This window comes from Bacillus sp. FSL M7-0791 (genome assembly GCF_038627085.1).
GTDB classification, from domain to species: Bacteria; Bacillota; Bacilli; order Bacillales; family Bacillaceae; genus Bacillus; species Bacillus safensis.
On sequence record NZ_CP152022.1, the window covers coordinates 2,763,236 to 2,820,906 of the forward strand.

The window sequence follows — 57,671 nt, forward strand, 5'->3', positions numbered from 1 at the left end:
GGCGGCCATGTTAAAGACTGGCTGTGCAGCTTCTTCTACTTCACTGACAAACATCGTCCCGACAATCTTCCAGCCAGTCGCCTTGTTTGTGGTGAACTCCATTTGCTTTTCTTTTCCTTCAAACATATAGCTCATAGCTCCGTTATCTTGTGAATACAGTTTTTCTAACCATTCACCACCAGATATTTTTGTTCCCGCTTTTTTATTTGGATGCGCCACATATGTACGATCTGGACTTCCAATAAAGGCATAGCCATGTTTCCCAATATTAATGCTATTGGACTCTTTAACAAGATTCGCAATGTCTAGGTTCATCGCGATGACGCCTGATCCATCCTCTAACTTTTTAGAGATGGTCACCACAAGTGTACCGGTTGAAGCCGTTGCATATGGTGCTGAAACAGACAGCTCACCGTTTTTCGCCCAGCCGTCTTTATACCAATCACGCTCAGTTGCGACATAATCGGCAGGCATTTTTTGATTAGGATATCTTGAAAACACTTTGCCATCACTTGAAGCAACAAAAATGCCTTCTGTGTCATCATTCATACTCATGAACTGCTCAAAGCGTCCTTGAATATCGGTCGTTCCTTTTTGCTTGAGCTTTTTCTCCGTGATCCATTTGCTAAAGAAATCGGCTGCGTCTGTTTTCACTTTTACAACCTTCGTAATATTTTTATCTAGCTGCTCTACGTTTTCCTTTGCACTTTGCATAATTTGATCATTTAAGGAGGTGCTTGCCGTATGGTATGAAGAGAATGCCAATACGATGATTGGGCATAAAAGAATAAATAAGAAAGAGAATACAAGCTTTTTTGAAATAGATGGCTTTCTGAAATACTGTATGAATTTCATAAAAAAGAAAACTCCTTTTAGTAAGATAGTATATATATCGGAAGTACTACTAGGTTGTTTACTTTTTTAACTTATTAAAGTCTAAATAAGTCCAAATTACCCAATTTATATGCATTGAATGGAAAAACACCTAACGTTTTGGCGTCAGGTGCTTAAGATTGTTGAGGGCTATACTGTTCTTGATTTTAGCCCTTTGTCTTTTCAGTCTGATAGAAAATCTTTGCAGCCCTAGGAAAAAAGCGAGCACCGGAACGGAGCGAATTTGACATTCGTGAGTACCGGCGCAGAGACCGGCGGGCGAATGCGAGGGTTTGTCTACACGCTGAAACACCTGACGTTTGCCGTCAGGTGTTTCGCTACTCCCTTACATTTTAAATTGTTTAATAAGCTCCCTTAGTTCTTCTGCCATCTGAGATAAAGTGGCAGAGGATGAGCTGATCTCTTCCATAGATGCCAGCTGCTCTTCTGCTGATGCCGCGATATCTTGGAAGCCTGCTGAGCTTTCTCTTGAGAGCTCTTTGATTTGATTCACCGCATGAGAAATATCATTTGAGCCATGCGATAGCTCTTTGGCTGATCCGTTCATTTGTTTCATTTGTTCTGTTATTTCTGATGTTTTATCAGTGATTTTCTCAAAACTTACTTTCGTTTCATCTGTAATGTTTAATCCAGATTGTACTTCACCTGCTACTTGTTTAAACATTTTCTGCGATTTTTCTATTTCCTCCACAATTTCGTTCGTCAGGCTTTCAATTTCTTTTGAAGAGCTTCCTGACTGCTCTGCCAGCTTGCGGACTTCTTCTGCGACAACAGAGAAGCCTCTGCCTGCTTCACCTGCTCGTGCGGCTTCGATCGCAGCGTTTAAAGCAAGGAGATTCGTTTGATCCGCAATACCGTTGATGACCCCAAGAATGTTTGTAATATCCTTTGATTTTTGCTCCAAGCCTGCAATGACAAGCTCTGCTTCTTTTACTGCCTGCTCAATCGTTTGCATTTGACCTGCTGTTTTTTGAACGAGTTCTCCTCCAGCCTGAGCGGTTCTGCTCGATTCGATCGACGATTCCATCATATGAGAGGTTGTGCCGACCATATGCGATAAGCTCCGATCCATTTCGTTTAACTGGACTGAGCTTTTTTCGATCATATCATTTTGATGTTCAGTGCTGTTTGAGAACTGTTCAATAGATGATGTGATATGCTCAGTCGCTTGAGCTGTCTGTCCTGCACTTGCCGTTAACTCTTCAGACGAGGCAGCCACATTTTCAATGGAATTTTGGACAGCTTGAATGACTTGTTTCAGCTTTGCTGACATGTCGTTAAAGCTCTGCGCTAGCTTACCAATTTCATCGTGCGTACGAACTTCAATATGCTGGGTCAAATCACCTTGACTGATTTTCTCAGCCGATTCAGAGAGCTCTATCAGTGGCTTTCGAATCGATTTAATAATAAAATAAATCGCGATTCCGCCAATGGCAATCGCAGCCGCAAGGATAATCATTGTTAAGTCGAGCACTGGCTGTGCGGCTTCTTTTACTTCATTCACATACATCGTTCCAGCAAGTTTCCAGCCTGTTGCTTCATTTGTGGCAAAAAACATTTGCTTCGGCTGGCCATTGTATTCATATTCAAAGCTGCCTTCTTTTTTATCATATAGTTTTGAGATGAAGTCACCAGTCAGCTTTGTCCCCGCCTTATCGGTTTTATGGGCCACATAACGCTGATCTGATGTGGCGATAAACGCATAGCCTTCTTGGCCAATTTTGATGCTGTTTGTATCTTTTACAACCGTATTTAATCGTACATTCACCCCAATCACACCAGACCCATCTGCTAACTGTTCTGATATTGTGATGAGCAGGTCATCTGATGACTTGTCGGCAAAAGGATTTGAAATGATGAGTTTCTTCTCTCCCATCGATTGCTGAAACCATGGTTCATTTTTTGCGCTCTTTGCATTACCTTTGTGAATCTTGGAATATTCAGTTAGTTTACCATTTTGATCTGCAACAAATACTTCTACTACATCATCATCTGTTTCCGATAATTGCTCTAATTTCTCTTTGAGTAAATCTTTGTTTTTAGCAGTCAATTCCTTCTTTTTGACCGATTTGGATAAATATGAAACAATGTCAATTTTAGGCTGTATATCTTTATTAATGAGTTCGTTTAATTGTTGAACACCATTTGCAGCACTAGACATAATCTCATCATTAAGAGACTTTGAGGCCACTTCATAAGAAAATGCAGCCAATACGAGAATTGGCACTAGGAGAATCGTTAAGAATGCAGTAATTAATTTCTTCGACATCGTAAAGTGCTTAAAAAAGTTGATTTTTTTCATGACTCTACTCCTTTTGATTTATGATTTGTGGTCTTTCTCTTCTATTCTTAGGTAATATGAATTATTTTTCAAGAAATAATGTTCGAAAAACCCGAAAAATAAGTATAATTACCCATTTCTTTTGATTTACTAAATGAAAAAGAGCCTCTAGCTGGAGGCTCTTTTCTTCCTGTCTATTCAACCTTAAATTTGCTAATTAAATCGCGTAATTCTTCTGCCATCGAAGAGAGTGTGGCAGAGGACGAGCTGATTTCTTCCATTGATGCCAGCTGTTCTTCTGCTGAAGCAGCAATGTCTTGAATATTTGCCGAGCTTTCACGTGATACATCTGCAATCTCACGTACAGCCTCTGACACATGTGCAGAGCCTTTTGAAAGCTGGACAACGGTTTGATTCATTGTTTGAAGCTGGTCAGAAATTTCTTTTGTCATTTCGAAAATATTGTGGAAGCTTACTTTCGTTTGTTCAGTGAAGCTTAGGCCTGATTGAACTTCTCGATTCACCGCAGTGAATACTTCCTGTGATACGTCGATGTCTTGCACGATTTCTTTAATCAAATTCTCAATTTCTTTTGCTGAGTTCGCAGATTGAACCGCCAGTTTTCTTACTTCTTCTGCTACAACGGAGAAGCCTCTGCCAGATTCACCGGCTCTTGCTGCCTCAATCGCTGCATTTAGTGCAAGTAAATTCGTTTGATCGGCAATTCCATTGATGACACCGAGAATTTGGGTAATGTCTTTAGATTTACTTTCAAGCGCACTGATGACATTCTCTGCTTTTTTCACGGACTGATCAATGACATTCATTTGAGAAGCGGTTTTTTCAACAAGCTGGCCGCCCTCCCCTGCAATATCTGTTGATTTGATCGATGAAGCCGTAATAGATTCAGCCGATTCATTCATATGTTGAAGACCACGGTTCATTTCCTCTAACTCGACTGAGCTCAATTCGACTTTATCATTTTGGCTTTCATTTCCGCTGGAGAATTGTTCAATGGCTAGTGTAATATGCTCTGTTGCTTTACTTGTCTGTCCTGCGCTGGCAGTCAGTTCTTCTGATGAAGATGCGACATTTTCAACTGAAGTTTGAACGGCTCCAATGAGAGATCGCAATGAGTCAATCATCGTATTAAAGCCTTTACCAACTTGTCCAATTTCGTCATCTGACTGGACCTGAAGCTTATCGCGTAAATCACCTTCGCTGACTTTTTTCGAGAAGCGGGCAAGGTTGGATAATCTTTTTGAAATAGAGCGGACGATAAAGAAAATGAGGGTTCCTGCTACAATGAGTGTGACACTGAATACGATAATGGCTGTATTGAAAACGGGCTTTGCCGCTTCTTCTACTTCAGATACGAGCATCGTTCCACCAATTTTCCAGCCGGTTAATTCATTGGTGACATATGCAACCTTTTTATCTGTTCCTTTGAGGGTATAGCTGCCGCTTCCTTCTTTGTTTTTAAAAATAATGCTGGCCAGATTTTCATTGACTTGACTTCCTGGCTTTTGGGTTGGATCTGCTAAAACGGTTTTATCTTTCTCCATGATGAAAGCATAGCCTTTTTGCCCAATTTTGATTTCTTTTAGTTTTTGGAGCAGGCTGTCTATTTCCATATCAAGACCAATGACACCTGAACCATCTTTCATTTTTTGGGCAATTGTGATAACCATTTTGCCTGTGGATGCTGCTACATATGGTTTTGTGATGACTTGTTTTCCGTTTTCTGCTTTCAATGCCTCTTGATACCATGGACGTTCTCTTGGATCGTAGCCATCTGGCATCTTTTGAACTGGATATTGCATAAACAATCCCTTTTCAGAGCCTGCATAGATTGCGGATACATCTTTTTCATTAATTTTTCCAAATTGCTGTAATTCTTTAATGGTCGCATTTCTATTTTTTTCTTGAAGATTAGACGCTTTGAGCGAGTCTGAAAACAGTGTCACGGCATCTGATTTGTTGCCAATATTCTCATTGATTAAGGTATCAAATGCATTGACCTGACTCATCGCACTGCCCATAATCTGTTTGTCTAGCTCTGTCTTTGATGTAAAAAACGCACTAATTGTCAGTGCCACAGTTGGCAGAATAAGGACGACCAAAAAGGCAATGATTAATTTCTTTGAAATGGATGGTTTTTTGAACCATTGGATCATTTTTCCCATTTTAACTTTCCCCCTTTACTTCTCTAAAGTTATTATCGGATGAAAGGTTTATTTTTAGAGGCTGGAAGGGAGGTTTAAAAATAAAAAAAATATCCAGACAATTCTGGATATCTTTTCATCATCATTTAATTAATTTTAAATTGACTTGTGAGCTCTTTTAGTTCCTCTGCCATGTTGGCAAGTGTCACAGAAGAAGATGTGATTTCTTCCATAGATGCTAGCTGCTCTTCTGCAGAAGCCGCAATGTCCTGAATGTTTGCTGCGCTTTCTCTAGAGACTTGGCGCATCTCCTGCATCGCTTGTGAAACAAGCTTTGAACCGCTCGATAGGTCTATGGCTGTATCGTTTAATTGCGACAGTTTTTTCGACATTCCTTCTGCCGCCTTATAAATGTGCTGGAAGCTTTCTTTTGCTTCTTCTGTCATACCGAGTCCTGCGTTTACTTCTCGATTGACTGCTTTGAACATATCTTGAGATTTAGCAATTTCTAGCACAATTTCTTGGATGAGTTTCTCAATTTCTTTCGCTGAATCTGCAGATTGGACAGCTAGTTTTCTCACTTCTTCTGCAACGACGGAGAAGCCGCGTCCTGATTCACCTGCTCTTGCTGCTTCAATTGCTGCATTAAGCGCAAGTAAATTCGTTTGATCCGCGATGCCGTTAATGACATTTAAAATACTCGTAATATCTTTAGACTTGTATTCTAATTCTTTCATGACCTGCTCTGCTTCTTGTACAGATGTATCAATATGTTTCATTTGGCTCGCTGTGCTTTCAACAATTCGGCCGCCTTGACCAGCAGCTTCTGTTGATTGAAGAGAGACAGCAGCCACTTCAGATGAGGTTTGTGACATATCTTGTAATCCTTCGTTCATTGCCACAAGCTGATTCGTACTAGATTCGACTTTCTCGTTTTGTGCTTCATTTCCATTTGAAAATTGTTCAATCGACATCGTGATATGCTCTGTTGCTTGACTCGTTTGGCTGGCACTTGCCGTCAGCTCCTCTGAAGCCGAAGCCACGTTGTCGACAGATTGCTGTACAGCGCGAATGACGTCACGAAGAGATTCACTCATCTTGCTGAAGCTTCTTGTGAGATCTCCTATTTCATCCTTCGATTTGGTTTCGAGGGTTTCTGTTAAATCCCCTTCACTCACCTTTTCTGAGAAATCAACAAGCCTTCTCAGTCCAATGGTAATCGAGCGAACAATGAAGAAGATAGCGACACCGCCAAGGATAAATGAAGAAATTAAAAGAATAATGGCAGAATTCCAAACTGGCTGTGCTGCTTCTTCTGTTTCTGATACAAACATCGTTCCAGCAATTTTCCAACCTGTTAAATCATTTGTGACAAAAACGATACGTTTTTGTTCTCCTTTATTCTCATAAGTTGATGTTCCTTCTTTTCCGCTGTAAAGGATTGATGAAATATTTCCTGTGACTTCAGATCCTGATTTTTCTTCTGGATGGGCTACAATTTGTTTGCTTTTATTTGCAATAATTGGATATCCTTCTCGTCCAATTTTAATTTCTTTGATTTTATCAACAATGTCTTGCACATCAATGTCAATTCCGATCGCTCCCGACCCGTCCTTCAGTCGCTGGGCAATCGTGACCACCATGCCGTTTGTTGTAGCAGAAATGTATGGATTGGTGACAACTGGCTCGCCTTTTTCATCCTGCATCGCTTGCTGATACCAATCGCGTGTTGTTGGGTCATAGCCTTTTGGCATGTCTACTTTAGGAAACTGAATGAAATCACGATTTTTACTCGCTGCATAAAATCCAACTACATCATCTTCGTTGATTTTGCTGTATATTTCAAAATGCTCATACAGTTCGTCCTGGTTTTTCTTTTTAAAGTCTGCACCAGTTGTTGTTTGAGTAAAAAGTTTCACCGCGTTTTCTTTATTCAAAAGCTTTTGCTCGATCATGTCATTCATATCATTGACTCTTGCTTTTGCTCCGTACATGATTTCATGATCTAATTCTTCTTTGGCAATCTGATATGAAATCGTACTAAGTGTAATGATTGGCAAGACGAGAACAAGTGTGAATGAAATAATCAGTCTTTTGGAAATCGATGGTTTTTTCAACCATTTTATTGCACTTTTCATGTTTTTCCTCCTTTTAAACGATATGTTTTATATCGGACATCTTCATAGTATTTTCATGTTTTTCAAATAAAAAGGATGCTAATTTGTTTATTTTCACAAATTGATTCCTTGCCCAAGCACCCTGCATACGCTAATACAAAAGGGGGCGCTTTTCATATGATTATCCTTTCAGGACAGCCAGTGACAAATGAGCAGCTGGCATCGTTTCAGCTAGAGGGACAAAAGCGGATCATTTTGATGCAGTTACAGGCTTCGAATGATACGTTCCGCTATAGGCAAGCATCTGATTTGTTATTTGAGGTCACTTTAAGATCGAACATTATGAATGCTGCAAGAGATTTGGATAAAAGCGGTGCCTCATTTGCCATCTTTCAAAGGTCGCGTGCAAATGATGCGTTTTGGCGAGTATCGGAAGCGGGAGCACTAGAGCTGCGCTATCAAGTGGAGCCATCTAGAGGCATTAAAGACATTTTTGAAAATGGTTCAAAATATGCTTTTGAATGTGCAACGGCAATTGTCATTGTGTTTTATATGGGGGTCTTGCAAACAGTAGGAGAGGAGAAGTTTAATCGAAGACTTCGCAGTTTAACACTGTATGACTGGCACTATGATACTTTGTCGATTTATACAGAGCGCGGGAATGATTTTATCTATGGGGATTGTTTATATTTCGAAAATCCAGAGTTTAGCTATCAGCAGTCGCAATGGCGCGGAGAAAATGTGATTTACTTAGGAGAAGATCAATATTACGGTCATGGGCTTGGAATTTTAACAGCGGCAGAAATTATCGACAAACTAAATAAGAGAAGACGGCCAGGTGCGGTTCAATCCGCTTATTTATTACCGCAGACTACCCGGATGGATGTCATTTATCTCAGGCAAATGTTTGGCAGCTAAAAAAAGCCTCTTGTCTCTTGGTTATGACAAGGGGCTTTTGTATGCCTTGCGTTTACGATAATTTTGGAGTGTGCCAAGCATCGTGTTCGCAAGGACCTCCATTTCTTCTAAATCTTTTCTTGTAACCGGCGAGTCGTGCCGGCTCCATTTCACGTAGCGAACAAAATAGTAATGACGAATTGGCGTAAGGACAGCAGGAGAATGAGGGAAATCATCAAACCAAAATTCAATCTGGCCTTTTTTTCGGTAGGAATGTTTTAAGATGTCCATCCTGTCACACCACCCATCATGATTTTATGTCTGCGTCAGTTCGTGCATGATGTCTTCAACGGTTAAAATCGAGTGAATACGTCCAACCCCCTGTCCTGCCCACAGAGCCATTTGATCAGGGTTACCGCCGGCAGCAGCTGCTTTTCGCATCGGTGTTGTGCATACATGCTGAACCGGATAAGGAAGAACCCGATCTTCATGCAGGCTTTCATCCTCCATCCACTGATTCACAATACCTCTCGCTCTTTTCCCAGAAAAAAGTCTGGTCACCTTTGTTTCACTGCCTTCTGCCTGTAAAATAGCCTTCTTATATACTTCTGCCGCAGCACTTTCCTTGCTGGCTAAAAACCGTGTACCGATTTGAACCGCATCTGCTCCAAGCGCTAGCGCTGCTTTGACTCCTGATCGGTCCGTGATGCCTCCGGCGGCAATCAAAGGCACGCGGCAGACCGGTTTGACATCTGAGATCAGGCTGATGAGTCCCAGCAGAGCGTCTCCTTTTGCACGTAAAAATGTGCCGCGGTGTCCCCCTGCTTCACTTCCTTGCAGAACAATGGCATCCATTCCTTTTTCCTCTAGAAGCAGTGCTTCCTCTTTTGTTGTGGCCGTTCCGATTAAAAAGATTCCCTTTTGTTTTAAGCGGTGAATCGTTTGTTCTTTTGGACAGGCAAATGTAAAGGAAACAATCGGAACGTCTTCTTCCAGAAGAATGTTGATTTTTTGTTCAAAATCATCCCACAATTCTTCTTCGCTTGGCATCCTATGAGCTTCGGGCCATACAGGCAGTTTCCTCTCCCAAAACGCCACATCCTCTTTTTTCACATCTGGAATTGGCTCTGGTACAAACACATTGACCTGAAACAGGTGAGTTGTCAGCTGTTTGACCTGTCTAATCTGCTGTCTCAAATCGTCAGGCTGCACATATCCACTTGCCAAACTGCCAAGCCCTCCGTAATTTGAAACAGCGGCTGCCAGCTGCGGTGTCACAGCTCCTCCTGCCATTGGCGCTTGGATGATTCCATGTTCGATTTGCAGTAACTTTTTGATATCCCACATTTATTTCCCCCATCTCTTACTCGTTTGACGACACTTGTACATAAAAATGACGATGCCTCGGCCCGTCAAACTCACAGAAATAGATTCCCTGCCACGTGCCAAGCACAAGATCTCCATCATGAATGAGAACATGCTGAGACGCCCCCATATAACTCGCTTTCATATGTGCTGCCGTATTTCCTTCCATATGGCGATCCTTTGGATGTTCCCACGGAAAAACTTCATCAAGCCGGCGAAGCATATCCCGTTTCACATCTGGATCCGCATTTTCATTAATGGTGATCCCGGCTGTTGTATGTGGACAATAGACGATGACAGTTCCGTTTTGTATGCCTGTTTCCCTGACATATTGGAGAACCTCATGTGTGACGTCGATCATGTCATCGCGTCTGTCTGTTTGTACATTGATTTTTTTCATATGAGCTGCTCCTTTTTCACGTTTCTATCAAAACCATACCCTTTTTATGTGAAACAAATCTTCTTATCTAAAGTTTACCAAGCAAAAAAACCTCGTCAAGCAATGCGAGGTTTTTAAGAAAAGTGAACCTTTTTGACTTCAATGGTTCGAATATGGTGGTCTTCAGCATCAATGATCGTAAATTCACAGCCTTCTGCTTCAATCGTATCTCCAATGTCAAAATCAAATTTATGCGTCATCATCCAGCCTGCAATTGTATCTACATCATCATTCTCAATGGCTAAATCCAATAAATCATTTACTTCATCAATCAATGCTTTCCCATCCATCACATAATGGAAATCACCTTTTTTAACGATGTGAGGTGTTTCATCCTGATCATATTCGTCTCGAATCTCTCCGACAATTTCCTCTAATATGTCCTCCACTGTGACAAGTCCCGCTGTACCTCCGTATTCATCTACGAGCACTGACATATGGATTCGTTCCTTTTGCATCAAAATGAGCAATTCTTGAACAGGGGTGCTTTCAATCACTCGGATCACCGGACGCATTAAGTCTTCAATAGATACATCTTGATTTAGGAAGCTGGCCTTAAATACATCTTTGCTATTGATAACACCAATCACATGATCTTTGTCTTCTTTAATAACAGGGTAGCGTGTGTACCTTTCGTTCAGCATATAATGGGTCACATCTTCTAAGGTCTGTTCAATCTCTATAGCTGAAATTTCTGTACGCGGGATCATGATCTCTCTCGCCACTCGGTTATCAAATTCAAAGATTTTATTCACATATTTGTACTCAGATTGGTTAATCTCACCCTTCTCATAGCTTTCAGATAAAATGAGTCGCAATTCTTCCTCACTGATCGCCACTTCATGTTCTTTGACAGAATGATAACCAAATAATTTCACGATACTTCGTGCAGCCCCATTTAATGCCTTAATAAACGGGTACATGACTTTATAGAAAAAGATGAGTGGTTTTGCTGTCACAAGGCTGACGGCCTCTGCCTTTTGAATGGCAATTGTTTTAGGCGCGAGCTCTCCCACCACGACATGTAAAAACGTAATGATCACAAATGCGATGATAAACGAAAGGATGTCAGTCAATGCAGAATGAAGCCCGATTTTTTCAAACAGCGGATGCAGAAAATGCTCCACCGTCGGTTCACCCAGCCACCCTAGACCTAAGGCCGTGATGGTAATGCCAAGTTGGCAGGCGGATAAATATTCGTCGAGATTTGATATCAGCTTTTGAACATGGATGGCTCTCTTATCACCGCTTTCGATCAGCTGGTTGATTTTAGAGCCTCTAATTTTCACAATCGCAAATTCAGTGACAACAAAAAATGCTGTCGCAGCAATGAGTAATATGACTAAAAATACGTTTAAAATATACAAAAAAACCCTTACCTAACACTGGTAAGGGCTCACCTCCTCTGGCATCAATTAATCATTACGGCCATTTAGGAAGATCATTACAAAACGGAGCAATTCAAACAGGGAGACAAGGGCCGCTGCTACGTACGTCAGAGCTGCAGCATTTAACACCTTGTTCACGCCTCTTTCTTCACTGCTTCTAATGATTCCTTCTGAAACAATGATATCTTTTGCACGAGAACTTGCATTAAACTCGACAGGCAATGTCACAAGCTGAAAGAATACAGCTGCTGAGAACAAAATGATCCCAAGCCCGATTAAGTTAAGGCTGCTGAGCAAAATTCCACCAAGGAAAAGAAGCGGAGCAACACCAGATGCAAAGTTCACGACAGGAAAGATCTTATGTCTCAAAACAAGCGCACCATAGGATTCCTGATGCTGCAAGGCATGTCCAACCTCGTGTGATGCGACTGAAATGGCCGAAATGGAATGGCCGTAGTACACAGGTTCAGATAAACGAACCACACGCTGCGTCGGGTCGTAATGATCAGTCAAAGTTCCTCTTACCGGTTCAACAGGCACGTCGTATAACCCGTTGCGATCTAAAATATATCGAGCGGTTTCAGCACCTGTTTTCATACTGGATGCTTCCACCTTTGAATACTTTTCAAAATTATTCTTCACTTTAAATTGTGCCCAAAATGATAATCCCAATGCGGCAAATGTTAAAAAATAAAAAAACAGCATGCTCATCAGCTTCCTTTTATTTTATATATTTATTTACAATTTTAATGACTTTTATGTACCATGTACAGCAAAAAGCACTAGGTCTTTTTCAGGGGGATAACCGCACCAATGAAAAAGAAGAACACACCTAAGCAAGCTGTATAAAAGGTTCCCGTACCATAAAGGTCTTGAAAAAAGTGCAGCCATGAAAAATCATTCATAAAATGATTCACAGCATTTAAATCAAACACGAGTAAGATGACAGCTGATGATAAAAAATGCACACCAATAAAAAGAAGTACGGTCTTTTGAACAAACGACATTCGAATTCCCTCCTTCTTCTCCCTTATTTTAAGATATGGGTTCTATTTCAATACATGACAAAGATGAAAAAATGTGTTCCCAATCGGGCATACTGACATTAGCAGTCTCCTGAAAGGAAGAGTCCGATGAAATCAAACCGTATCTTTATTGCTTGGCTAAGGTGGCCGCTTTATCTTCGAATTGCCATCATCATCTGTTTCTTGCTTCTCTTTTTTGGACAATTAATCGTTTTGCTTGAACCGAAGCAGTATCATACGATCTTTGATGGGATCTGGTGGGCGCTTATTACAGTCTCTACGGTTGGTTACGGTGATTTTGTGCCGCAAACCATGCCAGGGCAGGTGGCAGGTATGGCGCTCATTTTTATCGGAGCCAGCTTTGTCACCGCTTATTTTGCCACACTTGCCGCCGCTGTGTTCAGTAAGCAGCACCATTATGTTGAGGGCAAGGTAGCCTTTAAGGGAAAAGGACATCTCATTATCGTCGGCTGGAATGAGAAAACGAACAAACTGCTTCAGTCGTTTCAAACGATTGATCCAGCTATGCCGATTGTGCTGATTGATGACTCCTTGAAAGAGGGGCCTCTTTTAGAGAATGTTCATTTTATTAAAGGACACGGGACCGAAGACGTCACACTGCGTAAAGCCAACATTACCGGTGCAGATGCACTGATGATTACCGCGGATCAGCATGAAAATGAAGTGACAGCCGATATGCAGAGTGTTTTAACCTTACTTGCAGCAAAAGGATTAAACCCTTCTTTATATTGTTTAATTGAAATCTTAACAGATCGTTACGTGAAAAATGCCGAGCGTGCTGGTGCCAACCAAGTCATTCATACCTCTGATGCTGTCAATCATTTAATGGTTGAACATTTTCTAATAAAGGAACAACTCACGGCGTTTAAGAAAAAACGACATATGACGCTGCATAAACACGTCACCATCATACCTGTACCGGCTTCATTGGCTGGAGAAACATTCTTAACAGCGCTCCATCATTTTTTAGAGCATCATGTGATCATCGTCGGCGTACAAAAAAAAGAAGGACCCATGATGAATCCTCCCTTTGGCTATGAGCTTCATCCAGAGGATGAACTGATCAGCCTTTAAAGCAGTGCGTCTTCTAATTCCTTGACGAGCGAAAAACCAATTTCAGCATAAGCCTTTGATACATCCCCATCTTTCTCTTTTGGTTCTTGGAACTGGTTAAAGGATGCGCCCACATTTCCAACCATCGCATGATCATCTAACTTGTCTTGATATACATGCTTTAAGAGAAATGGATGTCCCATTTTCACCACAACACCTGGCTGATCGAGCTGGCCTTTCTCGGCTGTAAAAGGAACTCTGAGAAAGGTATAGCCATCACGGTTATCAATTTTATAATCAAAATACCCGTGATCATAATCCCAGTTGCCATTAATGACATAACCGAGCGGCTTCATCGTTTCTTCTAAATGGTAAAGTGAAAAGCTTTCGCCAGGCAGCCTGGATGGTACATGAATCATACGAAACCCTCCTTTTTGTATAGGTTTCGTTAAAGAGAGGAATTCATACATTTCCCCCTTGTGATTTGTACATTGTTTGTAAACGCGGCATCAAATAGGCTTTGATTGGTTGATTGATTCGTCTCGTTATCACTGCCAGAACCTGCTGTTTCCTTCGTAGCACTTTTAGAACAAATGCGTCCGACATTGCCAAAGTTCACGATCGCCTGACCAGAAATATCATGAATATAAATATGATTCGTCCTCATTTTTCACCCTCCTCCATTCATTATTCTATGTACAGAACACAGGAAAGCTTGCACAGGAATCTGAAGAAAACAAAAAAGGCACACCTTTATGAAAAGGTGTGCTTTTTGTTCTTATGATTGTTTCAGGCGGCTTTCAAGCTCGGCTTTTTTCTCTTCGAAGCCTGGTTTTCCTAGTAAAGCAAACATATTTACTTTATAAGCTTCTACTCCAGGCTGATCGAATGGGTTGACGCCTAGTAAATATCCAGACATCGCACATGCTTTCTCAAAGAAGTACACGAGGTATCCGAATGTATAAGCATCCATCTCAGGAATTGTCACGATGAGATTCGGTACTTTTCCATCTGTATGGGCAAGCATCGTTCCTTCAAATGCTTTTTTATTGACGAAATCAACCGTTTTTCCTGCTAGGTAGTTCAAGCCATCAAGGTCTTGTTCTTCTGCTTCAATCACAAGCTCATGTCGAGGCTTGTCTACATTCACGATTGTTTCAAACAAGTCTCTTCTTCCTTCTTGAACATATTGACCAAGTGAATGAAGATCTGTTGAGAAGTTAGCAGATGAAGGATAGATTCCTTTTTCATCTTTCCCTTCACTTTCACCGAATAATTGCTTCCACCATTCTGCGAAATATTGCAGGCCTGGCTCATAGTTAATCAGCATTTCAATCGTTCTGCCTTTATTGTAAAGGACATTGCGGACGACAGCATATTGGTAAGCCGCATTTTCAGAAAGCTCAGATGAAGCGAAGTCTTCGCTTGCTTTTGCCGCACCTTCCATCATCTGATCAATGTCTGCACCGCTCACAGCGATTGGCAAAAGGCCGACTGCTGTTAATACAGAATAGCGTCCACCAACATCATCAGGGATGATAAATGATTCATAGCCTTCTTCAGTTGCTAATGTTTTAAGTGCACCGCGTGCCTTGTCAGTTGTCGCATAAATACGTTTTTTCGCTTCTTCAGCACCGTATTTTTCAATGAGGAGCTTTTTAAAGATACGGAACGCAATGGCTGGCTCTGTTGTTGTACCAGATTTTGAAATCACATTAATGGAGAAATCTGCATCTTCCAATAGATCCATCACATCTGTTAAATAAGAAGAACTGATGTTGTTTCCAATAAAAATGATTTGTGGTGTCTTGCGCTTGCCTTTTGGCAAAGTGTTATAGAAAGAATGGTTCAAAAATTCAATCGCCGCACGTGCACCTAGATATGACCCGCCGATTCCCACAACGAGCAGGACGTCAGAGTCAGACTTAATTTTGTCTGCACTTTTTTTAATGCGGGCAAACTCTTCGCGGTCGTATTGCTTCGGCAAGTCCACCCAGCCTAAATAATCACTGCCTGCACCCGTTTGTTCATGAATATTATGATGGGCTACCTTCACAAAATCTTTTAAATATGTAAGCTCATGTTCTTGAAAGAAAGGTAACGCTTTCGAGTAGTCAAATTGAATATGTGTCATCGCTTGTAAGCCCTCCATTACGTTAGTTCTGTCCCTTTCACTTTAGCGGAACTAGCTATTGAAATCAAGTGATCGTCACTGGCATAGCAAAAAGCCGCTTCTCTGGATGAAAAGCGGCAATCTGGATTATAAAGAAGCTTTCAAAATCGCTAGAATATCATCACGGTTAAGTTTCATAAAGTTTCCAAAACCACCGTATTCCATTTCTTTTGCTGCAATGTCGGCAATTTTGTCCAGCTGATCCTCACCAATGTCATAATCAGCTAAACGGCTTGGTGCACCAAGGCTTGTCCAGAAAGCTGTCAGTTTGTCGATTCCTTCTAATGCGATGTCACGATCTGATTTTCCTTCTGTTTCGATGTCAAACATGTTCAGCATAAGGTTTTTAAAGCGTTCCACATTATGATCGAGCGTGTGGCGCATCCAGTTTGGGAAGAGGATAGCAAGCCCGCCTGCATGCGGAATGTCATAGACAGCCGATACAGCATGCTCAATCGTATGGGACGCCCAGTCGCCAAAGTAACCCATTTGCAGCGTGCCATTTAAAGCAATCGTTCCTGCATAAAGGATGGTTTCACGGTGCTCATAGTTTTGTAAGTCTTCAAGAAGCTTTGGTGCTGTCTCGATGACTGTTTGAAGAACAGCAAAGCACATCCGATCCTGTAGAGGCGTGTTTTTGACATTATGGAAGTATTGTTCAAATACATGGCTCATCATATCAACCATGCCATACACCGTCTGATTCTCTGGGACAGAATATGTGTGCTCAGGGTCTAGAATTGAAAATGCAGGATGAGTGACTGAACTTCCCCATACATATTTTTCATTCGTTTCCCAGTTTGTGATGACAGAGTCTGGATTCATTTCTGAACCTGTTGCTGCAAGTGTCAGTACTGTACCAAACGGCAATGCTTTTTGAGCGGTTGTTTTCTTTGAAATAATATCCCACACATCACCGTCATATTCTGCTCCGGCTGCAATCGCTTTTGTACAGTCGATCACACTTCCGCCGCCAACGGCTAATAAGAAATCAATGTTCTCCTTTTGGCAGATATCGATTCCCTTCTTCACTGTTGTGAGGCGCGGGTTTGGTTCAACGCCAGACAACTCAAATACTTCAGCATCTGCTTCTTTTAACGCACTGATGACTTTGTCATAAAGACCATTTTTCTTAATGCTGCCGCCACCATATACAAGTAACACTCGTTTTCCATAACGAGCGAGTTCGCTTTTGAGTCCTTCTAGCTGTCCTTTTCCAAACATCAATTTTGTTGGATTATAGTAAATAAAATTCTCCATCTGTTGAAACATCTCCTTACAACGAATATATCCAAAAACATGAAAGACTACTGTAACATATGTACACGATGAACTCAAAAAAAGATAACTGCCCGCAAGCAGCTATCCCTTTGTTGTTCAATTATAAAGAAGCGTTCAAAATGGCTAAAACATCTTCTTTGTTCAGCTTTTTAAATTGACCAAATTCACCGCGTGCCATTGCACGGTCTGCAATTAAATCAATTTTCTCATCGTTGATGTCATAATCCGCCAAACGGCTTGGTGCACCAAGACTTGTCCAGAAAGCTGTCAGCTTGTCGATTCCTTCTAAGCCAACTTCTTCGTCTGTTTTGCCCGCAGGATCTACATCGAATACACGCACCGCTAATTGTTTAAAACGGCCTGGGTTTTCTTGAATCACATGTTTCATCCAGTTCGGGAACAAGATCGCAAGACCGCCTGCATGAGGAATATCATAGACAGCAGATACTGCATGCTCAATGTTATGAGATGCCCAGTCACCACGTGCCCCCATTGAAAGCATGCCATTAAGTGCAATTGTGCCAGTGAATAAAATCGTTTCACGCAGCTCGTAGTTCTCTAGATCGTTGATCAGCTTCGGTGCCGTTTCAATGACAGTGCGAAGAAGTCCTTCACACATACGATCTTGATAAGGTGTATTTTCTGTGTGATGGAAATATTGCTCGAACACATGTGACATCATGTCAACCATGCCATAAATCGTATGATTTTTAGGCACAGTGAATGTGTTAACTGGATCAAGAATAGAGAATTTCGGGAAAACTGCTGGACTTCCCCAGCCATACTTCTCATTTGTTTCCCAGTTTGTAATAACTGATCCTGAGTTCATTTCAGAGCCTGTTGCGGCAAGTGTTAACACAGTACCGAACGGAATAGCTTCCATTGGGACGTGTTTGCGTGTCACGATATCCCAAGCATCTCCATCGTACTTCGCACCAGCTGCGATTGCTTTTGTGGCATCAATGACACTGCCGCCGCCAACTGCCAAAATAAAGTCAATGTTGTTTTCTTTGCAAAGCTCTACCCCTTTTCTTACTGTTGTTAAGCGCGGGTTAGGCTCTACACCAGCAAGTTCAGTGATTGCAGCTCCTGATTCTTTTAGGATGCTGACAACTTGATCATAAAGGCCGTTTCGTTTAATACTGCCTCCACCATATACAAGTAATACGTTTTTTCCGTAGTGTTTGAGTTCATCTGAAAGGGCTGATACTTCTCCCTTTCCAAAAATTAATTTCGTTGGGTTCCAATAAGTAAATCGATCCATATGATCTCCTCCTCGCGCTACATTATGCGCCTCATTCATTCCAAAAGTAAAGTAATTTGCTTTCATCCATTTTCTTACGCATAGTTTGGCTAAAAATCTGCAAAATATAAATGTATTGATGCTGTAGCGAAAGGAGGAATCACGATGAGTGCTATTCAGCGTATTGCCCTCGTGCTCACGATTATCGGTGCTATTAACTGGGGACTAATCGGCTTTTTTCAATTTGACTTAGTAGCAGCGATCTTTGGCGGACAAGGTTCTGCATTATCACGTATTATTTATGGTCTTGTTGGAATTGCAGGTCTTGTCAACCTTGGTCTGTTGTTCAAACCAAGCGAAGAAGCTGTTCGCCGTGACGAGCCGAACCCAGAAGTTCGTTAAATAAAAGGACATAAAAAAGGCTGCCTACATGAGGCAGCCTCAGCGTGTAGACAAACCCTCGCATTCTTTGTCAGGTCTGCGCGCTGGTGCTCACGAATTCTAAATTCGCTCCGCAAAAGTAGCAGCCATTCCTAGACTTCAAAGGTTTTCTATCACGCTGAAAAAGAAGACAAAGGCACCGTTTGAAGCGGTGCTTTTTTATTATTTCTTGATAAGGTCTTTACGGTTTGATTGCTCAATCCACTCTTCAAGTTTATCTTTAAGCGTATTGAAACCTTGTGGTGCAGCAGCTTCTTCTTTCACTTGCTGTGGTCTTTGTTTCTTTGGTTTGCTTTCTTTTCTTTCAGGTGCTTCTTGTGTCGCACGGATAGAAAGGCTGATTTTACCTGCATTTTCATCAACAGAAAGAACTTTTACTTGTACTTCGTCACCAATTGAAAGGTGCTCGTTGATGTCTTTTACAAAGCCATGTGTTACTTCAGAAATATGCACAAGTCCTTGAGTTTCTTCATCTAATGCAACAAACGCACCATACGCTTGTAATCCTGTTACTTTACCAGTGTAAACACTGCCTACTTCAAACTTTGTCGCCATGATAACAACTCCTAAATAAATGTTTTAATATTCGTTTATACGCAATTAAAAACTATATCACAGAACGGGCAGTTACGCAAAATATTTTTTAAATGGGTTTAGATGAGAACAAAAGGGGGAATACCTGAAAGCAAGAATGCTTTCTAGTATTCCCCCCTAATTTGTGAGGCATGAGTCCGTTTGGATTGATGCCTTTTTTTATTTTAAGATGGCTGATGCTTCTTCCTTCACTTGTCGAGCCTGCAAAAAGCGCTGAATTCTTGAAAGTGATTCCTGAAGATGATCAAGTGACGAAGCATATGAACAGCGGATATGACCCTCACCGCTCGGTCCGAATACATTCCCAGGCACAACAGCGACTTTTTCACTTAGGAGCAGCTCCTCAGCAAATTGTTCTGAAGTCATGCCTGTGCTTTTAATCGATGGGAACGCGTAAAACGCTCCGTTTGGCTGATGGCATGTCAGTCCTAGTTCATTTAAGGAGCCGACAAACAAATTACGGCGCCTTCTGTAGCTTTTCTTCATTTTCTCTACATCTTCAAGCCCATTTTTTAATGCTTCTTCTGCCGCATATTGTGCCATCGCCGGTGCGCACATCATAGAATATTGATGTATTTTCAGCATGGCATCCCGCAGTACAGGTGGTGCTGCCACATATCCTAAACGCCAGCCCGTCATGGCAAACCCTTTAGAAAAGCCTGAAATCAAGATCGTTCTTTCCTTCATATCTTGAATAGCTGCGACGCTTGTAAAAGCTTCATCGTACGTCAGCTCTGCATAAATCTCATCCGTAATAATGAGCAGGTCATGCTCTTTCGCAAATTGAGCAATATCTTCAAGCTCTTCCTTTGAATAAACAGACCCAGTCGGATTTGATGGCGAGCAAAGCAAAATGGCTTTTGTCTTCGGCGTCAGCTTTGTGCGAAGATCAGCAGAATCTGCTTTGAAATCTTTTTCAGCGGTTGTACTTAAATAGACAGGCACTCCGCCTGCTAGTGTCGTAAGTGCCCCGTACGCTACGAAACAAGGCTCTGGAATGATTACTTCATCTCCGCTGTTTAAAATCGCACGAAAGGCCAAATCAAGTGCCTGGCTTCCGCCAACCGTGATAATGAGTTCTTCTTCTGGACTGTAATCAATGTGAAACCGCTTATATAAATAGTGGCTCAGTTCTTTTCGCAAAGAAATTAAACCGGCATTCGCCGTATAAGAGGTCAGTCCCTGTTCTAATGACATAATACTTGCTTCTCTGACATTCCAAGCTGTCACGAAATCCGGCTCACCGACACCAAGGGAGATAACCCCTTCCATTGTGGCTGCCAAATCAAAAAATTTCCGAATACCTGACGGCTGAATGCTTTGTACCGTTTCAGATAAATAAGACTTTTTCATTTAAGGAGACACCACGATTCTTTTGTCATCGTCTCCTGTTTCAAACACTTTCCCATCATGTTTATATCTTTTCAAAATAAAGTGGGTAGTTGTTGAAACAACGGAATCAAGTGTCGATAATTTTTCAGATACGAAGCGGGCAATATCAGACATTGATCTTCCGCGGATCACAACGGAAAGATCGTAAACACCTGACATGAGATAGACAGACTCCACTTCCTGAAACCGATAAATCCGTTCAGCAATTTCATCAAATCCGACGCCTCTTTTTGGTGTCACTTTTACATCAATCATTGCTGTAACGCCTTCATGACCATCCACTTTTCGCCAGTCAATCATGGTTGAATAATCAATAATAACTTTTTGATCTTCAAGTTTTTGAATGATGGCTTCGGCTTCTTCTGTTGTCACGCCTGCCATTTTTGCAATTGTATTTAAATCGGCGCGGCTGTTTTCATCTAAAATCTCTAATATTTCAGTTTCTTTTTCTGTTAGTTTCATTTGATTTCACACCTCAGATTATAAAAGCTAGTTTTAAAAAATCTTCTGAACATTATAGCACGTTTTTCCCATTATGCTAAGCAGGGAAAAGATTCTAATGATAGCTTAAAATCCACTTTTTAGGGTACAATACAGTCACCTAACAGAGAGAGTATCAAGTATCGGAGTGAAGAATGTGGACATTGTTCAGCCAGCTTATATGAAAAGTACATTCGGTTTAGATATCTATTACGAGCACTATCCAAATGAAGGCAAGAAGACATTGATCTTAATTCACGGTCTCTTCTCTTCTACCTTCAGCTATCGAAAGCTCATCCCGCTTCTGAAACAGGACTTCAACTTAATAGCGATTGATCTGCCGCCATTTGGACAGTCCGAGAAGTCGAATACGTTTATTTACAGCTATCGCAACATGGGAAAAATTATTATAGAGCTAGCTGGTTATTTACAGATTCAGCATGCAATTCTAGTGGGCCATTCAATGGGCGGACAAATCGCCTTATACGCTGCTACTGAACGGCCGGACCTATTTGAAAAGGCGGTTTTATTGTGCAGTTCAGGCTATTTGAATAAGTCAAAAAGATCACTTGTTTACAGCACTTATATTCCTTATTTTTATCTGTATCTAAAAAGAAAACTTTTAAAGCAGGGCATTATGAAAAATTTAACGGCTGTTGTACATGATCATTCCATCATTGATCAAGAGATGGTCGACGGATATTTAAAGCCTTTTTCAGATGATCAAATCTTTCGGGGGATATTTCGTTTGATTCGGCACCGGGAAGGAGATTTAACCTCGGACGTTTTGAAGAAAATGGAAACACCCGTGCTGCTCATTTGGGGCGAGGAAGATCGAATCGTTCCCATTCAAATAGGCGAAAGACTGCACAAAGATCTGCCGAATTCGACCTTACATGCATTAAAAAAAACCGGGCACCTCATCCCTGAGGAAAATCCGGTCTTTGTGTCTGATCAAATCGGACATTTCAGCCTGTCTTAGCGTGAACAAGAGCTGCTGTCTCGTATGACAAAAAGCTGATTCGCTATATGCTGACAGCTCTCTATCGGAAGAAGCTGTTCAAATGAGTGATGGTAGATGGCTTGAATCTCTTTTGCTAAAGATAACGGGTCTTCTGCGTCATATAATGCACTGATGACGTCAGCAGGCTCCGTTTCATAAAAATCCTCTCCATAATGAAAAGGGTCCCATGCCTTAATGAATTGAATCATCTCTTCTACAGCTTGACTATCTTTCATCGGTATCACCGCTTATAATAAATTTTGTGATGTTTATTTTAGCACAACCAAGAATGGTTGAAAAACAGCTAGAGGTGGGTTTCATGAATTTCGACGAACAGATCATACGTAAAGGTTCAAAATCAGTGAAATGGGATCAGGCAGAGTCTTTGTTCCTGACAACAGATGCCCTTCCGATGTGGGTAGCCGATATGGATTTTAAAGCACCGCAGGTCGTCCTTGATGCATTGAAAGAGCGATTAGATCACGGTGTATTTGGCTATGCATTTCAGGATCAGGATACGCAGCAGGCAGTCGCTGGCTGGCTCAAAAGAAGACATGGATGGACAATCCAGACAGATGCCGTCACCTTCACACCAGGAATCGTAACGGCACTTAGTTTTGCTGTTCAAGCCTTTACAGCACCGCACGACGAAGTAGTTATACAGTCACCAGTGTATACACCTTTTTATCAAATGATTGAGCGAAATGGCCGTACAGTCTCAACCAATCCTTTAAAAATAGAAAACAACCGCTATATGATGGATTTTGATGATTTAGAGAAAAAACTGAGCAGACCACAAGCAAAGCTCATGTTCCTTTGCCATCCGCATAATCCGTCCGGAAGAGCATGGTCAAAAGAGGAATTAAAGCGAGTCGGAGACCTATGTGTAAAGCATGGAGTCACAGTCGTTTCAGATGAGATTCACTCGGATTTGATGCTTTACGGGAAGCAGCATGTGCCCTTCGCCAGCCTTTCTGACGACATTGCACATATCACGGTAACGTGTATTGCGCCGAGTAAAACCTTTAATCTAGCGGGGCTTCAGGCATCTGCTATTATCATTTCAGATAAAGAAAAAAGAACTCTTTTCAACAATGAAGTGCAAAGAAACGGACTGTCCAAACTGAATGCCTTTGCGATTCCAGCGATGGAAGCAGCATACCGCCACGGGGATGAGTGGCTTGATGCCCTTGTTCTTTATCTCGAAGGCAATATGAAGACGGCGATGGACTATATCGACGAAAATCTTCCAAATATGCGTTATATGAAACCAGATGCTTCTTATTTATTATGGCTGGACATTCGGGATTATCAATTCAGTCAAGCGGAATTGAAACGGAATCTGCTGAAAAAAGGGAAAGTGATCCTAGAGCTTGGCCACGTGTACGGACACGAAGGAGACGGCTTTATTCGAATGAATCTCGGCTGTCCTGCTGCAACAGTCAAAGAAGGACTGAAACGTCTCCACCAAGCGTTCACGCTATCAGCTGAATAAGACCTATACGATAGAAAGAACATCCTAACGGGTGTTCTTTTTAAAGAAAAAAACCCTCCTTTTATCATATCTACTTTGTACATGAAATGATATAATGAGAGGAATTACAATTATTTACGAGGAGAGCATTTAAATGGAAATGTTCAAGGATTTTCTGCTCCATGTATCTTTTATTCTATTTCCAATCTTTTTATATCATGCGCTATGGTTAAGCCGGACCCCTGCTCATTTCCCAAAAACGAATAAACTGCTCATCACAGTATTCGCATCCATCTCTTCAGCACTATGTATTATGTATCCAGTTGGTTCGATTTTAGATTTGCAGACTGGGCTTCAATCCATTCCCCTTGTACTTGCTATTTTATACGGAGGATATATGGCGGGGATCGTTGCCATCTTGATAAGCATCATTGTCAAATTCGTGATGTACGGCTCTTTCTTATGGATTGGACTTATCGTTGTCCCAATTTACTTTTTTATCCCATTCCTGTTCTACCGAAAATGGCATCAATATTCGAAGCCAAATAAGCTGTTTTACGGAGTGCTTATCGGTTTATCCAAAGGATTCTTTATTTACATTGGACTGCTTGTGGTCAGCTTAATGGCATACAGCCCAGCTTTTATTATGCAGCAAAAGCTCCTTGAGTTATTTTTCTCAACTCTTTACTACATATTCTTTCTTGTGCTCAGTATCTATTCCATTGAATTCGTTAAGGAAAATGCGGAAATGAGATCACAGCTTGTCCAGTCAGAAAAACTGACCATTGTAAGTGAACTTGCTGCAAGCGTTGCCCATGAAGTACGCAATCCGCTGACAGTTGTGAGAGGCTTTATTCAATTGCTCTTTTCGAGTGATCATACAAAAGAGCCACCTGCCAATAAAGATTATAAAAATCTTGTTCTGTCCGAGTTAGACCGGGCGCAGGACATTATCACGAGCTATCTTGACATTGCAAAACAAAACTATTATCAAATTGAATCTCTTAATCTCTCTAAATTACTTGAGGAATGTGCATCACTGATGACATCCTATGCGAATTTTAAATCGGTCACGATTCATCAATCCATTGAACCTGACTTATACATTCAAGGTGACGTAACGAAGATCAAGCAAGTCATGATTAATTTAATCAAAAATGCAATTGAAGCAGCTCCTGAACATGAAGGGAAAATTGAACTTTTTGCTTCAAAAGAAAATCATAAAATCTGCCTTTATTTCGTTGATAACGGTGTAGGTATGACAGAAAGTCAGATGAAAAAACTTGGCGAACCCTATTACACCTTGAAAAATAAAGGGACTGGACTTGGGCTGACAGTTACTTTTTCAATTATTGAAAATCACCATGGAACGATTCGTTTCAAAAGCTCGCTGCAGTCTGGAACAACCGTCACCGTGAAATTTCCTGAAGATACAAGAAGAAAATGATTAATCCATTTTTTTTGTTCTTTTTTCATCTATCCGCTCCTGCTTCTTAGACGCACGAACGATGAGACGAAAACAAATAAACGCAGCAATAAAGAAAATCACCGTGGTGATAGCCGCTGGGATGTACTCCCTTTTATCTTCAGGAAAATATAGTAGAAAAAGTACGATGAATGACATCTCGCCATTCCCCCTTTTGCTCGTTTACTTCACTATATTGGCTAAAAGAAATGAAATACCTTCCTATGAGAAGGAAATGGAGGAATTTCACATGACAGACATTCAAATTGGACAAGTTGTGAAAGGTTTTTATAAAACAGGTGTATACGTTGGGGAAGTGACAGCAGTGAAACCATCGACCTATCTCGTTCAAGTAAAAGCCGTTCTGACACATCCCACTCAAGGCGACCTGCATCATCCGAAAGAAGCAGACGTGCCTTTTTTCCAAGAGAGGCGGGCTTTGGCCTATAGAGAACAGACAAATATCCCTCATCATATGGTGAAGCCTTATGATGGCGATATCCCTGATTATGAAGAGTCACTGAAAGAAGCTGTAGATAAATTGAAACAAGCACTCCGTGCGGATGATTCCAAATGGGCTGAAAAATCAAGAGCGTGCCTATCTTCTCTTGAGAAAGATTATTTTCCAGAAGACGTCCGCTAATCAGCCGAATCAAAAAAATGTGAGAAATCGATCAGCTCACCAATTTTGGTTGTTTGCGGATTTTCCACATAGGCTCTGTCTTTTTCAAAAAGGGTTAACAGCTGATAAGTCGTCATGGCATCATCGAGTGCTTTATGATGCTTACCAGCTCCTTCACTGCCGTATTCCTTTGCTGCTTTTCGAAGCCCTGTCAGTGTGCGGTCACCAAAAAAGGTTTTATATTCAAAGGCCAGGTCCCTCAGCTTCCCCTTAAAAGGAAAGGCAATGTGATTGAGCATACAATTTTGCTTCAATACCTTCATGTCCATGTTGCCCCACGTAATAATTTCACAATTCTCTCCCCCATCAAGTGACACGAGCTTCTCGATAAATTCCTCAAATGAAATTCCGCTCTCTACATCCTCCTGCGTAATTCCGAGGAAAGATTTACAGCGCTTCGTCAGCTTCGGGAACTTTTTCGGTTTGACGTAGCTAGAGAATGTGTCTATGATCGTTTCATCTGCTGCTTTCACTACCCCAGCTTCAATAATTTCAGGAAAAAAATTTTGCGGATGATATTTTCCATCAGGCATCGTAAATTCAAAATCGACCACAAGCACCGTCTTCTGTTCCACCAGTTTCACCTCACTTTTTCGTCAGCTTTTCATTCTCATACCATTATATTAAGACGGACCTTGAAATCACTTCATTTTTGTGAAAATAATGCAGATTCACTATGCCCAACCTATTCATCTGATGAAAGATCGTTTATTTTCCTTTATAATTATTAAGGAACACGAAATAAATAAAGAAGGTGGTCTCTATCACAAACAGGAAGAAAAACTTGTACATCATGTGGTTTGTGAACTTTTTTGTATCTGCGAGCATTACAATGATCGTCCCTTTTTTATCACTTTACATAGAATCTCTTGATAGCAGCTATTCAAATGAATTTGTTCAAAGATGGAGCGGCTATGTCTTTGGGGTCACGTTTTTAACAGCCTTCCTGATTTCTCCGATTTGGGGGCGGATTGGCGACCGGCATGGCTATAAAAAGATTTTATTAATTAACGGAATTGGTATCGCCACAAGTATTCTATTAATGGGGCTTGTGCACACTGTGTATCAGCTATTCGCACTAAGGCTCTTCATGGGGCTTGTCACAGGCTTTATCTCGACTTCAATGGCACTGATTTCTGCACAGACCGAAAAGGCAACTGCCGGTAAAACCCTTGGAACGATGCAGATGAGTAATGTTGCCGGAGGATTGTTTGGTCCATTAATGGGTGGATTCATGGCAGACAGCGTCGGATTTATTTATACGTTTTTCCTGACAGCGGCTGTCATTTATGTGTCAGCTATTGTGATTATCTTCGGAGTGAAAGAACAGCCGATCCGGTCAAAAGAAGCAAAGCGTGTTTCTTACTCACGGAAGGATGTACTCTTTCACATTTTCAAACAGCCTTTGCTTGTCGTCACGATGCTTTTAACGTTTATTACACAAGTAGGGAACTTTAGCATTCAGCCGCTTTTGGCTTTATACATTCATGATTTACATGGTCCTGTCAATCTCGCTTTTTATGCGGGGCTTGCTTTTTCTGCAACTGGACTCGGCAATTTGCTGTTTACGCGAAAATGGGGAGATCTCGGAGATCGAATTGGTCATGACAAGGTGCTGCTTGCCCTTCTCATCCTCTCCTCTATTTTATTCATCCCGCAAGCGATGGCGGATTCGTACGTCATGTTAGTCATTTTCCGTTTCCTATACGGGATGGCACTTGGCGGAATTATTCCGTGTACGACGGCGTATATCCGGATTAAAGCACCTGCTTCTATGCAAGGAGAAGTGCTCGGATACAATGTCAGCTTCCGCTTTCTTGGGAATGTCGTCGGTCCGGTAATCGGCGGCATAGTGGCGAGTCATTACGGGATTCCAGCTGTCTTTTATGTCACTGCCGGCATTTTTCTGTTTGGCGCGTTATTTTTATGGGCGGTCCGCTCACATGCGAAAACAAAGGAAAGGAGTGTCTGATCATCTTCAGATACTCTTTTTTCTTGCGGAAAAGCCTGATTCACTAGACTTCACGCCCTTTCTTTTCTAAAAATAACCTTCTCGTATCCGCAAAAGAATGGTACGATATGGCTAGAAAATTGAAGAAAGTGAGTGACCTCATGTTTCGTGCAATCATTGGTTGGTTATTACTTGCTGCCCTCATCCCATTATTTGCTCTGACTTTTTATCTATCAAAGGAAGAAGCTGCAAGTGTAAAGCCTGTTAACGAAGTGCTTGATCAAAAAATCAAGCTGGAAAAGATAGATTTTTCCCAAAACAGTTATATGTATGACCGGGATGGTTCTCTTATCTCCGAAATCGTCTCAAACGATGAGAACCGAGTGTTCGTGAAATACGATAACATTCCTGAACCTGTGAAGGAGCTGTTCCTTCGTTCAGAGGACCGCAACTTTTATGACCATAAGGGAATTGACTTTATGGGGGTTGTTCGTGCCGTTGCTGCAAATGTCAAAAACCATGGCATCAGCCAAGGAGCGAGTACGATCACACAGCAGCTGTCCCGCAACTTATATTTAAGCCATGAACGTTCGTTCAGCCGAAAGTTTACGGAGCTGCTCTATTCCTATGAACTTGAGCGGAAATTCTCGAAGGATGAAATTCTCGAAAGCTATTTAAATACGATTTATTTCAGTAATGGTGTTTACGGTGTCGGTTCTGCGGCTAATTACTATTTTGATAAGCCGCTTAGTTCTTTAACTCTTGCACAAATGGCATTTATCTCTGCTATTCCAAACAACCCAACACTGTATGACCCATTAAAACAGTTCAAGCACACAAAGAAACGCCAAGAACGACTGCTTGGTATTTTGAAGAAAGATGGCGTCATCACCAAAAAACAATACAAAAAAGCCGTCAAAGAAAAAATCAGCCTTTCTTTAAGTGAAAAGAAAAACTTATACCCTGACTATGTGACATATGCCAATGAAGAGTTTACCGATCTTGTGTCTGATCAGGAGGGCTTTACAAAACGATTGAAGAAAGCCAAGACAGCTGAAGCGAAAAAGGCGATTCAAAAGGAATTATCTGAAAAGGTCAGTGCCCTGCTCCAGGATGGTGTGAAAATTTATACGGCGCTTGATCCTTCCTTACAGCAAAGAGCCGTCTATCAGCTCAATGCTCAATTGCCTTACCAAGGTGTGGAAGGCGGATCAGCCGTCATTAATCATGAAACGCATCAAATTGTTGCACTTGCTGGCGGGAAAAACTATAAGAAATTTGATTTCAACTACGCTTATCAAGCGCAAAGACAGCCTGGTTCTGCGATTAAGCCGCTTTTAGACTATGCGCCTTATATTGATCAAACCGGTGCAACGGCTTCAAGCACCATCAGTGCCGGCAAGTTTTGCAGCAGCGGATACTGTCCGCAGAACTATAATCATAAAACGTATGGAACAGTCACACTTGAAACAGCCTTTAAAAATTCTTACAATACCCCTGCGATCCGAATGCTGGATACAGTGGGTGTCAAAAAAGGCTTCAGCTATTTAGAGAAGTTCTCATTCGAACATATTGTAGCGGAAGATTACCGTCTTCCTTCTGCACTTGGCGGATTTACGAAAGGCTTCTCACCGCTAGAAATAACAGATGCATATACCGTCTTTGGCAACCAAGGAGCCTACACACAAAGTCATTCGATCACAAAAGTGACAGACTTAAACGGTAAGACCCTTTACAAGTGGAAAGAGTCGCCAAAGCAAGTATATTCTCAGCGTACAAATGAAACGATGCGTAAGCTGCTTACCTCTGTTGTGAAGAGTGGGACAGGGAAAAAAGCGAATTTCAACGCCCCTTACATCGGTGGTAAAACAGGGACATCCAATGACTACAAAGATATTTGGTTTGTGGGACTGACAGATCAGTACACAATGGGTGTCTGGGTTGGAAGAGATAGAGGAACGGTGGAATCGATTTATCAATCAAGCCCGCACTTACGTATTTGGAAAAATACGATGCAATACGCCAGATAAACAGGAGGTTTGATTGCGATGCATTCAACACATCCACCCCATTTAATTTTATTTGACGGTGTCTGCAACGTGTGCAGCGGCGCTGTTCAATTTGTGATTAAGCGCGATCCGAAAGAACGGATGATGTTCGCTTCCTTACAATCAGATACAGGGCAGCGTATTTTAAAGGAAAACGGTTTGCCTTTAGATGAGTTCAATTCATTCATTTATATTGAAAAAGGGACCCTTTATACGAAGTCGACAGGCATCTTAAAAGCCGCGCGGCATTTAAAAGGGATATACAGATGGAGCTTTTTACTCCTTGCCATACCTCGCCCAATCCGTGATTGGTTTTATCAGTTGATAGCAAAAAATCGCTACAAATGGTTTGGTCAAAAAACATCTTGTATGATGCCTACACCCGATATTCAAAAACGGTTTCTTTCATAAAAAAAGCATCCTCCATTATTGGAGGATGCTCAGATTGTTGAAAAAGAGCTAAAATGATCTTTATTTTAGCTCTTTTTCTTCTTTTCAGCGTGACCTGAAAACCTTTGCAGTCTAGGAAGGACGAGCACCGAAGCGGAGCGAATTTAACATTCGTGAGCATCGGCGCGCAGAACTGACAACGAATGCAAGGGTTTGTCTAAACGCTGAAAGCATCCTCCATCATTGGAGGATGCTTTCTTTGTCTGCTTATGAAGGCAGACTTGCCATCACACTGTTATAAAGCTTAATAAATAAGTACAAAATACCGATCAAAAACGTCGCCCAAAACAGCAGAATAAACATCATAAATCCAATCAAATTCAGCATAGAAAGCGATTGATAAATGCGAACCACAACCCAGATAAAATAGACAAGACTTGCTAATGCAAAAAGTCCGACTAGCAGAATGAGCTGCTGCGTCAACAGAAAAGCTAGCAAGCTGGCAAATAAATAAACAACGGATGCAATCCGAATTTTCTTTAAGTTCTCCCCTTCAGGGTCCTTAGCGAAAAAGAGTAACGCCAGCTCTAATACCGTATCTGCAATCAGTTTTAAGGCAGATAAGATCATAAAATAAACAAGTGCAAAAGCAGCAAAGAGAGCAAGACGAATGCCCTGTTCTGAGAAAAATTCAAGCATTCCTTTTAAAATGCCTGCTTGAGTCAAGAAATCAGTTGTGATACCTACTGTGAAAATCGAAAAAGCAGAGCTGAATAGTAAAATTGAAATCAGCGGAAAATATCCAGTCAAATATGTATTTTTCATAAATAGATCCTTTCTCATAAGCTCACATTTATTATGGCTCACTTAAAACGGATTGACAAGATGCTTTCAAAGTAAACCGACAGCAAAATCAAATTTATGATTTTGCACGTACATTCCTTCACAAACTTACATTTTCCCGTTAAAGTATTACTGTTACGAAAAAATCGTGCGTTAGGGGTATACTCGTGAAAAAAACTTTAAGACTGCAAACACGGCTGACGATCTTTGTGTGCATCGTTGTCCTGATCTCCCTTTGTATCACATTCTTTACAATATGGTCGGAAACAGCCAAGAACATCCATCAGCAGGAACGTGACATTGCTCTCTCTACTGCCAAAATGGTCGCAGAGGCACCGATTACAGCACAATCATTAGAAGATCATTCATATTCCGCATTACGAAAATATACAACAAGTGTTCAGCAAATCACCAAAACCGAATTCGTTGTCGTCATGGATATGAACGGTATCCGCAAAACACACCCGAATCCGCAGAAAATTGGAAAGCGGTTTGCCGGCGGTGATGAAAAAGCAGCATTACAGGGAAAAGAACATATTAGTACGGCTTCTGGAACACTCGGCAGATCCATGCGTGCTTTTGTTCCTGTTTATGATCAAAATGGTAAGCAGCTCGGGGCTGTGGCTGTAGGGATTACGTTAAAGGAAATTGACTTGATTATTCATCAAAGCTTACTTCCGCTCTACTTCGTCACATCACTCAGCCTTCTATCTGGCATCATCGGGGCACTCATTGTGGCAAGAAAAGTGAAGAAGATTATGTTTGGACTGGAGCCGGATGAGATCGCCACATTATTAAAAGAAAGAAGTGCCATGCTAGAATCAACAAAAGAAGGGATTCTGGCCGTCGATCAGCACGGTAAAATCAAGCTGGCCAATGCAGAGGCCAAACGGCTCTTTCATAATATGGGCATTATGGTTGATCCTAGAGAACAAGATGTTCAAACTCTCCTCCCTTCAAGCGGCTTAAAACAGGTCATTGAAACACGCAAGCCGCTGCTTGATCGTGACGTGAGAATGAATGGACTGGAGCTCGTCTTTAATGAAGTGCCAATTACGGTAAAAGGTGAAATTGTCGGAGCCATCGCCACCTTCCGTGACAAAACAGAAGTGAAACATCTGGCTGAGCAGCTTAGCGGGGTCAAAATGTATGCGAATGCGCTCCGTGCCCAGTCCCATGAATTTATGAACAAGCTTCATGTCATTTTAGGTTTGGTCCAGCTCAAAAACTACGATGATCTTGGCACCTACATCAAAGATATTGCAATTTATCAGCAAACGGAAACAAATGAAATCATTAACCATGTGAAAAACTCTGTTTTAGCAGGATTTTTACTAGGAAAACAAAGCTATATCAGGGAACAAGGCGCTGCCTTAGAGGTTATTTGCAGCACACAAGTGCCAAATACGGAGGACCCGGCAGTGACGCATGATCTCATTACCGTGATTGGCAACTTGTTAAATAACGCACTCGATGCTGTTTCACATACTGACACGAAAAACATCTCGATCTCCTTCAGATACGTCCATGAGCAGCTTCACATTGAAATCACGGACACAGGTGTTGGTCTCACGAAAGAAGAACAAGACATCATGTTTGATCAAGGCTTTTCAACTAAAGGAGAAGACCGAGGGTTCGGACTCTACTTCGTTGACCAAAGCATCAAGAAATTGAACGGACATATGATTGTCACGAGTGAAAAAGGAGAAGGAACGACCTTTAGTCTCCGCATTCCGTATAAACAAAAGGAGGATTCACATGATTAATGTGTTAATAGTAGAAGATGATCCAATGGTTGGGGAGCTGAACAAACGCTACCTGACCCAAATCGACGGCTTTGAGTTAAAGGGGATTGCCACCTCGTTTCAGCAGGCACTTGAAGTGTTAAAAACAGAAGTCATTCACCTCGTACTGCTCGATATTTATATGCCTGGACAAAATGGACTGGCATTACTAACAGAAATTCGCCAGCAAAATCATGCCGTTGATGTCATTGTCATTTCGGCTGCAAATGAAGTCGATGTTGTACAGCAAACGATGCGAAACGGGGCAGTTGATTATTTAATTAAGCCGTTTGAGTTCGAACGATTCCAATCAGCACTGGCAGAGTATAAACGGAAACACGCCCTGTATCAATCCATGAACAGCATTTCGCAAAATGATTTAGATGCGAAGCTTTTTCATAAAAAAGCAGAGGCGGAAAAAGTCCTCCTGCCAAAAGGACTGACCAAAAGCACACTTAAACTCATCTGGACAAGCATTCAATCATTTGGCCAGCAGGCTTTCACAACCGAAGACCTAGCCAATCATACAGAAATCTCTCAAGTCTCCATTAGAAAATACTTGAAATTCCTTGAGGATATCGAAGTGGTGGATGTTGAAATGGCATATGGGACAATAGGACGTCCTGTTTTCCAATATAAACTGAACACGAGCAATATGAATTTGATTCAGCAATATCTTTAAAATACTACATCTGACCTTTCACAAAGGCCAGATGTTTTTTTATGGCATACGATGTAACAAACCCCTTGATATCAGTGGTTCTGCTGTAGCGGAGCACATCACAAAAGCGGCATTATATCATATTTCAGCAGATAAAAAGACATCAAATAAAGCCATTTAACATTTTTTTAAAAATAAAACAAATTTCTATTTATTTATTCGATCGGAAATGATAAATTATGATTGATTAGTTCAACGAGATATAAGTCTGATGTCTTACATCTTCTCTCCTGCCCTCCATAAGTATCATGAGAAAGCAGGATAAAATACCCTCTTCAGAAGGGTGAGAAGAGATAGATCGGTCTTTTTTCGCGAGACTTTTCTGAAACTTTTAAATTTTATAGGGGGTTATGTTTTGAAGAAGCGCAAAATTGGACTAGCATTGTCCTTAGTCGTAGCAGCAGGAACCATCCTTGGAGCATGCGGCAACTCTGGCTCAAACAGCGGTGAAAGCAAAAAAGATAAAGATCAATTCACTGTTGCAATGGTAACTGATGTCGGTGGTGTCGATGACAAATCGTTTAACCAATCAGCTTGGGAAGGTTTACAAGCATTTGGGAAAGACAACAATCTAAAAAAAGGTAAAAACGGCTTTGATTACTTACAATCTAAATCAGATGCTGACTATACAACAAACTTAAACACACTTGCTCGTGAGAAATTCGACCTGATTTACGGAATTGGTTTCTTAATGGAAGATGCAATTTCTGAAATTGCGGATCAACGTAAGAAAAACCACTTTGCGATCGTTGATGCAGTCGTGAAAAAAGACAACGTAGCCAGCATTGTATTTAACGAAAACGAAGGATCATTCCTTGTGGGTGTTGCGGCTGCTCTTTCTACAAAATCAAACAAAATTGGATTCGTCGGCGGCGTTGATTCTGAATTAGTCAGAAAATTCGAAGTTGGCTTCCGCGCAGGTGTTGAAGCAGCTAACCCGAAAGCAAAAGTTGAAGTGAAATATGCCGGTGCATTCGATAAGGCTGACATCGGGAAAGCAACAGCTGAAAGCATGTACAAATCTGGCGTCGACATCATCTATCATGCTGCTGGCGGCACTGGAACTGGTGTGTTCACAGAAGCGAAAAACCTGAAAAAAGCGGATCCTAACCGTAAAGTTTGGGTTATCGGTGTAGATAAAGACCAGTATGACGAAGGAAAAGTACCTGGAACAAAACAAAGTGTCACCCTTACTTCTATGGTTAAGAAAGTAGACACAGCGGTACAAGACTTAACAACGAAAGCAAAAGAAGGTAAGTTCCCTGGCGGCGAAGTGATCACATACGGTCTGAAAGAAGGCGCTCTTGACATCTCTCCATCTAAGGAAAACCTTGATAAAGATGTATTAAAGAAAGTTGAAGAATGGAAACAAAAAATCATCAAGGGTGAAGTGAAAATCCCTGCAACACGTGATGAACTAAAAGATTTTAAAGCTTAATTTGAGCAGCGGGATAAGCGCGCCTTATCCCCTGCCTCTCCTTTACCTCCTCTTTATTCGTAAAAGGTGGTAAAAGAAAAGCTGCAGCCTCGTTTTGCAGCTTTTCTTTTGCTAGTTTTTATCTTCATCAGCACCCTAAAAAAGGAGCGGTTAAACCTGTGGATTATGTCATTGAAATGTTGAATATACGCAAAGAATTCCCTGGCATTGTAGCAAACGACAACATTACGCTGCAGCTAAAAAAGGGCGAAATTCATGCGCTGCTTGGTGAAAACGGCGCTGGAAAATCAACGCTCATGAACGTGCTTTTCGGACTGTACCAGCCTGAAAAAGGTGAAATCAAGGTACACGGAAAACCTGTGACCATCTCTAGTCCAAATGATGCTAGTGATTTAGGCATCGGAATGGTGCATCAGCACTTTATGCTTGTCGATACCTTCACTGTCGCTGAAAACATCATTTTAGGTAAAGAGCCCAAGAAGTTTGGAAAGATTGACAAAGAACAAGCCATACAGCAAGTACAAGAGCTTTCTGACCGCTATGGTTTGAAAATAGATCCTGCCGCAAAAGTATCTGACATCTCTGTCGGCATGCAGCAGCGTGCAGAAATCTTAAAAACACTTTACCGCGGCGCTGACATTTTGATCTTCGACGAACCAACGGCCGTTTTAACACCTCAAGAAATCAAAGAACTCATACAAATTATGAAAAACTTAATCAATGAAGGCAAATCCATTATTTTAATCACCCATAAGCTGAAAGAAATTATGGATGCCTGTCATCGCGTGACCATTATCCGAAAAGGCCAAGGCATTCGTACACTTGATGTGGAAAGCACAAATAAAGACGAACTTGCAAGCCTCATGGTTGGCCGTGAAGTATCATTTAAAACAGACAAAAAAGCTGCTTCTCCTGCTGAGGAGGTTCTTCAAATTCAAGACCTCACAGTAAAAGACGCCAGAGGAATTGAAGCGGTCAAACAGTTGAACCTCTCAGTGAAGGCTGGCGAAATTGTCGGAATTGCTGGGGTAGATGGCAATGGCCAGTCTGAATTAATTGAAGCCATTACCGGTCTAAAAAAATCAGAATCTGGCACAATCATGCTAAATGGGAAAGCCATTCAAAATCTCCCGCCTCGTAAAGTGACCGAATCTGGGATTGGACATATTCCTCAGGATCGTCATAAACATGGACTTGTACTCGATTTTTCAATTGGAGAAAACATTTCTTTACAAACTTATTATCAGCGTCCTTATTCAAAATTCGGCTTATTGAATATGAAAAATATTTATCAAAAAGCAAAACGAATCATTGCGGAATATGACGTCAGAACACCGAGTGAATATACAGAAGCGCGCGCTCTGTCAGGCGGTAACCAGCAAAAAGCCATTATCGGCCGTGAAGTTGACCGCAATCCTGATTTATTAATTGCCGCTCAGCCGACACGAGGACTTGATGTTGGTGCGATTGAATTTGTTCATAAACGTCTCATCGAGCAAAGAGACGCAGGCAAAGCTGTTTTGCTCATCTCCTTTGAGCTTGATGAAATTATCAATGTCAGTGATAAGATCGCTGTTATTTTCGAAGGCAGCATTGTCGCCATTGTTGATCCAAAAGAAACAACAGAGCAAGAGCTTGGTCTATTAATGGCTGGAAGTACGCAACAGGAAGTGGGGAAAGAAGCAAATGTCTAATCGCTTAACAAATCTGCTGATTCCGCTTATAGCCATTGTACTTGGTCTTTTGGTTGGGGCCATTATTATGCTGGCAAGCGGTTATAGTGTCATCGAAGGCTATAGCGCCCTTTGGAATGGCGTTTTCGGTGAAACTTATTATATGGGAGAAACCATCAGGCAAGTGACACCTTATATATTATCAGGTCTTGCTGTTGCCTTTGCATTTCGGACAGGCCTGTTTAATATCGGTGTAGAAGGTCAAATGCTTGTTGGCTGGGTAGCTGCTGTATGGATTGGAACAACTGTCCATGCACCTATGTATATTCATCTGCCGCTTGCACTCATCACCGCAGCTGCTGCAGGTGCTTTATGGGGCTTTATTCCTGGTTTTTTAAAAGCTCGTTTTTATGTGCATGAGGTCATCGTTACTATCATGATGAACTACATTGCCCTTCATGTCACAAACTATTTAATCTCAAATGTCTTAACAGATAATAAAGATAAAACAGATAAAATCGATGCCACTGCCTCGCTCCGCTCTGGATTTTTTGAGCAGATCACTGATTTTTCCCGAATGCATAACGGTATTTTTGTTGCCATTATTGCTGCCGTCGTGATGTGGATCATTATTCAAAAAACGTCTAAAGGGTTTGAATTACGAGCAGTTGGAATGAACCAGCAGGCATCACATTATGCTGGTATGAACGTTCGCCGCAATATCATTTATGCGATGCTTATTTCAGGTGCTTTTGCAGGTCTTGCAGGCGCTATGGAAGGTCTTGGTACATTTGAATATGCCTCTATTAAAGGCTCGTTTACAGGCGTAGGTTTTGATGGAATTGCCGTCGCTTTATTAGGTGGAAATACGGCTGTTGGTGTTGTCCTTGCTGCATTATTGCTTGGTGGATTGAAGGTCGGTGCATTAAATATGCCGCTTGAATCAGGCGTACCGACTGAGGTTGTTGATATTGTCATTGCGATCATCATTCTTTTCGTCGCCTCAAGCTATATTATCCGTCTTGTGATTCAACAAATGAAGAAAAAGGGGGGAAAATAAGTGGGATTTCTGCAAATACTTGAAATCATCGTCCCAGCTACACTTGTTTATGCTGCACCACTTATTTTAACCGCTCTTGGAGGCGTCTTTTCAGAAAGATCAGGTGTTGTCAATATCGGTCTTGAAGGGTTGATGGTCGTCGGAGCATTTTCCAGTATTATCTTTAACTTATTTTTTGCTGATACGTTTGGAGCCTTGACCCCGTGGCTTGGGCTTCTCGTCGGAATGGCCGTTGGCGGATTGTTCTCACTGATTCATGCAGTGGCGACCATTACCTTTCGAGCTGATCAAACGGTCAGTGGTGTGGCGATTAACATGCTGGCACTTGGCGCAACATTGTTTGTCGTCAAACTGATTTATGGGAAAGCACAAACTGATAAAATTACAGAGCCTTTCTATAAAGGAGATATTCCCCTTTTAAGTGACATTCCGATCATTGGTGATATTTTCTTTAAAGATGTTTATTATACGTCTATACTCGCCTTAGCTCTTGCGGTTGTTGCTTGGTTTGTTTTATTTAAAATGCCGTTTGGTCTTCGTCTTCGTGCAGTCGGAGAGCATCCAATGGCAGCTGATACAATGGGTATCAAAGTGTACCGGATGCGTTACATCGCTGTTTTCATTAGTGGACTGTTTGGCGGTCTTGGCGGAGCTGTTTATGCCTCAACGATCGCGCTTGATTTCTCACATGCCACCATTACTGGACAAGGCTTCATCGCACTAGCTGCGCTTGTATTCGGTAAATGGCATCCATTTGGCGCAATGGGCGCTGCTTTATTCTTTGGATTTGCTCAAAGTTTAAGCATCATTGGCTCTCTCCTGCCGCTGTTCCAAGATATACCGAATGTGTATATGCTCATAGCACCATATGTGCTCACCATTTTAGCACTTACTGGCTTCATCGGACGTGCCGATGCACCGAAAGCACTTGGTACGCCTTATCTAAAAGGAAAACGATAAATACGATGTATGATCAATCCCCTGAAGGACAAACTACCTTCAGGGGATTTTTGTATGATAAAAAACTCAAAAACTCCTGTTTATTTTACTTTTATTACACTTATTTTAGTTTAATAAATAGATGAGTGTCACAGAATCTTCTACAATTGAGACAAATAGCATTTGGGGGTGTTTATGTGGCTAATGCACAACAATTGAAATCGATTACAGACGATTCTGACAATAATAAAAGCGTTTTCCGTAAGATCATGTCTTGGAAAATTGGTGTTATTGATCTACCTGTGTATTTAGTACTTGCAGCGATTATTTTAACTGCCGCTTATTTTAATAAAATTCCAGCAAATATGCTTGGTGGTTTCGCTGTTATTATGATTTTGGGGATTTTCCTTGGAGATGTAGGACAACGTATTCCAATCTTAAAAGATATTGGTGGACCGGCGATTCTTTCTTTATTCGTACCATCGTTCCTGGTCTTTTTTAATGTTCTGAATCCGAACTCATTGGAAGCGGTTACGTCTCTGATGAAAACGTCGAACTTCCTTTACTTCTATATCTCTGCTCTTGTAGTAGGTAGTATTCTTGGGATGCAGCGAACTGTTTTAGTACAAGGCCTTATTCGTATGTTTGTTCCTCTCGTTGCAGGTACAATTGCAGCTGTGAGTGCTGGTATCCTTGTTGGCCTTTTAGTTGGTTACACACCGCATCATTCATTCTTCTTTATTATTGTACCGATTATTGCCGGTGGTGTTGGAGAAGGGATTTTGCCATTATCTATCGCTTATTCACAAATTCTTGATGTATCAGCAGAGTCATTAATTTCTCAATTAATTCCTGCGGCTGTCATTGGGAACGTCATTGCCATTATCTGTGCTGGCGCATTGAAGAAGCTTGGTGAAAAACGTCCTGAACTAAACGGAAATGGCCGTCTTGTGAAATCTAAAGAAGCAAACGAAATTTTCGAGCAGCCAGATTTGGATGCAAAAGTTGATTTCGGGTTAATGGGTGCTGGTGTACTTGTTGCTTGTACAACCTTCATCTTTGGTGGTTTGTTAGAAAGCTTTGTTCATATTCCAGGTCCAATCTTAATGATTGTTCTTGCCGCTTTAATCAAATACTTAAACGTGATGCCTCAACATCTTCAAAACGGCTCACAACAGTTCTACAAGTTTGTATCAAAAAGCTTTACATGGCCGCTGATGGTTGGTCTTGGTATTCTATACATTCCACTTGATGATGTAGCAACTGTCATCTCCATTCCATTCGTATGCGTATGTATCGCTGTTGTACTCGCAATGGTTGGTTCTGGTTACTTCGTTGGAAAACTAATGAACATGTATCCAGTAGAATCTGCTATTGTCACTGGCTGTCACAGCGGACTTGGCGGTACTGGCGACGTTGCGATTCTTTCAGCTTCTGGAAGAATGGGTCTTATGCCTTTCGCACAAGTATCTACACGACTTGGCGGAGCAGCAACTGTTATCTGTGCAACGATCTTACTCAGAGTGTTTAGTTAAACTACCACACATAAAAAGCATGGGCTCTCACATGGGCCCATGCTTTTTTTATATTTCTTTTCTCCTATAGGATCTTATTCATCAGCTAATACAATTCGTAAATATTCCCTGGGCTGAAAAGGATACAGCTTGGTTTCTTGATAGCTCATGTGAAGAAGATGCTCAGAAAACAGCGGCCATTCACTCCCGGCCTGCCACCTTTTTTGATCATTTCGGTCAATCAAGAATGCTCCTCCTAAAATCGTGCAGAATAGGCTTAAGCTGATGACGATCTTTCGTTTCATTTGATCAGCTCCTTTAAGAAAAGCATGTACGAAAAACAAAACAATATACAATGAGTATCATTTTTGATAAAATTGTTTTTGTGGTCAAAAGAACCTAAAACAAATACAGTTTGCTTGAAATCGTTTCAAACCAATGCACTATGGCTGTATTTACGCTATAATTTTAATTACCAGTTCTTTAGAACGTGAATTTATATTGATCAAAGGAGGTTCATTTTCTTGCAGCTTATTCACTTCGCCATCCTATCACCTTTTTTACTCGCTTTTGTTGTACCTTTCCTTTACAAATATGTGAAGCGTATACATACAGGATGGTTTGTTCTCATCTTGCCGATTCTTTTATTTACCTATTTCATCCAAATGTTACACATCACTTCGAATGGACGAACGCTTTTCTCACAGGCTGAATGGATTCCATCTTTAGGGATGAATTTCACTGTGTATGTCGATGGTCTCAGCCTGTTATTTGCTTTATTAATTACAGGTATCGGCTCACTAGTGGTGCTGTACAGTATTTTCTACTTATCAAAGGAAAAAGAACAGCTTGGCTCTTTCTACACGTATTTGCTCATGTTTATGACCGCGATGCTGGGTGTCGTTCTTTCTGACAACATGGTGGTTTTATACTTGTTTTGGGAGTTAACGAGTATCTCTTCCTTCCTCTTAATTGGGTATTGGTATAAGCGGGAGCGCTCTAGATATGGAGCAACGAAATCACTGCTTATTACTGTTTTTGGCGGATTAGCTATGCTTGGTGGCTTCATCCTCATTTACCTGATTACTGATTCATTCAGTATTCGTGAAGCAGTCAATCAACTTCAGCTCATTATGGCATCACCTTACTTTATCCCTGCCATGATCCTAATCTTACTAGGTGCCTTTACAAAATCAGCGCAGTTCCCATTCTATATCTGGCTGCCTGATGCAATGGAAGCACCGACCCCTGTGAGCAGTTATCTGCATTCTGCTACGATGGTGAAAGCCGGTATTTATCTTGTTGCCCGCTTCAGTCCAATCTTTGCTATATCAGAGGTATGGTTCTGGACCATTTCCATCGTGGGACTTGTCACATTATTCTGGGGATCATTCCACGCCGTCCGGCAAAACGATTTGAAAGCCATTCTGGCCTATTCGACAGTGAGCCAGCTCGGCATGATTATGCTCATGCTTGGCGTCGGCGCAGCTGCGATTCATGAAAACAATCCTGCCTTTTTTGGCGCAGCCGTTCTTGCAGCTATTTTTCACCTCATTAACCATGCTACGTTTAAAGGCAGTCTCTTTATGGCAGCTGGTATTATCGATCATGAAACAGGAACTCGTGACATTCGCAAATTAGGCGGATTAATGACGATCATGCCGATTACCTTCACAATTACGTTAATCGGTACATTTTCAATGGCCGGATTACCGCCATTTAACGGTTTCTTAAGTAAAGAGCTATTTTTCACAAGTATGATACGGATTTCTGATATCAGCTTTACGGACGTTTCAACATGGGGTGCCATCTTCCCAGCACTCGCTTGGCTCGCTAGTGTCTTTACGTTCATTTATAGTATGATGCTCCTCTTTAAAACGTTTAGAGGCCGTCTGAATATAGACCAATTGGAGAAAAAACCGCATGAAGCACCGATCGGCATGCTCATTCCGCCCATCATTCTAGCTGCACTTGTGGTCACCTTCTTCTTTTTCCCTAATATTCTTGCCTATTCTGTCATTGAACCTGCAATTGCGGCGATCATTCCTGAAGCGATTGAAACAGGAAGCCGTTTTTCTGTGAAAATTGAAGCATGGCATGGCTTCCAGCCAGAACTCTATATGACAATAGGTGTTGTTGTACTCGGCACAATCGGCTACTTGACGCTTGCAAAATGGCGTCCAATGTACAACATCTTTAAGGAAAAGTGGTCATTTAACGCTTTATACGACCGCTCTCTTATCGGTTTAGAAAAAGGTTCATACCGCCTGACAAACAGTTATATGACTGGTTTTCTTCGTGACTATCTTGTCTATGTGTTTGGGTTCATGATTATCGTTATTGGCGGCGTGATGTTTTATCAGCAGGCCTTTTCATTTCAAACTGATCAGGCTGCCTCAATTGGCACGTATGAGGTGATTCTTTCACTTGTGATGGTGGCGGCGACGATTGCCACAGTATTCGCAAGTTCACGATTAACAGCTATTATTGCACTAGGTGTCATGGGCTACACGCTGTCATTATTCTTCGTGATTTTCAGAGCACCTGACCTTGCGCTGACGCAGCTGATTATTGAAACGATTTCTGTCGCACTGTTTTTGCTTTGCTTCTATCATTTGCCGAAGCTGAGCTTAAAGCAAAAAACAAGAAGATTCAAAATGACCAATTTCATCATTTCATTAGGCGTTGGGGTTGTTGTCACTTGTCTAGCTTTCGCTTCCACAAGTCAGCAGTCACTTGACACCATCTCAACTTACTTTATTGAAAACAGCTACAAACTTGCTGGCGGTGACAATATTGTCAATGTCATTCTAGTAGATTTCAGGGGCTTTGATACCCTTTTTGAAATTACCGTGCTCGCCATTGCGGCACTTGGTATTTATGGGTTATTAAAAACGCAGGCAAAACGGAAGAGAGGTGTGCGGCGATGAGAAAGATTGATACGAATGATATGCTTTTGCAAGTCACAACAAAAATCACAGCATTCATCATCTTGCTTTTCTCCCTTCACCTATTTCTTGCGGGACATAACAATCCTGGCGGCGGATTCATTGGCGGCCTGATGAGTGCTGCGGCTGTCGTTCTTCTGCTTTTAGCCTATGATCTGAAGACAGTAAGACGCATTTTGCCATTTGACTTTATTTATGTAACTGGAGCCGGTTTGCTCGTTGCGATCCTGACAGGTATGGGATCCTTTCTATTCGGTGCACCTTTTCTATCCCATGCATTTGATTATTTCCAATTACCGTTTTTAGGGAAAACAGAACTGGCGACAGCTGTCCTGTTTGATATCGGTGTGTATTTGGTTGTTGTCGGTGTCACCATGACCATTATTCAAATGATTGGAGAGAAGGAATAATGGAATTTCTAATGTCTATTATCGTCGGAATTATTTTTATGGCGGCGACCTATTTGATGCTGTCAAAGAGCCTTCTGCGGGTCATCGTCGGTACTGCTGTTTTGAGTCACGGCGTCCACTTGCTTCTTTTAACAATGGGCGGTTTAAAAAAAGGAGCGCCTCCCGTTCTAAAAGAGGGGCTCACATCCTATGTGGATCCATTGCCACAAGCATTAATTTTAACAGCCATTGTCATTGCTTTTGGTGTGACATCCTTATTACTTGTCATGGCCTTCCGTGCCTTCCAAGAGCTGCGAACAGATGACATGGATCAAATGAGAGGAAATGATCAGCATGAATAATCTCGTGATCCTGCCTATATTAATTCCATTACTAGCTGCTACACTATTGATCTTTATGAATAAAAACATCATGCTGTCAAGAGTCTTTAGTGTCTTGGCATCTCTTTCAGCCATTATATGTAATGCATATTTGGTTCAAACGATTTTCACAAATGGGATACAAACCCTTTATTTGGGCGGCTGGAAAGCGCCATTTGGGATTGCCCTTGTGGCCGATCAATTTGCTGCACTCCTTGTGCTGACCGCTTCCGTTGTCGGGCTTGTGACAGTCCTCTTCTCCTTTCAAACGATTGGGAAAGAAAGAGAGCGGCTCTTCTATTATTCTGGCGTACAGTTTTTGTTAGCTGGCGTGAGCGGAGCCTTTTTAACGGGAGATATTTTCAACCTGTTTGTATTCTTTGAATTACTGCTGATGGCATCTTATATGCTTATTGTATTAGGCGGATCAAAGCCTCAGCTTCGTGAATCACTCAAATATATTGTGTTTAATATCATTTCGTCGGCATTATTTATTGTCGGAGTCGCCTGTTTATATGCAGTGACGGGTACGCTCAATATGGCTGATTTAAGTGTGAAAATAGCTGAATCAGGGCAAACAGGATTAATCACTGTTATTTCCATCCTGTTCCTCATTGTATTCGGCTTAAAAGCTGGGATCTTCCCGCTTTATTTCTGGCTGCCAGGATCGTATCATGCGCCGCCAGCAGCGATTTCAGCTCTATTTGGGGCTTTGCTGACAAAGGTTGGCTTATATGCGATTGCAAGAGTCTTTACATTAATTTTTATACACGATACAGGCTTCACCCATACACTCATGGCGTGGCTTGCCGCACTGACGGTGATATTCGGTGTGATAGGCTCGATCGCCTATTCTGATGTGCAGAAGATCGTGATTTATAACATTGTCACAGCTGTTGGGGTCATTTTGTTTGGATTTGCAGCCAACACACCTGCATCACTCCAAGGGGCCATTTATTATCTCATTCACGACATGGTGATCAAAGGGGCTTTATTTATGCTGGCAGGTGCCCTCTTTGTGTATGCTGGTACAAATCAACTGAAAAAAATGGGCGGACTGATTCAATCCCAGCCTCTATTAGGATGGATGTTTTTCATATCGGCTTTATCGCTTGCAGGAATTCCGCCGCTAAGTGGCTTTGTTGGAAAACTAAAAATTGTGGAAGGTGGATTTTCTGCTGGACACATGACGTTTTCTATCCTGGTCTTACTGTCCAGTCTTCTTGTCCTCTACTCTATTATGAAGATTTTCATGTCCGCATTTTGGGGCGAGGAACAGGATATGCGAAGAAGAAAGCCGTCAATTAAAGGAATGGTGTACCCTGGCGTACTGCTTGTCGTTTTATCGCTTGCCATTGGGTTAGGGACAGAGTTCATTGCCCCTTATATCAATCAAGCAGCGGAAATGCTCTCTACACCAGAAAAATATATTCAAGCTGTGCTGAAGGAGTAGATGAACATGGCCTTTCAAATATTACTAAACGCACTCCTCGCCTTTACATGGATGTTTATGAATGATACATACAGAGCCGCAGACTTTGTATCAGGTTTTGCATTAGGGATGATCGCCATTTTCATGCTGCGTCGATTTTTCCCGCAGCGTTTTTACGGCTATGCCCTTTATGCGATTTTCAAGCTGATCATCATTTTTATTCGCGAGCTGCTTCTTGCCAATTTAAGTGTATTAAAGACCGTATTATCTCCAAAGCTCACGATTAAACCCGGAATTTTCGCCTTTCGTACGGATTTGAAAACAGATTGGGAAATCACCATACTGGCTAATATGATTACATTGACACCAGGAACACTAGTGATTGATATTTCCGACGATCGTTCCATTTTATACATTCATGCGATGGATATTGAGGATGCTGAAAAAGCCATTCACGATATCCGGGTTTCATTTGAGAAAGCGATTCAGGAGGTGAGCGGTAAGTAATGGAACTCATTTTGCAAATTTCACTTGGCATTCTTGCGCTGTCTACCTTGCTTTTTGTGATACGAGTGATCAAAGGTCCCTCTATTCCTGATCGTGTGAGTGCGCTTGATGCGATAGGAATCAATTTAATTGGGATGACAGCCATCGTTTCAATTTTACTGAAAACCACTGCATTCTTTGAGATTATTTTACTGCTCGGTATCCTTGCCTTTATCGGTACTGTCGCTTTTTCCAAATTTCTTGAGAAAGGGGAAGTGATTGAAAATGATCGTCATCGCTAAAGCCATCGTCATTTTCTTTATCCTGCTAGGCGCTATCCTCTGTTTGATTTCAGCTATTGGTGTCCTTCGACTGCCGGATGTTTACACACGTATGCATGCTGCATCAAAAGCATCGACACTTGGCGTTGTTCTGATTTTAGTAGGTGTGTTTTTTCATGAATGGTTTCTTGCAGGCGTTATTTCTGCAAAAATCCTTCTCGGCATCGTATTCATCTTCCTGACAGCACCAGTCGGCGCACACTTAATCGGAAGAGCCGCCTACAATACTGGTGTTAAGCTCGACAAACGCAGTGTACAAGATGATTATGGCGGTTTCCGTAACTTTGTAATTAAACGAAAAGAAGATTCTTATTTATAAAAAGCGAAAAAAGAATGGCCTGATATGTTGGGCCATTCTTTTTTTATCGCTCAACGTGCATATAAAAAAAGCTTCCGCTGCACCGGGAGCTTTTTTATATGCGATCAATGACAGCAAGTGTGCATCTGGACGTACAGATGTGCCGGTCTCGATCATCTTTTATATCGATTTGAAATACCATTGTACGCCGTCCTATATGCACAGGAACAGCTGTCGCTGTCACAACTCCATCGCGTACAGATTTTAAATGATTGGCATTGATTTCAATACCTGAGCAAACTTGCTGTGTTAAGTCTAAATGAGCCGCAGCCCCCATGCTCGCCACTGTTTCTGCTAGAGCAGCAGATGCTCCTCCATGCAGTAGTCCAAATGGCTGTTTTGTTCTGTGATCGACTGGCATTGTTGCAACGCATCGTGATTCATTGCACTCTACAATCTCAATGCCTAGTGCCTCAAGCAGTGTATTTGATCCGCTCACATTCATTAAGGCCCTCTCCCTTCACACGTTTACAGCACACTTTCAGACTTGGCAATTAACACCGCTTCTGTACGAGATCCAACATTCAGCTTATTAAAGATGGATGTCAAACTGTACTCAATTGACCGTTTGCTCAAATGAAGCACATCGGCAATCTCCTGGTTCGTGTATCCTTTTTCCACTTCTCTAAGGATCAAACACTCCCGTTCCGTTAAGAGATCGTGGTCAGTCTGCTGCGCTTGTTCTGGCTTTTCTTGCTGCTGTGAAATCAATTTCTTTAAATAGGACAGCTGAATGACAACTTCTCCTTGCAATGTCCGGTGTATGTATTCAATAATTTTGTCTTTCGTCTCTGTTTTACTAATTGCACCGTGTAATCCAGCCCGAATAGCCTCTTCAAAATAATCATCTACTTCATACCCTGTATAAATGATAATTTTCACTTGATGGTTGGTTTCTAAAATTTGTTTCGCTATGTCCATTCCATTGATATCCCCGAGATTTAAATCCATTAAAATCACATCATAGATGGAAAAGTCATGCGTCTTTAAAAAGGCGGCTTCTGCATCAGGACTTAAACAATCGACTGATAGCTGCTGGTCTGATTCTAATATGCTTTTTGTCCCTTCCATGACAGCCGGATGATCATCAATGACCAATATCTTCTTCATGTCTTCCTCCCTTTAAATCACTCACTTCCATTTTATATAAAAGACTTGGCTGATGCCAAGTCTTAATCCTTAATAAATGGTTACAATTCCATTTCAATTTTCACCTTAAGCCCTTTCCCCGGGGCTGTGTGAATTTGAAGCTTTCCATTTAATGCTTTGACTCGTTCTCTAATTCCCGAAAGCCCCATGCTCATTGTGTGCTGATCAAGATGACTTGCATCAAAACCGACTCCATCATCCTCATAGTGAAGAACAACCTGATCTTTAATACAAATCAGCATCACTAACACTTGAGTGGCTTTAGAGTGCTTCAGGGCGTTGGATAACAACTCCTGAACAATTCGGTAAATATTCAGCTGTGAATCAATATCAATGTCCAATTCTTTATCAAAGCGTGTCGTATTCAGCCTAATATGAAACGGTGCTTCCTCCTGAATTTGAGAAGTCAGCTTCGATATCGCCTTTACTAAACCTAAATCATACAGCAGCTGAGGCCGAAGCTCATGACACGTTTCTCTCGTCGTTTGAATCACTTTGGACATTTGATCATTCCATGAGATAAGCGAATTTTCAATAGATGTCGGGCATTGGTTATTTTGGAAATTCGTTAAAAACATTTCCGACTGCCTTTTTAGTGATATCAAGTCCTGCAGCACGGAATCATGAAGATCTCTCGCTAAATCTGAACGCTGCTTTTCTTCCATAGCAAACATGATTTTCTTCAGCCAGGCAGGATTGGCCTCGCGCTGTTTCAAATCGTCAAGATGCTCCATCAACTCTTCGATCTTGACGACATTTTCTAAACTGACACTGGTGTAAAATGCCAATGTTTTCAACCAAGAAATCTCATCACGTGTCAATTTCGGTGTCTGTATATTGGATAAGCAACAAATCATAAACGAGTGACCGCCCCGCTCGCCAATTTTCATCATAAACCCTTTATCAAGCTCGATGATTTTACCAACTTCACCTAAAATATCTTGAAATTGATCCACGTATTCTTTCCATAGCTTACTATCATTTGTTGACTCATCAATTTCAATAATTTGTCCGTCAGCCTTCACCTCAAGCACAAAGGCTTTATTCACAACAAGCACTTCTAAAATGGTGTATTTCAAATGATACAGCACTTGATGAAGTGAGGACGCCTCACGAATAAGCTGCGTGAATTTAAACACGCTGTCCTGGTAATTATGCTTCTCTGAAAAACGCTTCAGCCGAAAACGGAAATCTAGAATTTCTTTGAAATAGAAAACAGCCAGCATGAGTGTATAGGTAATTAATGAAAGCTTCAGTGTGTACTTCAAATCTTCTGGTTTTTGCAGAATATAAAACGTGACAACAACAAAAATGGTCGGTGTAATGGCAAGAAATCCATAGTATTTCAGTCTACTAATCAAAAAATCCATATTGTAAAGTTTATTCGTCATGAATTGATACACAAGTGAAAAAGGAATGAGCAAGACAAAAGAAGTTAAGAAAAAGGGATCTACGACATAAATACGAAACAAAACATATGGAATTGCAAATAAAAAGATAAATGGACAAAATGCTATGATATTTATCATGACAAAAAACTTTAAAACAGACCCCTGCTCTGTCTCTTTATATTTCCGCATTCCATTGATAATCACTTTGAATGACATGATAATAGAAGCGAAAAAGAATAAAAGATTTAAACTTGGCATGTATCTGGCTATCTCCGAATCAATCGGAACCAATAACTCTATAACTAGATTAATTATAGGTAGACTATATAAAAAGCGAATCGTTTTTTGAGTCGTTATATGCAGGTCAAACTCTTTGAAATATTGATAAATGAAATGAATATAAAAGATAAATACACTTGATAAACAAAATACGATCACATAATGGCTAAATCTCTCACCAATACCTGAAGTACCTGCACTAAGATATCCGATACAAATCGTTAATAAAAATAAAACTAATAGAAATGCTGATTTTCGTTGGGCCTCTTTGTTTATTCGAATGATAAAGAAGATACAAAATAAACAAATTGAATACAGGATAAGAGGAATTAAATAGACAAATAAACTTTCTTGACCAATCAATGTCTTATTTTTTAGGGTGATCATTTGGTTGCCTCTTTGAATATCAATTCTTTGCACATTCCTAAGCTCACCATTGATCAAATGATCTTTGTTGTTAGCAGGTTCCCCATTGATTTTAAGTATAATATCTCCTTCTTCTAATCCTGATGTGTATGCTAAAGAAAGATATTCAACTTTGACAACTTCTGCTTGACCGTTCTTGTTCTCCGCTACACGTGCTCCATTAAAAATATCAAATACATAAATATATGAAACATAGATCACAAATAAAAAAGACAGAAAAACCAAAAAAGCAGATAGTTTCGTATAAGTTATCTTCATGTATAAAACATCCTTAACTGGAGAACTTTTAAATCATTTGAATAGTATCATTTATAGTACCATATATAATCTGCAGACATTTGCCCTTTTTTAATGCCTTGAATGATTACTTTCATGGTTTGCTCATCTGTGTGAATTAAACTTGCATTCCCTAAGTCCAATTCATTCACAACACCAGGATTTTTCACTAAATATGCAATAACATTTTGAATGTTCAACCATTGCCCTCCTTTGTCATAAATGCATATAATTGTTCCTTCTTCGTTTTAGGTAAATCAAGTTGTTCAATTCCTTGCTTCATTTTTAACAGCATAATCTCTCTCATCGATACCATGTACTGTGTCAAACCAGCTTCAAGTAATTTCTGCTTCAGTTGAAACGGCTTTTGCTCTGACTCATCCAGCCGGTTAGAAAAGAAGGAAAGAAGCTCTTGACTGGCATCGTTAAAACGTCTTTGTAGATAACTGAATGCTAGCGTTTGTTTTTTTTGAAAATCTCCGTTTGATTTTGAAAATAACGCAAAAAAATCGTTACTGATCTGTTCAGCAACACCATAATATATCGAATAAGATTCCACAGTGGCGTTTATTTTTCCTGTCGCTAAATAAACACCCAGTACGCTAGAAAGAGCTGTTAAAGATCCTGATTTTTTCCTTAAAACCTCTACACACTCTTCTTCTGTTCCATGCAAATGACGCAAATCCTCGTGCTGCCCTTCCATTGACATTTTGATGAAATGGAACAATTTCTCTATTAGTTGAGCATTATTTTCACATATGGATGTGATGAATTGGATACTCACCGTATACAAATACGTAGATGCATTGATGGCCACTCCTTGGTCGACGTTCATCCAAGGATACGAATCATTGTCCTGATCTTCAATATCATCTAATATATCGGCAGATAAAATGAGAAGTTCAATCCCTGCTGCCAGTTTTGAAATCGCTTGCTTGTCTTGTCCGCCAAATGCCTCATAATGCTGGTAAGCCAATTGACCAAGAGGAAATTCTTTTTTTCTATCTGTAAATTTCAGAAGCAGCTTTTGTAAATCATTCTGCCTGACTGCATGTTGAATAAAATCAGACATATTCTGCTTGATTTTTGTATTCTCTAGATAGTTTAGCATACTCGATCTTGTACCTCACCCTTTCGTCTTTTATTTTACTAAAAAGACATGAGCAAATGTCCACTGACATCGCTATTTAACAATTATATAATAATATATCCTTTTTTTGTATGTATTTGGATAAAAAAAAGACTTGATGATTATCAAGTCTTTAAGAAATTTTCACATATTCATATTTGTCGTATTGATCAATGCTTTTGTTAATGTTATGAAGAGAAGCCGTTGTTTCTCTGATTTCGTTTTCAAGTTTCCATAATAATTGTTTAAGCTCTTCGATTTCATACTTTTCCATCGATTCCACTCTCCTTTTTTGGAAGATCAATGTATTTGTGTATGGTGATTGGGTCATAAGTATTTGATCTGTTACTAACAGTGTAAATGTAATTGAGTATTTTTTCACCGAAAAGTATGCACAAAACGTGTGCGCGATACCGCAAAATTCAATAGGTCTTTTTTCATCATTTTCTGACTTTTCAAATCATACTTTTATCTCAATTTCAAAGGAATTGCGTCATTTTTGCGACAGGAATAGACATCATTCGTCACACTTCCCTCCCAACAGAACGTACGATCCCCTCTATATCTTCGGTTTTGCGTGTCATAGGTCAGACGACAGACGCTATTGTGGACACCGCAATTTTTTGGCGACATTCACCGAAATTGACCGCAAAAGTACCTATTTTTATGCTGGAATTACAAAGATAGAAAGATCATTTTGATTCTTTATTCTGATTTTCTACATACATTTAGAACAGATATCCGTCCAATTTCACGCCAATGAGAGAAGAGGTGACCATGTGTTTTACTATGTACCTTATCCTGCTTTGCAGGTTCCCGCAATGAGCAACGCATACCCGCCGCGCACGCCAATGACTTTTCCTCCAGTTGATGCCCACTCATTTCAACGAGCCGCAAAGGAATCAGCCCGTCTCGTTGCTGATGCTTCACTCATCACGCAGCAAATTTCCAGCTCTCTTCCGTTTGCGCAGCGCATCATGGAGGCTGCTGAGCGATCTGATTCGACAAGTGTCATCCGAATGCTGAAGCAAATCGGGGTAAAAAGCGGTATTGATATCCGCTTTAGTCCAGAAGGCATTCGAATCTACTTGTCTCTTGCCTCCAGCAGACTTTTCCTTCTTTTACAGTGGGCATGACAAAGAAAAAGCCGCTCTCACACGAGCGGCTTTTCTTAAGATTCAAACATTTTATGGCACCATTCAATGGCTTCTATATAACACCCATAGGCTTCCTGTTTCGGGAGATTTCCATCTAACATTTCATCATCCCATTCATTTCGTTCAATACGTTTGGCCATACCTAGCACAAAAGAATAATCATTTTCATAGCCAAGCAGTGCCTCGCCAACTTCATCAGAAAGCGGCAGTTCCTTCACAAGTTCTGTGATATCTGCCCTGACAAGCGTATCAATGAGAGAAAACATACCTGTCAGCATATAAGAGGCGGGGTGCTCTCGTTCAGTACGAGAAGCAATCAGTTCACACGTTTTGGCACGAATGAATGACATTTTGATAATTTCTTTTTGGCTTGAGTTAGCTTGGACATTCAGTTCTTTAAATGAAAGGATAAAGATCCAGCGCCGAATTTCATTAAATCCAAGCAGGATAATCGCCTGCCGGATACTTTTAATTTGATAAAGACGTCTCATGCCGCCTGAATTCAGCATTTTTAATAATTGATATGATAGCGAAAGGTCACTTTCAATAAAATGGGTGACGGTCTGGATATTCGGCTGGTCCTTGCTTAACTCATTTAAAAGCTGATGGTACGCATGGAAGCTGGTCGATAATGCTCGTCCCGATATCACATGCGGCTCACTAAAGAAATACCCTTGAAACAAGTGGAAGCCCGCTTCTAGTGCCTCTTCATATTCTCTTCTCGTTTCTACCTTTTCTGCTAGGAATCGAAGGCGATACTTTTTATACGAATGCAGAATATCTCTTCGTTCTTGCGTTGTGGTTTTCAGAAAGTCAATTTTTAAAATATCTATGCAATAGAGGAGTTCCTCAAGCAGTTTGTCACTAAAATGTGTTCCGTTTAGGAAGAAATCATCGAGTGCAATCGTATATCCCCATTTTTTTAACTGCTTACATCTCATAATAAGTGCCGGGGTAATCGGTACATTTTCTAATATCTCGATCACAAGCTGATGCGGATCAAAATAGGTGAGCAGATCAGATGAAAGCAAGCTTTCGGTGAAATTAATATAGCATCGTTTTCCTTCTGTCAGTGTTTCGATGCCGATATTTAGAAAACTATTGATAATGAGGTCCGTTGTCGCTTGATCACCGTCTTCAGCGCTATATGTATTGGTTTCACTATCTCTATAAAGCAGCTCATATGATACGACTTGTTCTTTTCTGTTAAAAATAGGCTGTCTCGCAACAAACACCCTCAACTGCTCCAATCCTCCTTTATGCCATGACAAACAAGATGTGCTTTCAGTATACCAAATGATTGCGCTTTTAGTTCAATTTCAATCGGTCAAAATAAAAAAAAGAGACCACCTGGCTTGATGGTCTCCCTTTCTTCAGATCATTCGCTTTCATAAAGCTCTTTTTTGATTTTATTTTTCACATCATGGATAAACTGCATTTTATTATCCCAGCATTTTTGACTCAAATCGACTGGATATTCTTCTGGTTTGCTGATTCGTTTATATTCCTCCCAGAAGAGTCCAAGACTCTCCTGCACGTAGGCTTGAATCGTTTGAATATCTGGATTGTCATAGACAAGTTTTCCTTGCTCAAAAATCGGGACGTGAAGATCTTTCGCCACAAAGTTTGTCACGAATTTACTAATAAATGTATGCACAGGATGGAACATTTTTAGTTTATCCTCACTATGAACATCTTCCTCTTCAAGCGCAATGTAGTCACCCTCAGAATGATGATTCAATTGATTGATAATGCGGTACACACGTTTACGGCCTGGTGTTGTCACTTTCTCTGGGTTGGATGAAATTTTGATGGTATCATTCATTTTGCCGTTTTCTTCAATGGACACCAGTTTATACACTGCACCGAGGGCTGGCTGATCGAATGCTGTGATCAGTTTTGTTCCAACACCCCACACATCAATTTTGGCGCCCTGTGCCTTTAAGTTCATAATGGTGTGTTCATCAAGATCGCTTGATGCAATGACTTTGGCATCATGGAATCCTGCTTCATCTAGCATTGTTCTAGCTTTTTTAGACAAGTATGCAAGGTCTCCGCTATCAAGTCTGACACCAATGAAGTTGATTTTGTCTCCAAATTCTTTCGCTACCTTAATCGCATTCGGAATACCTGATCTGACAGTATCATACGTATCGACTAAAAAGACACAGTCTGTATGTGTTTCAGCATATTTTTTAAATGCTGTATATTCATCGCGGTATGCTTGTACAAGTGCGTGGGCATGTGTTCCTGATACTGGAATGTTGAAGCGTTTCCCAGCACGAACATTACTTGTCGCCTGAAAGCCGCCGATGAGTGCCGCTCTTGCTCCCCACATCGCCGCATCCATTTCATGCGCACGTCTTGTTCCAAATTCTAATGCTGTCTCATCTTCAATGATTCCTTTAATCCGAGCCGCTTTTGTTGCAATCAGCGTCTGGAAATTCACGATATTGAGCAATGCCGTTTCAATTAACTGAGCTTCAACAAGCGTTGCCTCGATGCGCATAATCGGTTCATTCGCAAAGACAATTTCCCCTTCTCGCATTGAATGAAGTGTACCTGTAAAGGACAATCCGCTTAAATAGTCAATGAAATCGCTTTTATAACCGAGTTCATCTTTTAAATACGCAAGATCGCTTTCGGTGAAGGAAAAGTCCGATAAATATTCAATCGCTTTCTCTAAGCCAGCAAATACAGCGAAGCCATTGTCAAATGGAAGCTTTCTAAAGAAGAGTTCAAAGACTGCCTTCTTCTCATGAATGCCGTCTCTCCAATACGTTTCTGCCATGTTAATTTGATAAAGATCTGTATGTAGTGATAAACTGTCGTCATTAAACCGATGCTCCAACTTCCATTCTCCTTCCCTTACTTAACCACTTTCGCACCAAGCGACTGCTCAAAGTGAGAAAGTGCCCACTCGTGCCCCGCTTCATTAAAACTCGCCACAGCATTTTGGTGAATCACAAGTTCGAAGCCTTTATTGTACGCATCAACAGCTGTATGAAGTACACAAATATCGGTACATACGCCGGCTAAGTGAAGTTCCGTGATGCCGCGCTCGCGCAGTTTCATTTCTAATTGAGTGCCTGCAAAAGCAGAGTATCTTGTTTTTTCCATATAGTAGACATGTTTTAAATGTTTTGACGTGTGAAATAGTGAACTTAGTTGTCCATAAAGTTCAATACCCTCTGTTCCGCGAATATTATGGGGCGGAAATAACTTTGTCTCTGGATGAAAAGGGTCCTCTTCTTCATGATGATCGACAGCAAAGACGACAAAGTGGCCTTCATCAATAAATGAAGAAGTGATCTCTGTGATCTTAGACTCAATCGCCTGTCCAGGCTTTCCGCATGTCAGTTTTCCATCGTCTGCAACAAAATCAACTGTATAATCAATACAAATCAACGCTTTGCCCATCCGCATCTCTCCCATATGCTCTTTTGAATCATTATAGCTTATTCATTTCACTAGGGAAACCTATTCAACAGATTCGTGAGAAAAAGCTTTTTGAAACAGCTCATCTTTTAGATAGATGTGCTCTTGATTGACCGCACTTGGCATCTCTATGACAAGACCAAATGGAGAGTGCGCTTCATGATGATTCACCACTTTAAACGAACATCCAGCGGCATTTGCCATTTTGACATATTGAGAATAGGAAGCATAGGACAATTCACCATTTAAAAGAACTGTGGCCTGGCGATTGGTCTTCAATATTTGTTCGACCTCATGATACGGTTTATTTCTTGATACCTGTCCCTTTGTCAGGGCGAGAAGCGCTCGTTCCCTTAATGAACCGAGAAACATTCTTCGTTCATCAGGTTTTGTTTCAGCATGTCCAAATATCCCTTGCTGCAAATAAAAGTCTACGGATTCTTCTTTCATCGCTGTGTTCACTCCTGGTTTCTAAATTTACATTTCTGTGACCCAGTGCACAACCTTGAGTGCGAGGTCACGTGCTTCATCTGTTTCTACTCTTTCCATTAAGGATTGTTCAAGCGTATGGATGAGCTGCTCTTTTTCGTCCTCATACGCAATGGAAATACTCCATTCAATGTCAGGTACGGCAACAAGCGTTTTATATTCTTTTTTATTTTCATGTAAATATACATTGTAGGTCTTTGGTTGTCCGCTTGTGATGTGTGCTTTTCTAATTTTCATTTGACTCTGTTCACACCTCTTTTTTTTCTTACATCCATATCCATTGTACCATAAAAAAAGACAGCTTCAGAAAAGGAATTCCCTTTCAAAGCTGGCTACGCATTAAAGCTTTTTTGCTGGCTGATCAGGTCTATATCCCACACAAAAGTGACATTTGGACTGTTAAAAAATTGGACAAGATCTCCTGCATTATAAGTCCCTGAACCACCGGCAGAGTGATCGACACTTTTTGGCGAAATGGCAAAAACATCACCGAAATGTGCTGCCCCATTTCCGTACACACGATCAATATGAATAGGCCCAACAATCGCTGGCATCTTTCCACCACCTTTTCTTTCCTCATCATATGCCCAGCCTAAAAATACGTGTATGAAAAATAAAAAAGACAGCTGATCTTTGATCATCAGCTGTCTTTCTATGCGTTAAATGATTGAGGCTGGCCAAACAATGTAAAGTCCCAAAGCATTGTCGCATTCGGATCACTTGTAAGTGACATATAATCACCTGAATTAAAGGCTCCCGCTCCGCCAGTAGAGTGGTCTACAGCCAAAGGGGCAATGGCCAGGACATCACCGAAAGTAGCTGCACCGTTTCCTCCTAACGACTCGATATGAATAGGTCCAACGATTGCAGGCATCAGAATCTCCCCCTATCTGCTTATCTCAATCATCTTATGCAAAAAGGGAAAAGGTGTGCATCTGTCCTAGACGTTTAAATGCTGTTCCTTACGAGATCGCTGACGCAGCTGCACCAATCTGACAATATTCAAGGTGATGGCTTTGAGCAGTGCATAAACAGGAACCGCAAAGATCATGCCAAGGATTCCGCCAAAGCTTCCTGCCCCAATTAATAGCAGGATAATGGTCAAAGGATGTGTGTTGAGGCGTTTTCCAATAATCAATGGAGAAATGACATTTCCATCAACTTGCTGAACGACAAGAATCACAATCACTGTCACCACAGCTTTTCCAGGCGAATCAAGAAACGCAATAAGCACAGCTGGTGCCGCGCCAAGATATGGCCCAAGGTAAGGAATCACATTCGTGACCGCAATGATAATACCGAGAATGAGCGCATATTTCACACCAATTAATAAGTACCCGATAAAACAAGCCACTCCAACAAATAAACA

62 protein-coding genes (2 of these 62 running past the window's edge) are annotated in these 57,671 nt (G+C 41.1%); 25 read left to right on the forward strand and 37 right to left on the reverse strand.

Annotated features, from left to right (window positions below):
• The 4 genes from MHI08_RS14305 to MHI08_RS14320 all read right to left on the reverse strand — a co-directional run.
• Window positions 1-855 carry the 5' end (the start) of a methyl-accepting chemotaxis protein gene (locus tag MHI08_RS14305; RefSeq protein ID WP_248351146.1) on the reverse strand. 1,137 nt of this gene lie to the left of the window's left edge, so 855 of the gene's 1,992 nt are visible here — the first part of the coding sequence; its start codon is at window positions 853-855; its stop codon lies off the left edge, out of view.
• A 364-nt stretch (window positions 856-1,219) separates the two neighbouring features.
• A complete protein-coding gene (locus MHI08_RS14310; RefSeq protein ID WP_056765930.1) occupies window positions 1,220-3,196 on the reverse strand; it encodes a methyl-accepting chemotaxis protein in 1,977 nt (658 codons plus the stop codon).
• 173 nt (window positions 3,197-3,369) lie between these two features.
• Window positions 3,370-5,361: a methyl-accepting chemotaxis protein gene (locus tag MHI08_RS14315; RefSeq protein WP_041107605.1), complete on the reverse strand. Its 1,992-nt coding sequence runs from the start codon at window positions 5,359-5,361 to the stop codon at window positions 3,370-3,372.
• A 125-nt stretch (window positions 5,362-5,486) separates the two neighbouring features.
• Window positions 5,487-7,478 (reverse strand): methyl-accepting chemotaxis protein, encoded by a 1,992-nt coding sequence (locus MHI08_RS14320; protein WP_056765928.1) that lies wholly within the window; start codon window positions 7,476-7,478, stop codon window positions 5,487-5,489.
• A gap of 156 nt (window positions 7,479-7,634) precedes the next feature.
• On the opposite strand from MHI08_RS14320, the gene MHI08_RS14325 reads away from it, so the two are divergent.
• A complete protein-coding gene (locus tag MHI08_RS14325; RefSeq protein ID WP_342499708.1) occupies window positions 7,635-8,375 on the forward strand; it encodes a protein-glutamine gamma-glutamyltransferase in 741 nt (246 codons plus the stop codon).
• Between the two features lie 21 nt (window positions 8,376-8,396).
• Here MHI08_RS14325 and MHI08_RS14330 read toward each other — a convergent pair whose 3' ends face one another.
• From MHI08_RS14330 to MHI08_RS14355, 6 genes are all read right to left on the reverse strand, one after another.
• Window positions 8,397-8,645: a hypothetical protein gene (locus MHI08_RS14330; protein ID WP_024423284.1), complete on the reverse strand. Its 249-nt coding sequence runs from the start codon at window positions 8,643-8,645 to the stop codon at window positions 8,397-8,399.
• A 24-nt stretch (window positions 8,646-8,669) separates the two neighbouring features.
• Window positions 8,670-9,701 (reverse strand): nitronate monooxygenase, encoded by a 1,032-nt coding sequence (locus MHI08_RS14335; RefSeq protein ID WP_342499709.1) that lies wholly within the window; start codon window positions 9,699-9,701, stop codon window positions 8,670-8,672.
• Window positions 9,702-9,717: 16 nt separating this feature from the next.
• Window positions 9,718-10,119, reverse strand: coding sequence for a secondary thiamine-phosphate synthase enzyme YjbQ (locus MHI08_RS14340; protein WP_039181060.1), 402 nt, complete (start codon window positions 10,117-10,119; stop codon window positions 9,718-9,720).
• Between the two features lie 113 nt (window positions 10,120-10,232).
• A complete protein-coding gene (locus MHI08_RS14345) occupies window positions 10,233-11,525 on the reverse strand; it encodes a hemolysin family protein (protein ID WP_024423287.1) in 1,293 nt (430 codons plus the stop codon).
• Window positions 11,526-11,573: 48 nt separating this feature from the next.
• Entirely contained in the window at window positions 11,574-12,248 is a 675-nt protein-coding gene (locus tag MHI08_RS14350) for a zinc metallopeptidase (protein ID WP_024423288.1), read from the reverse strand.
• Window positions 12,249-12,328: 80 nt separating this feature from the next.
• Window positions 12,329-12,553 (reverse strand): hypothetical protein, encoded by a 225-nt coding sequence (locus MHI08_RS14355; protein WP_024423289.1) that lies wholly within the window; start codon window positions 12,551-12,553, stop codon window positions 12,329-12,331.
• 126 nt (window positions 12,554-12,679) lie between these two features.
• Between MHI08_RS14355 and MHI08_RS14360 the strand changes: the two genes are divergently transcribed.
• Window positions 12,680-13,666 (forward strand): potassium channel family protein, encoded by a 987-nt coding sequence (locus MHI08_RS14360; protein ID WP_024425923.1) that lies wholly within the window; start codon window positions 12,680-12,682, stop codon window positions 13,664-13,666.
• Here the strand turns inward: MHI08_RS14360 and MHI08_RS14365 are convergent.
• The 5 genes from MHI08_RS14365 to MHI08_RS14385 all read right to left on the reverse strand — a co-directional run bounded on the left by MHI08_RS14365 (window position 13,663) and on the right by MHI08_RS14385 (window position 18,363).
• A complete protein-coding gene (locus tag MHI08_RS14365; RefSeq protein ID WP_024423291.1) occupies window positions 13,663-14,064 on the reverse strand; it encodes a YugN-like family protein in 402 nt (133 codons plus the stop codon). The two genes, MHI08_RS14360 and MHI08_RS14365, sit on opposite strands and share 4 nt — an antisense overlap.
• Before the next feature lie 29 nt (window positions 14,065-14,093).
• On the reverse strand, window positions 14,094-14,312 hold the full coding sequence (locus tag MHI08_RS14370; RefSeq protein ID WP_024423292.1) for a spore germination protein: 219 nt from the start codon (window positions 14,310-14,312) through the stop codon (window positions 14,094-14,096).
• Window positions 14,313-14,423: 111 nt separating this feature from the next.
• On the reverse strand, window positions 14,424-15,779 hold the full coding sequence (locus MHI08_RS14375; protein ID WP_024423293.1) for a glucose-6-phosphate isomerase: 1,356 nt from the start codon (window positions 15,777-15,779) through the stop codon (window positions 14,424-14,426).
• A gap of 126 nt (window positions 15,780-15,905) precedes the next feature.
• Window positions 15,906-17,078, reverse strand: a complete 1,173-nt coding sequence (locus MHI08_RS14380) for an iron-containing alcohol dehydrogenase (RefSeq protein ID WP_342499710.1) — start codon at window positions 17,076-17,078, stop codon at window positions 15,906-15,908.
• Window positions 17,079-17,199: 121 nt separating this feature from the next.
• Window positions 17,200-18,363, reverse strand: a complete 1,164-nt coding sequence (locus MHI08_RS14385) for an iron-containing alcohol dehydrogenase (protein WP_342499711.1) — start codon at window positions 18,361-18,363, stop codon at window positions 17,200-17,202.
• A 144-nt stretch (window positions 18,364-18,507) separates the two neighbouring features.
• On the opposite strand from MHI08_RS14385, the gene MHI08_RS14390 reads away from it, so the two are divergent.
• Window positions 18,508-18,744 carry a DUF378 domain-containing protein gene (locus MHI08_RS14390; protein WP_003212952.1) on the forward strand — a complete coding sequence of 79 codons (237 nt, stop codon included), beginning with the start codon at window positions 18,508-18,510 and terminating at the stop codon, window positions 18,742-18,744.
• Window positions 18,745-18,945: 201 nt separating this feature from the next.
• Here the strand turns inward: MHI08_RS14390 and yugI are convergent, their stop codons facing one another.
• The 3 genes from yugI to MHI08_RS14405 form a co-directional block, all read right to left on the reverse strand.
• Window positions 18,946-19,338, reverse strand: a complete 393-nt coding sequence (yugI, locus tag MHI08_RS14395; protein WP_008345795.1) for a S1 domain-containing post-transcriptional regulator GSP13 — start codon at window positions 19,336-19,338, stop codon at window positions 18,946-18,948.
• 198 nt (window positions 19,339-19,536) lie between these two features.
• Window positions 19,537-20,730: an aminotransferase gene (locus tag MHI08_RS14400; RefSeq protein WP_024423296.1), complete on the reverse strand. Its 1,194-nt coding sequence runs from the start codon at window positions 20,728-20,730 to the stop codon at window positions 19,537-19,539.
• Complete coding sequence (locus MHI08_RS14405) at window positions 20,731-21,231, reverse strand: Lrp/AsnC family transcriptional regulator (RefSeq protein ID WP_003213765.1); 501 nt, start codon at window positions 21,229-21,231, stop codon at window positions 20,731-20,733.
• A gap of 175 nt (window positions 21,232-21,406) precedes the next feature.
• Between MHI08_RS14405 and MHI08_RS14410 the strand changes: the two genes are divergently transcribed.
• Window positions 21,407-22,231, forward strand: a complete 825-nt coding sequence (locus MHI08_RS14410; protein ID WP_024425926.1) for an alpha/beta hydrolase — start codon at window positions 21,407-21,409, stop codon at window positions 22,229-22,231.
• Here MHI08_RS14410 and MHI08_RS14415 read toward each other — a convergent pair.
• On the reverse strand, window positions 22,228-22,488 hold the full coding sequence (locus tag MHI08_RS14415) for a YugE family protein (protein ID WP_024423298.1): 261 nt from the start codon (window positions 22,486-22,488) through the stop codon (window positions 22,228-22,230). The genes MHI08_RS14410 and MHI08_RS14415 overlap by 4 nt on opposite strands.
• A gap of 83 nt (window positions 22,489-22,571) precedes the next feature.
• Here MHI08_RS14415 and MHI08_RS14420 point away from each other — a divergent pair, with 83 nt between their 5' ends.
• Both MHI08_RS14420 and MHI08_RS14425 read left to right on the forward strand, forming a co-directional pair.
• On the forward strand, window positions 22,572-23,747 hold the full coding sequence (locus MHI08_RS14420) for a MalY/PatB family protein (RefSeq protein WP_133744637.1): 1,176 nt from the start codon (window positions 22,572-22,574) through the stop codon (window positions 23,745-23,747).
• Between the two features lie 133 nt (window positions 23,748-23,880).
• A complete protein-coding gene (locus MHI08_RS14425) occupies window positions 23,881-25,173 on the forward strand; it encodes a HAMP domain-containing sensor histidine kinase (protein WP_172881241.1) in 1,293 nt (430 codons plus the stop codon).
• Here the strand turns inward: MHI08_RS14425 and MHI08_RS14430 are convergent, their stop codons facing one another.
• On the reverse strand, window positions 25,174-25,350 hold the full coding sequence (locus MHI08_RS14430) for a hypothetical protein (protein ID WP_162860193.1): 177 nt from the start codon (window positions 25,348-25,350) through the stop codon (window positions 25,174-25,176).
• A 91-nt stretch (window positions 25,351-25,441) separates the two neighbouring features.
• Between MHI08_RS14430 and MHI08_RS14435 the strand changes: the two genes are divergently transcribed.
• Entirely contained in the window at window positions 25,442-25,834 is a 393-nt protein-coding gene (locus MHI08_RS14435; protein WP_025094193.1) for a kinase-associated lipoprotein B, read from the forward strand.
• Here MHI08_RS14435 and kapD read toward each other — a convergent pair.
• Entirely contained in the window at window positions 25,831-26,448 is a 618-nt protein-coding gene (gene kapD / locus MHI08_RS14440; protein WP_025094192.1) for a 3'-5' exonuclease KapD, read from the reverse strand. The genes MHI08_RS14435 and kapD overlap by 4 nt on opposite strands.
• 218 nt (window positions 26,449-26,666) lie before the next feature.
• On the opposite strand from kapD, the gene MHI08_RS14445 reads away from it, so the two are divergent.
• From MHI08_RS14445 to MHI08_RS14455, 3 genes are all read left to right on the forward strand, one after another.
• On the forward strand, window positions 26,667-27,845 hold the full coding sequence (locus tag MHI08_RS14445) for an MFS transporter (protein WP_220396324.1): 1,179 nt from the start codon (window positions 26,667-26,669) through the stop codon (window positions 27,843-27,845).
• A gap of 107 nt (window positions 27,846-27,952) precedes the next feature.
• On the forward strand, window positions 27,953-29,854 hold the full coding sequence (locus MHI08_RS14450) for a transglycosylase domain-containing protein (RefSeq protein ID WP_342499712.1): 1,902 nt from the start codon (window positions 27,953-27,955) through the stop codon (window positions 29,852-29,854).
• 18 nt (window positions 29,855-29,872) lie between these two features.
• Window positions 29,873-30,283, forward strand: a complete 411-nt coding sequence (locus MHI08_RS14455; protein ID WP_095409453.1) for a thiol-disulfide oxidoreductase DCC family protein — start codon at window positions 29,873-29,875, stop codon at window positions 30,281-30,283.
• A gap of 246 nt (window positions 30,284-30,529) precedes the next feature.
• Here MHI08_RS14455 and MHI08_RS14460 read toward each other — a convergent pair whose 3' ends face one another.
• A complete protein-coding gene (locus MHI08_RS14460; protein ID WP_024423305.1) occupies window positions 30,530-31,087 on the reverse strand; it encodes a YufK family protein in 558 nt (185 codons plus the stop codon).
• Between the two features lie 185 nt (window positions 31,088-31,272).
• Between MHI08_RS14460 and malK the strand changes: the two genes are divergently transcribed.
• The 7 genes from malK (at window position 31,273) to MHI08_RS14495 (ending at window position 40,255) form a co-directional block, all read left to right on the forward strand.
• Window positions 31,273-32,871: a malate sensor histidine kinase MalK gene (gene malK / locus MHI08_RS14465; RefSeq protein ID WP_024423306.1), complete on the forward strand. Its 1,599-nt coding sequence runs from the start codon at window positions 31,273-31,275 to the stop codon at window positions 32,869-32,871.
• Window positions 32,864-33,571 (forward strand): response regulator, encoded by a 708-nt coding sequence (locus MHI08_RS14470; RefSeq protein WP_024423307.1) that lies wholly within the window; start codon window positions 32,864-32,866, stop codon window positions 33,569-33,571. Before malK ends, MHI08_RS14470 begins: the two co-directional genes overlap by 8 nt.
• A 394-nt stretch (window positions 33,572-33,965) precedes the next feature.
• Window positions 33,966-35,048, forward strand: a complete 1,083-nt coding sequence (locus tag MHI08_RS14475) for a BMP family protein (protein WP_024425935.1) — start codon at window positions 33,966-33,968, stop codon at window positions 35,046-35,048.
• Between the two features lie 158 nt (window positions 35,049-35,206).
• Window positions 35,207-36,742 carry an ABC transporter ATP-binding protein gene (locus MHI08_RS14480; RefSeq protein ID WP_075621899.1) on the forward strand — a complete coding sequence of 512 codons (1,536 nt, stop codon included), beginning with the start codon at window positions 35,207-35,209 and terminating at the stop codon, window positions 36,740-36,742.
• Window positions 36,735-37,781, forward strand: coding sequence for an ABC transporter permease (locus tag MHI08_RS14485; protein WP_024423310.1), 1,047 nt, complete (start codon window positions 36,735-36,737; stop codon window positions 37,779-37,781). The genes MHI08_RS14480 and MHI08_RS14485 overlap by 8 nt, the downstream gene beginning before the upstream one ends.
• Window positions 37,782-38,741, forward strand: coding sequence for an ABC transporter permease (locus MHI08_RS14490; protein ID WP_024423311.1), 960 nt, complete (start codon window positions 37,782-37,784; stop codon window positions 38,739-38,741).
• Between the two features lie 176 nt (window positions 38,742-38,917).
• Window positions 38,918-40,255, forward strand: a complete 1,338-nt coding sequence (locus tag MHI08_RS14495) for a 2-hydroxycarboxylate transporter family protein (RefSeq protein WP_024423312.1) — start codon at window positions 38,918-38,920, stop codon at window positions 40,253-40,255.
• Between the two features lie 74 nt (window positions 40,256-40,329).
• On the opposite strand, the gene MHI08_RS14500 is transcribed toward MHI08_RS14495, so the two are convergent.
• On the reverse strand, window positions 40,330-40,539 hold the full coding sequence (locus tag MHI08_RS14500; protein ID WP_024425938.1) for a hypothetical protein: 210 nt from the start codon (window positions 40,537-40,539) through the stop codon (window positions 40,330-40,332).
• A gap of 219 nt (window positions 40,540-40,758) precedes the next feature.
• Here MHI08_RS14500 and MHI08_RS14505 point away from each other — a divergent pair, with 219 nt between their 5' ends.
• Genes MHI08_RS14505 through mnhG form a run of 7 tightly spaced genes read left to right on the forward strand, consistent with a single transcriptional unit; the run spans window position 40,759 to window position 46,529 of the window.
• Entirely contained in the window at window positions 40,759-43,164 is a 2,406-nt protein-coding gene (locus MHI08_RS14505; RefSeq protein ID WP_327830995.1) for a Na+/H+ antiporter subunit A, read from the forward strand.
• Window positions 43,161-43,592, forward strand: a complete 432-nt coding sequence (locus MHI08_RS14510) for a Na(+)/H(+) antiporter subunit B (RefSeq protein ID WP_024423315.1) — start codon at window positions 43,161-43,163, stop codon at window positions 43,590-43,592. The genes MHI08_RS14505 and MHI08_RS14510 overlap by 4 nt, the downstream gene beginning before the upstream one ends.
• Complete coding sequence (locus tag MHI08_RS14515) at window positions 43,592-43,933, forward strand: Na(+)/H(+) antiporter subunit C (protein ID WP_024423316.1); 342 nt, start codon at window positions 43,592-43,594, stop codon at window positions 43,931-43,933. The genes MHI08_RS14510 and MHI08_RS14515 overlap by 1 nt, the downstream gene beginning before the upstream one ends.
• Complete coding sequence (locus tag MHI08_RS14520) at window positions 43,926-45,404, forward strand: Na+/H+ antiporter subunit D (protein ID WP_024425940.1); 1,479 nt, start codon at window positions 43,926-43,928, stop codon at window positions 45,402-45,404. Before MHI08_RS14515 ends, MHI08_RS14520 begins: the two co-directional genes overlap by 8 nt.
• A 6-nt stretch (window positions 45,405-45,410) precedes the next feature.
• On the forward strand, window positions 45,411-45,890 hold the full coding sequence (locus MHI08_RS14525; protein ID WP_024425941.1) for a Na+/H+ antiporter subunit E: 480 nt from the start codon (window positions 45,411-45,413) through the stop codon (window positions 45,888-45,890).
• Window positions 45,890-46,171, forward strand: coding sequence for a Na(+)/H(+) antiporter subunit F1 (locus MHI08_RS14530; protein ID WP_039181117.1), 282 nt, complete (start codon window positions 45,890-45,892; stop codon window positions 46,169-46,171). Before MHI08_RS14525 ends, MHI08_RS14530 begins: the two co-directional genes overlap by 1 nt.
• Window positions 46,155-46,529 (forward strand): monovalent cation/H(+) antiporter subunit G, encoded by a 375-nt coding sequence (gene mnhG, locus MHI08_RS14535; protein ID WP_024423320.1) that lies wholly within the window; start codon window positions 46,155-46,157, stop codon window positions 46,527-46,529. The genes MHI08_RS14530 and mnhG overlap by 17 nt, the downstream gene beginning before the upstream one ends.
• Window positions 46,530-46,623: 94 nt before the next feature.
• Here mnhG and MHI08_RS14540 read toward each other — a convergent pair whose 3' ends face one another.
• The 6 genes from MHI08_RS14540 to degQ form a co-directional block, all read right to left on the reverse strand.
• The gene (locus tag MHI08_RS14540; protein WP_047203310.1) at window positions 46,624-47,013 is read right to left on the reverse strand and encodes a hotdog fold thioesterase; all 390 of its coding nucleotides are present in this window, start codon (window positions 47,011-47,013) and stop codon (window positions 46,624-46,626) included.
• Between the two features lie 23 nt (window positions 47,014-47,036).
• Window positions 47,037-47,678, reverse strand: coding sequence for a response regulator transcription factor (locus MHI08_RS14545; RefSeq protein WP_024423322.1), 642 nt, complete (start codon window positions 47,676-47,678; stop codon window positions 47,037-47,039).
• Between the two features lie 80 nt (window positions 47,679-47,758).
• Window positions 47,759-50,071, reverse strand: coding sequence for an ATP-binding protein (locus MHI08_RS14550; RefSeq protein ID WP_107163122.1), 2,313 nt, complete (start codon window positions 50,069-50,071; stop codon window positions 47,759-47,761).
• 47 nt (window positions 50,072-50,118) lie between these two features.
• Window positions 50,119-50,289 carry a competence pheromone ComX gene (gene comX, locus MHI08_RS14555; protein ID WP_181286101.1) on the reverse strand — a complete coding sequence of 57 codons (171 nt, stop codon included), beginning with the start codon at window positions 50,287-50,289 and terminating at the stop codon, window positions 50,119-50,121.
• Entirely contained in the window at window positions 50,286-51,200 is a 915-nt protein-coding gene (locus MHI08_RS14560; RefSeq protein ID WP_269773583.1) for a polyprenyl synthetase family protein, read from the reverse strand. The genes comX and MHI08_RS14560 overlap by 4 nt, the downstream gene beginning before the upstream one ends.
• 151 nt (window positions 51,201-51,351) lie before the next feature.
• The gene (degQ, locus tag MHI08_RS14565; protein ID WP_003213123.1) at window positions 51,352-51,492 is read right to left on the reverse strand and encodes a degradation enzyme regulation protein DegQ; all 141 of its coding nucleotides are present in this window, start codon (window positions 51,490-51,492) and stop codon (window positions 51,352-51,354) included.
• Between the two features lie 505 nt (window positions 51,493-51,997).
• Between degQ and MHI08_RS14570 the strand changes: the two genes are divergently transcribed.
• Window positions 51,998-52,354 (forward strand): hypothetical protein, encoded by a 357-nt coding sequence (locus MHI08_RS14570; protein WP_052773115.1) that lies wholly within the window; start codon window positions 51,998-52,000, stop codon window positions 52,352-52,354.
• A 35-nt stretch (window positions 52,355-52,389) separates the two neighbouring features.
• Here the strand turns inward: MHI08_RS14570 and MHI08_RS14575 are convergent, their stop codons facing one another.
• The 8 genes from MHI08_RS14575 to MHI08_RS14610 all read right to left on the reverse strand — a co-directional run.
• Window positions 52,390-53,616 (reverse strand): HDOD domain-containing protein, encoded by a 1,227-nt coding sequence (locus MHI08_RS14575; RefSeq protein WP_024425947.1) that lies wholly within the window; start codon window positions 53,614-53,616, stop codon window positions 52,390-52,392.
• Between the two features lie 137 nt (window positions 53,617-53,753).
• Window positions 53,754-55,226, reverse strand: a complete 1,473-nt coding sequence (locus MHI08_RS14580) for a nicotinate phosphoribosyltransferase (protein ID WP_024425948.1) — start codon at window positions 55,224-55,226, stop codon at window positions 53,754-53,756.
• Window positions 55,227-55,243: 17 nt separating this feature from the next.
• A complete protein-coding gene (locus MHI08_RS14585; protein ID WP_087978057.1) occupies window positions 55,244-55,795 on the reverse strand; it encodes an isochorismatase family cysteine hydrolase in 552 nt (183 codons plus the stop codon).
• 60 nt (window positions 55,796-55,855) lie between these two features.
• Entirely contained in the window at window positions 55,856-56,263 is a 408-nt protein-coding gene (locus MHI08_RS14590; protein ID WP_047203314.1) for a YueI family protein, read from the reverse strand.
• Between the two features lie 27 nt (window positions 56,264-56,290).
• The gene (locus MHI08_RS14595; RefSeq protein WP_058838084.1) at window positions 56,291-56,539 is read right to left on the reverse strand and encodes a YueH family protein; all 249 of its coding nucleotides are present in this window, start codon (window positions 56,537-56,539) and stop codon (window positions 56,291-56,293) included.
• Window positions 56,540-56,634: 95 nt separating this feature from the next.
• Complete coding sequence (locus tag MHI08_RS14600; RefSeq protein ID WP_107163176.1) at window positions 56,635-56,856, reverse strand: spore germination protein; 222 nt, start codon at window positions 56,854-56,856, stop codon at window positions 56,635-56,637.
• Between the two features lie 98 nt (window positions 56,857-56,954).
• Window positions 56,955-57,176, reverse strand: a complete 222-nt coding sequence (locus MHI08_RS14605; protein ID WP_003213446.1) for a spore germination protein — start codon at window positions 57,174-57,176, stop codon at window positions 56,955-56,957.
• 66 nt (window positions 57,177-57,242) lie between these two features.
• On the reverse strand, window positions 57,243-57,671 hold the 3' portion of the coding sequence (locus MHI08_RS14610; RefSeq protein ID WP_039181146.1) for an AI-2E family transporter. It continues 675 nt past the right edge of the window; the window shows 429 of its 1,104 coding nt (coding positions 676-1,104); its start codon lies beyond the right edge, outside the window; the stop codon is at window positions 57,243-57,245.

What these genes read in the sequence shown, in the direction of transcription:
- MHI08_RS14360 (WP_024425923.1), top strand. Translation starts at nt 12,680, where the DNA reads ATGAAATCAAACCGTATCTTTATTGCTTGGCTAAGGTGGCCGCTTTAT.
- MHI08_RS14390 (WP_003212952.1), top strand. Translation starts at nt 18,508, where the DNA reads ATGAGTGCTATTCAGCGTATTGCCCTCGTGCTCACGATTATCGGTGCT.
- MHI08_RS14425 (WP_172881241.1), top strand. Translation starts at nt 23,881, where the DNA reads ATGGAAATGTTCAAGGATTTTCTGCTCCATGTATCTTTTATTCTATTT.
- MHI08_RS14340 (WP_039181060.1), bottom strand. Translation starts at nt 10,119, where the DNA reads ATGAAAAAAATCAATGTACAAACAGACAGACGCGATGACATGATCGAC.
- MHI08_RS14435 (WP_025094193.1), top strand. Translation starts at nt 25,442, where the DNA reads ATGACAGACATTCAAATTGGACAAGTTGTGAAAGGTTTTTATAAAACA.
- MHI08_RS14405 (WP_003213765.1), bottom strand. Translation starts at nt 21,231, where the DNA reads ATGAAACTAACAGAAAAAGAAACTGAAATATTAGAGATTTTAGATGAA.
- MHI08_RS14595 (WP_058838084.1), bottom strand. Translation starts at nt 56,539, where the DNA reads ATGAAAATTAGAAAAGCACACATCACAAGCGGACAACCAAAGACCTAC.
- MHI08_RS14515 (WP_024423316.1), top strand. Translation starts at nt 43,592, where the DNA reads ATGGAATTTCTAATGTCTATTATCGTCGGAATTATTTTTATGGCGGCG.
- MHI08_RS14330 (WP_024423284.1), bottom strand. Translation starts at nt 8,645, where the DNA reads ATGGACATCTTAAAACATTCCTACCGAAAAAAAGGCCAGATTGAATTT.
- MHI08_RS14550 (WP_107163122.1), bottom strand. Translation starts at nt 50,071, where the DNA reads ATGAAGATAACTTATACGAAACTATCTGCTTTTTTGGTTTTTCTGTCT.
- MHI08_RS14585 (WP_087978057.1), bottom strand. Translation starts at nt 55,795, where the DNA reads ATGGGCAAAGCGTTGATTTGTATTGATTATACAGTTGATTTTGTTGCA.
- MHI08_RS14600 (WP_107163176.1), bottom strand. Translation starts at nt 56,856, where the DNA reads ATGCCAGCGATTGTTGGGCCTATTCATATTGATCGTGTGTACGGAAAT.
- MHI08_RS14590 (WP_047203314.1), bottom strand. Translation starts at nt 56,263, where the DNA reads ATGAAAGAAGAATCCGTAGACTTTTATTTGCAGCAAGGGATATTTGGA.
- MHI08_RS14445 (WP_220396324.1), top strand. Translation starts at nt 26,667, where the DNA reads ATGTGGTTTGTGAACTTTTTTGTATCTGCGAGCATTACAATGATCGTC.
- MHI08_RS14460 (WP_024423305.1), bottom strand. Translation starts at nt 31,087, where the DNA reads ATGAAAAATACATATTTGACTGGATATTTTCCGCTGATTTCAATTTTA.
- MHI08_RS14380 (WP_342499710.1), bottom strand. Translation starts at nt 17,078, where the DNA reads ATGGAGAATTTTATTTACTATAATCCAACAAAATTGATGTTTGGAAAA.
- MHI08_RS14530 (WP_039181117.1), top strand. Translation starts at nt 45,890, where the DNA reads ATGGAACTCATTTTGCAAATTTCACTTGGCATTCTTGCGCTGTCTACC.
- MHI08_RS14560 (WP_269773583.1), bottom strand. Translation starts at nt 51,200, where the DNA reads ATGCTAAACTATCTAGAGAATACAAAAATCAAGCAGAATATGTCTGAT.
- MHI08_RS14375 (WP_024423293.1), bottom strand. Translation starts at nt 15,779, where the DNA reads ATGACACATATTCAATTTGACTACTCGAAAGCGTTACCTTTCTTTCAA.
- MHI08_RS14510 (WP_024423315.1), top strand. Translation starts at nt 43,161, where the DNA reads ATGAGAAAGATTGATACGAATGATATGCTTTTGCAAGTCACAACAAAA.
- MHI08_RS14525 (WP_024425941.1), top strand. Translation starts at nt 45,411, where the DNA reads ATGGCCTTTCAAATATTACTAAACGCACTCCTCGCCTTTACATGGATG.
- MHI08_RS14605 (WP_003213446.1), bottom strand. Translation starts at nt 57,176, where the DNA reads ATGCCTGCAATCGTTGGACCTATTCATATCGAGTCGTTAGGAGGAAAC.
- mnhG (WP_024423320.1), top strand. Translation starts at nt 46,155, where the DNA reads ATGATCGTCATCGCTAAAGCCATCGTCATTTTCTTTATCCTGCTAGGC.
- MHI08_RS14385 (WP_342499711.1), bottom strand. Translation starts at nt 18,363, where the DNA reads ATGGATCGATTTACTTATTGGAACCCAACGAAATTAATTTTTGGAAAG.
- MHI08_RS14325 (WP_342499708.1), top strand. Translation starts at nt 7,635, where the DNA reads ATGATTATCCTTTCAGGACAGCCAGTGACAAATGAGCAGCTGGCATCG.
- MHI08_RS14355 (WP_024423289.1), bottom strand. Translation starts at nt 12,553, where the DNA reads ATGTCGTTTGTTCAAAAGACCGTACTTCTTTTTATTGGTGTGCATTTT.
- MHI08_RS14430 (WP_162860193.1), bottom strand. Translation starts at nt 25,350, where the DNA reads ATGTCATTCATCGTACTTTTTCTACTATATTTTCCTGAAGATAAAAGG.
- MHI08_RS14455 (WP_095409453.1), top strand. Translation starts at nt 29,873, where the DNA reads ATGCATTCAACACATCCACCCCATTTAATTTTATTTGACGGTGTCTGC.
- MHI08_RS14545 (WP_024423322.1), bottom strand. Translation starts at nt 47,678, where the DNA reads ATGAAGAAGATATTGGTCATTGATGATCATCCGGCTGTCATGGAAGGG.
- MHI08_RS14320 (WP_056765928.1), bottom strand. Translation starts at nt 7,478, where the DNA reads ATGAAAAGTGCAATAAAATGGTTGAAAAAACCATCGATTTCCAAAAGA.
- degQ (WP_003213123.1), bottom strand. Translation starts at nt 51,492, where the DNA reads ATGGAAAAGTATGAAATCGAAGAGCTTAAACAATTATTATGGAAACTT.
- yugI (WP_008345795.1), bottom strand. Translation starts at nt 19,338, where the DNA reads ATGGCGACAAAGTTTGAAGTAGGCAGTGTTTACACTGGTAAAGTAACA.
- MHI08_RS14335 (WP_342499709.1), bottom strand. Translation starts at nt 9,701, where the DNA reads ATGTGGGATATCAAAAAGTTACTGCAAATCGAACATGGAATCATCCAA.
- MHI08_RS14315 (WP_041107605.1), bottom strand. Translation starts at nt 5,361, where the DNA reads ATGGGAAAAATGATCCAATGGTTCAAAAAACCATCCATTTCAAAGAAA.
- MHI08_RS14470 (WP_024423307.1), top strand. Translation starts at nt 32,864, where the DNA reads ATGATTAATGTGTTAATAGTAGAAGATGATCCAATGGTTGGGGAGCTG.
- MHI08_RS14540 (WP_047203310.1), bottom strand. Translation starts at nt 47,013, where the DNA reads ATGAATGTGAGCGGATCAAATACACTGCTTGAGGCACTAGGCATTGAG.
- MHI08_RS14365 (WP_024423291.1), bottom strand. Translation starts at nt 14,064, where the DNA reads ATGATTCATGTACCATCCAGGCTGCCTGGCGAAAGCTTTTCACTTTAC.
- MHI08_RS14400 (WP_024423296.1), bottom strand. Translation starts at nt 20,730, where the DNA reads ATGAAAAAGTCTTATTTATCTGAAACGGTACAAAGCATTCAGCCGTCA.
- MHI08_RS14500 (WP_024425938.1), bottom strand. Translation starts at nt 40,539, where the DNA reads ATGAAACGAAAGATCGTCATCAGCTTAAGCCTATTCTGCACGATTTTA.
- MHI08_RS14415 (WP_024423298.1), bottom strand. Translation starts at nt 22,488, where the DNA reads ATGAAAGATAGTCAAGCTGTAGAAGAGATGATTCAATTCATTAAGGCA.
- MHI08_RS14485 (WP_024423310.1), top strand. Translation starts at nt 36,735, where the DNA reads ATGTCTAATCGCTTAACAAATCTGCTGATTCCGCTTATAGCCATTGTA.
- MHI08_RS14520 (WP_024425940.1), top strand. Translation starts at nt 43,926, where the DNA reads ATGAATAATCTCGTGATCCTGCCTATATTAATTCCATTACTAGCTGCT.
- MHI08_RS14370 (WP_024423292.1), bottom strand. Translation starts at nt 14,312, where the DNA reads ATGAGGACGAATCATATTTATATTCATGATATTTCTGGTCAGGCGATC.
- MHI08_RS14310 (WP_056765930.1), bottom strand. Translation starts at nt 3,196, where the DNA reads ATGAAAAAAATCAACTTTTTTAAGCACTTTACGATGTCGAAGAAATTA.
- MHI08_RS14450 (WP_342499712.1), top strand. Translation starts at nt 27,953, where the DNA reads ATGGCTAGAAAATTGAAGAAAGTGAGTGACCTCATGTTTCGTGCAATC.
- MHI08_RS14420 (WP_133744637.1), top strand. Translation starts at nt 22,572, where the DNA reads ATGAATTTCGACGAACAGATCATACGTAAAGGTTCAAAATCAGTGAAA.